Annotated in this window: 51 protein-coding genes; 17 read left to right on the top strand and 34 right to left on the bottom strand. The window is 66.7% G+C overall.

From position 1 onward, the window contains the following. Nucleotides 1-136: 136 nt before the first annotated feature. The 6 genes from L286_RS43720 to L286_RS43695 form a co-directional block, all read right to left on the bottom strand. Nucleotides 137-790, bottom strand: coding sequence for an outer membrane protein (locus L286_RS43720; RefSeq protein ID WP_020818923.1), 654 nt, complete (start codon nucleotides 788-790; stop codon nucleotides 137-139). Between the two features lie 171 nt (nucleotides 791-961). Beyond that, on the bottom strand, nucleotides 962-2,356 hold the full coding sequence (locus L286_RS43715; protein WP_025160962.1) for an L-serine ammonia-lyase: 1,395 nt from the start codon (nucleotides 2,354-2,356) through the stop codon (nucleotides 962-964). Nucleotides 2,357-2,358: 2 nt separating this feature from the next. Continuing rightward, the gene (locus L286_RS43710; RefSeq protein ID WP_020818925.1) at nucleotides 2,359-6,528 is read right to left on the bottom strand and encodes a translocation/assembly module TamB domain-containing protein; all 4,170 of its coding nucleotides are present in this window, start codon (nucleotides 6,526-6,528) and stop codon (nucleotides 2,359-2,361) included. After that, complete coding sequence (locus L286_RS43705; RefSeq protein WP_020818926.1) at nucleotides 6,528-8,585, bottom strand: autotransporter assembly complex protein TamA; 2,058 nt, start codon at nucleotides 8,583-8,585, stop codon at nucleotides 6,528-6,530. The genes L286_RS43710 and L286_RS43705 overlap by 1 nt, the downstream gene beginning before the upstream one ends. A gap of 152 nt (nucleotides 8,586-8,737) precedes the next feature. Continuing rightward, nucleotides 8,738-9,208, bottom strand: a complete 471-nt coding sequence (locus L286_RS43700; protein ID WP_020818927.1) for a DUF1465 family protein — start codon at nucleotides 9,206-9,208, stop codon at nucleotides 8,738-8,740. A gap of 115 nt (nucleotides 9,209-9,323) precedes the next feature. Further along, nucleotides 9,324-9,503, bottom strand: a complete 180-nt coding sequence (locus L286_RS43695; protein ID WP_013039685.1) for a YdcH family protein — start codon at nucleotides 9,501-9,503, stop codon at nucleotides 9,324-9,326. A gap of 191 nt (nucleotides 9,504-9,694) precedes the next feature. Between L286_RS43695 and L286_RS48125 the strand changes: the two genes are divergently transcribed. After that, complete coding sequence (locus L286_RS48125; RefSeq protein WP_007684009.1) at nucleotides 9,695-9,853, top strand: YdcH family protein; 159 nt, start codon at nucleotides 9,695-9,697, stop codon at nucleotides 9,851-9,853. Between the two features lie 330 nt (nucleotides 9,854-10,183). Here L286_RS48125 and L286_RS43690 read toward each other — a convergent pair whose 3' ends face one another. The 4 genes from L286_RS43690 to L286_RS43685 form a co-directional block, all read right to left on the bottom strand. Then, nucleotides 10,184-10,549, bottom strand: a complete 366-nt coding sequence (locus L286_RS43690) for a PilZ domain-containing protein (protein ID WP_007684010.1) — start codon at nucleotides 10,547-10,549, stop codon at nucleotides 10,184-10,186. Nucleotides 10,550-10,613: 64 nt separating this feature from the next. Next, nucleotides 10,614-11,078 (bottom strand): RNA polymerase-binding protein DksA, encoded by a 465-nt coding sequence (dksA, locus tag L286_RS0125030; protein WP_025160963.1) that lies wholly within the window; start codon nucleotides 11,076-11,078, stop codon nucleotides 10,614-10,616. A gap of 576 nt (nucleotides 11,079-11,654) precedes the next feature. After that, nucleotides 11,655-12,221, bottom strand: coding sequence for a hypothetical protein (locus L286_RS0125025; protein ID WP_013039683.1), 567 nt, complete (start codon nucleotides 12,219-12,221; stop codon nucleotides 11,655-11,657). Between the two features lie 221 nt (nucleotides 12,222-12,442). Further along, nucleotides 12,443-12,883 (bottom strand): host attachment family protein, encoded by a 441-nt coding sequence (locus L286_RS43685; RefSeq protein ID WP_020818928.1) that lies wholly within the window; start codon nucleotides 12,881-12,883, stop codon nucleotides 12,443-12,445. A 97-nt stretch (nucleotides 12,884-12,980) separates the two neighbouring features. Between L286_RS43685 and serS the strand changes: the two genes are divergently transcribed. From serS to rimO, 4 genes are all read left to right on the top strand, one after another. Next, the gene (gene serS / locus L286_RS43680) at nucleotides 12,981-14,258 is read left to right on the top strand and encodes a serine--tRNA ligase (protein WP_020818929.1); all 1,278 of its coding nucleotides are present in this window, start codon (nucleotides 12,981-12,983) and stop codon (nucleotides 14,256-14,258) included. 88 nt (nucleotides 14,259-14,346) lie between these two features. Beyond that, nucleotides 14,347-15,120, top strand: a complete 774-nt coding sequence (surE, locus tag L286_RS43675) for a 5'/3'-nucleotidase SurE (protein WP_007684019.1) — start codon at nucleotides 14,347-14,349, stop codon at nucleotides 15,118-15,120. A 181-nt stretch (nucleotides 15,121-15,301) separates the two neighbouring features. After that, nucleotides 15,302-16,351, top strand: coding sequence for a potassium channel family protein (locus L286_RS43670; RefSeq protein ID WP_174550406.1), 1,050 nt, complete (start codon nucleotides 15,302-15,304; stop codon nucleotides 16,349-16,351). A 48-nt stretch (nucleotides 16,352-16,399) separates the two neighbouring features. Further along, a complete protein-coding gene (gene rimO / locus L286_RS43665; protein WP_020818930.1) occupies nucleotides 16,400-17,782 on the top strand; it encodes a 30S ribosomal protein S12 methylthiotransferase RimO in 1,383 nt (460 codons plus the stop codon). 93 nt (nucleotides 17,783-17,875) lie between these two features. On the opposite strand, the gene L286_RS43660 is transcribed toward rimO, so the two are convergent. Both L286_RS43660 and L286_RS43655 read right to left on the bottom strand, forming a co-directional pair. Continuing rightward, nucleotides 17,876-18,730: a PdaC/SigV domain-containing protein gene (locus L286_RS43660; protein ID WP_020818931.1), complete on the bottom strand. Its 855-nt coding sequence runs from the start codon at nucleotides 18,728-18,730 to the stop codon at nucleotides 17,876-17,878. Continuing rightward, nucleotides 18,730-18,933: a hypothetical protein gene (locus tag L286_RS43655; RefSeq protein WP_007684028.1), complete on the bottom strand. Its 204-nt coding sequence runs from the start codon at nucleotides 18,931-18,933 to the stop codon at nucleotides 18,730-18,732. Before L286_RS43655 ends, L286_RS43660 begins: the two co-directional genes overlap by 1 nt. 139 nt (nucleotides 18,934-19,072) lie before the next feature. Between L286_RS43655 and L286_RS43650 the strand changes: the two genes are divergently transcribed. The 4 genes from L286_RS43650 to argC are packed head-to-tail and all read left to right on the top strand — an operon-like array spanning nucleotide 19,073 to nucleotide 22,747. Next, the gene (locus tag L286_RS43650) at nucleotides 19,073-20,470 is read left to right on the top strand and encodes a leucyl aminopeptidase family protein (protein ID WP_020818932.1); all 1,398 of its coding nucleotides are present in this window, start codon (nucleotides 19,073-19,075) and stop codon (nucleotides 20,468-20,470) included. Between the two features lie 60 nt (nucleotides 20,471-20,530). Beyond that, nucleotides 20,531-20,938: a MarR family transcriptional regulator gene (locus L286_RS43645; RefSeq protein WP_021223951.1), complete on the top strand. Its 408-nt coding sequence runs from the start codon at nucleotides 20,531-20,533 to the stop codon at nucleotides 20,936-20,938. Further along, nucleotides 20,898-21,806: a C40 family peptidase gene (locus L286_RS43640; RefSeq protein WP_020818934.1), complete on the top strand. Its 909-nt coding sequence runs from the start codon at nucleotides 20,898-20,900 to the stop codon at nucleotides 21,804-21,806. The genes L286_RS43645 and L286_RS43640 overlap by 41 nt, the downstream gene beginning before the upstream one ends. After that, nucleotides 21,803-22,747, top strand: a complete 945-nt coding sequence (gene argC, locus L286_RS43635) for an N-acetyl-gamma-glutamyl-phosphate reductase (RefSeq protein ID WP_013039677.1) — start codon at nucleotides 21,803-21,805, stop codon at nucleotides 22,745-22,747. Before L286_RS43640 ends, argC begins: the two co-directional genes overlap by 4 nt. Nucleotides 22,748-22,809: 62 nt before the next feature. Here the strand turns inward: argC and L286_RS43630 are convergent, their stop codons facing one another. Beyond that, nucleotides 22,810-23,013: a hypothetical protein gene (locus L286_RS43630; protein ID WP_020818935.1), complete on the bottom strand. Its 204-nt coding sequence runs from the start codon at nucleotides 23,011-23,013 to the stop codon at nucleotides 22,810-22,812. A gap of 226 nt (nucleotides 23,014-23,239) precedes the next feature. On the opposite strand from L286_RS43630, the gene L286_RS49080 reads away from it, so the two are divergent. Then, nucleotides 23,240-23,413 (top strand): hypothetical protein, encoded by a 174-nt coding sequence (locus tag L286_RS49080; protein ID WP_007684040.1) that lies wholly within the window; start codon nucleotides 23,240-23,242, stop codon nucleotides 23,411-23,413. Nucleotides 23,414-23,473: 60 nt separating this feature from the next. Beyond that, nucleotides 23,474-24,802, top strand: coding sequence for a PQQ-dependent sugar dehydrogenase (locus tag L286_RS43625; RefSeq protein ID WP_020818936.1), 1,329 nt, complete (start codon nucleotides 23,474-23,476; stop codon nucleotides 24,800-24,802). A gap of 153 nt (nucleotides 24,803-24,955) precedes the next feature. On the opposite strand, the gene L286_RS43620 is transcribed toward L286_RS43625, so the two are convergent. After that, on the bottom strand, nucleotides 24,956-25,774 hold the full coding sequence (locus L286_RS43620; RefSeq protein WP_020818937.1) for an ATP-binding protein: 819 nt from the start codon (nucleotides 25,772-25,774) through the stop codon (nucleotides 24,956-24,958). A gap of 111 nt (nucleotides 25,775-25,885) precedes the next feature. Between L286_RS43620 and L286_RS43615 the strand changes: the two genes are divergently transcribed. Continuing rightward, nucleotides 25,886-26,842, top strand: coding sequence for an L-threonylcarbamoyladenylate synthase (locus tag L286_RS43615; protein ID WP_021223949.1), 957 nt, complete (start codon nucleotides 25,886-25,888; stop codon nucleotides 26,840-26,842). Between the two features lie 47 nt (nucleotides 26,843-26,889). Here the strand turns inward: L286_RS43615 and L286_RS43610 are convergent, their stop codons facing one another. The 7 genes from L286_RS43610 to L286_RS43580 form a co-directional block, all read right to left on the bottom strand. Beyond that, nucleotides 26,890-27,156, bottom strand: coding sequence for a hypothetical protein (locus L286_RS43610; protein ID WP_020818939.1), 267 nt, complete (start codon nucleotides 27,154-27,156; stop codon nucleotides 26,890-26,892). A gap of 74 nt (nucleotides 27,157-27,230) precedes the next feature. After that, nucleotides 27,231-27,767, bottom strand: a complete 537-nt coding sequence (gene msrA / locus L286_RS43605) for a peptide-methionine (S)-S-oxide reductase MsrA (RefSeq protein ID WP_020818940.1) — start codon at nucleotides 27,765-27,767, stop codon at nucleotides 27,231-27,233. A gap of 44 nt (nucleotides 27,768-27,811) precedes the next feature. Beyond that, the gene (locus tag L286_RS43600; RefSeq protein ID WP_020818941.1) at nucleotides 27,812-29,518 is read right to left on the bottom strand and encodes a long-chain-fatty-acid--CoA ligase; all 1,707 of its coding nucleotides are present in this window, start codon (nucleotides 29,516-29,518) and stop codon (nucleotides 27,812-27,814) included. A 138-nt stretch (nucleotides 29,519-29,656) separates the two neighbouring features. After that, nucleotides 29,657-30,340 carry a DUF1013 domain-containing protein gene (locus L286_RS43595; RefSeq protein WP_020818942.1) on the bottom strand — a complete coding sequence of 228 codons (684 nt, stop codon included), beginning with the start codon at nucleotides 30,338-30,340 and terminating at the stop codon, nucleotides 29,657-29,659. Between the two features lie 112 nt (nucleotides 30,341-30,452). Continuing rightward, complete coding sequence (locus tag L286_RS43590) at nucleotides 30,453-31,481, bottom strand: glycosyltransferase family 4 protein (RefSeq protein ID WP_020818943.1); 1,029 nt, start codon at nucleotides 31,479-31,481, stop codon at nucleotides 30,453-30,455. Between the two features lie 14 nt (nucleotides 31,482-31,495). Then, nucleotides 31,496-32,359, bottom strand: a complete 864-nt coding sequence (locus L286_RS43585) for a UDP-2,3-diacylglucosamine diphosphatase (protein ID WP_020818944.1) — start codon at nucleotides 32,357-32,359, stop codon at nucleotides 31,496-31,498. Between the two features lie 152 nt (nucleotides 32,360-32,511). Next, nucleotides 32,512-33,498, bottom strand: a complete 987-nt coding sequence (locus L286_RS43580; protein WP_037445146.1) for an NAD(P)H-quinone oxidoreductase — start codon at nucleotides 33,496-33,498, stop codon at nucleotides 32,512-32,514. 126 nt (nucleotides 33,499-33,624) lie between these two features. Between L286_RS43580 and L286_RS48120 the strand changes: the two genes are divergently transcribed. From L286_RS48120 to L286_RS43565, 3 genes are all read left to right on the top strand, one after another. Next, nucleotides 33,625-33,822, top strand: a complete 198-nt coding sequence (locus L286_RS48120) for a DUF1192 domain-containing protein (protein ID WP_007684063.1) — start codon at nucleotides 33,625-33,627, stop codon at nucleotides 33,820-33,822. A 157-nt stretch (nucleotides 33,823-33,979) separates the two neighbouring features. Next, nucleotides 33,980-36,301: an ATP-dependent Clp protease ATP-binding subunit ClpA gene (gene clpA / locus L286_RS43570; protein ID WP_007684066.1), complete on the top strand. Its 2,322-nt coding sequence runs from the start codon at nucleotides 33,980-33,982 to the stop codon at nucleotides 36,299-36,301. A gap of 185 nt (nucleotides 36,302-36,486) precedes the next feature. Continuing rightward, the gene (locus L286_RS43565) at nucleotides 36,487-37,116 is read left to right on the top strand and encodes a glutathione S-transferase family protein (protein ID WP_020818947.1); all 630 of its coding nucleotides are present in this window, start codon (nucleotides 36,487-36,489) and stop codon (nucleotides 37,114-37,116) included. Nucleotides 37,117-37,256: 140 nt separating this feature from the next. On the opposite strand, the gene L286_RS43560 is transcribed toward L286_RS43565, so the two are convergent. Further along, on the bottom strand, nucleotides 37,257-37,994 hold the full coding sequence (locus tag L286_RS43560; protein WP_020818948.1) for a Bax inhibitor-1/YccA family protein: 738 nt from the start codon (nucleotides 37,992-37,994) through the stop codon (nucleotides 37,257-37,259). Nucleotides 37,995-38,114: 120 nt separating this feature from the next. Between L286_RS43560 and thpR the strand changes: the two genes are divergently transcribed. Beyond that, the gene (gene thpR / locus L286_RS43555; RefSeq protein WP_020818949.1) at nucleotides 38,115-38,672 is read left to right on the top strand and encodes an RNA 2',3'-cyclic phosphodiesterase; all 558 of its coding nucleotides are present in this window, start codon (nucleotides 38,115-38,117) and stop codon (nucleotides 38,670-38,672) included. A gap of 80 nt (nucleotides 38,673-38,752) precedes the next feature. Here thpR and L286_RS43550 read toward each other — a convergent pair whose 3' ends face one another. The 11 genes from L286_RS43550 to L286_RS43500 form a co-directional block, all read right to left on the bottom strand. Next, nucleotides 38,753-39,304, bottom strand: a complete 552-nt coding sequence (locus L286_RS43550) for a superoxide dismutase family protein (protein ID WP_025160769.1) — start codon at nucleotides 39,302-39,304, stop codon at nucleotides 38,753-38,755. 363 nt (nucleotides 39,305-39,667) lie between these two features. Further along, nucleotides 39,668-40,744 (bottom strand): OmpA family protein, encoded by a 1,077-nt coding sequence (locus tag L286_RS43545; protein ID WP_020818951.1) that lies wholly within the window; start codon nucleotides 40,742-40,744, stop codon nucleotides 39,668-39,670. A gap of 190 nt (nucleotides 40,745-40,934) precedes the next feature. Next, nucleotides 40,935-41,438, bottom strand: coding sequence for a DUF2793 domain-containing protein (locus L286_RS43540; protein ID WP_020818952.1), 504 nt, complete (start codon nucleotides 41,436-41,438; stop codon nucleotides 40,935-40,937). 33 nt (nucleotides 41,439-41,471) lie between these two features. Next, entirely contained in the window at nucleotides 41,472-43,670 is a 2,199-nt protein-coding gene (locus L286_RS43535) for a phage tail protein (protein ID WP_020818953.1), read from the bottom strand. An 8-nt stretch (nucleotides 43,671-43,678) separates the two neighbouring features. Next, complete coding sequence (locus L286_RS43530) at nucleotides 43,679-44,038, bottom strand: hypothetical protein (protein ID WP_020818954.1); 360 nt, start codon at nucleotides 44,036-44,038, stop codon at nucleotides 43,679-43,681. 8 nt (nucleotides 44,039-44,046) lie between these two features. Continuing rightward, on the bottom strand, nucleotides 44,047-44,865 hold the full coding sequence (locus tag L286_RS43525; protein WP_020818955.1) for a DUF2163 domain-containing protein: 819 nt from the start codon (nucleotides 44,863-44,865) through the stop codon (nucleotides 44,047-44,049). Further along, nucleotides 44,862-47,189, bottom strand: a complete 2,328-nt coding sequence (locus tag L286_RS43520) for a DUF2460 domain-containing protein (RefSeq protein ID WP_020818956.1) — start codon at nucleotides 47,187-47,189, stop codon at nucleotides 44,862-44,864. The genes L286_RS43525 and L286_RS43520 overlap by 4 nt, the downstream gene beginning before the upstream one ends. Further along, nucleotides 47,186-47,725: a hypothetical protein gene (locus L286_RS43515; protein ID WP_020818957.1), complete on the bottom strand. Its 540-nt coding sequence runs from the start codon at nucleotides 47,723-47,725 to the stop codon at nucleotides 47,186-47,188. The genes L286_RS43520 and L286_RS43515 overlap by 4 nt, the downstream gene beginning before the upstream one ends. Before the next feature lie 182 nt (nucleotides 47,726-47,907). Next, nucleotides 47,908-48,105 carry a phage tail assembly chaperone gene (locus tag L286_RS43510; RefSeq protein ID WP_020818958.1) on the bottom strand — a complete coding sequence of 66 codons (198 nt, stop codon included), beginning with the start codon at nucleotides 48,103-48,105 and terminating at the stop codon, nucleotides 47,908-47,910. Then, complete coding sequence (locus tag L286_RS43505) at nucleotides 48,102-48,428, bottom strand: gene transfer agent family protein (protein WP_233431882.1); 327 nt, start codon at nucleotides 48,426-48,428, stop codon at nucleotides 48,102-48,104. Before L286_RS43505 ends, L286_RS43510 begins: the two co-directional genes overlap by 4 nt. Beyond that, complete coding sequence (locus L286_RS43500; RefSeq protein ID WP_020818959.1) at nucleotides 48,425-48,832, bottom strand: phage tail tube protein; 408 nt, start codon at nucleotides 48,830-48,832, stop codon at nucleotides 48,425-48,427. Before L286_RS43500 ends, L286_RS43505 begins: the two co-directional genes overlap by 4 nt. Before the next feature lie 57 nt (nucleotides 48,833-48,889). Here L286_RS43500 and L286_RS43495 point away from each other — a divergent pair, with 57 nt between their 5' ends. After that, a complete protein-coding gene (locus L286_RS43495) occupies nucleotides 48,890-49,213 on the top strand; it encodes a hypothetical protein (protein WP_007684089.1) in 324 nt (107 codons plus the stop codon). Nucleotides 49,214-49,489: 276 nt separating this feature from the next. Here the strand turns inward: L286_RS43495 and L286_RS43490 are convergent, their stop codons facing one another. After that, nucleotides 49,490-49,885, bottom strand: coding sequence for a DUF3168 domain-containing protein (locus L286_RS43490; RefSeq protein ID WP_020818960.1), 396 nt, complete (start codon nucleotides 49,883-49,885; stop codon nucleotides 49,490-49,492). Nucleotides 49,886-49,991: the final 106 nt, after the last annotated feature.

Raw genomic sequence — 49,991 nt, 5'->3', positions numbered from 1 at the left:
CCACCCCTAGCCCCTCCCGTCTGCGGGAGGGGAATGTTTTATGATGGCCATTTCCCACCATCCCGCATTGTCCGCCTTCCGTAGGCGGAGTTGGGAGAGGGGATAAGACACCGCCTTTCCCCTATCCCAACGTCCATCAGAAGCGCCAGCCCAGGCTTGCGACGATCTGGTGCCGGTCGGTGTCGATGCCGAATTCGTCGGTCGTGGTGCCGTCGGCGAAATCGATATGCGCATCCTCATATTTGGAATAGCGATATTCGAGCTTGGCGAAGGTGTTGGCGTTGATGGCCCGCTCCACGCCCGCGCCGATGCGCCAGCCGTCCAGCTTGAAATTGGTGTCGGTTTCCACATTCGTGTTGCCGGCCAGCACATCCAGCTTCGTGTTGGTGTAGCCGCCCTTCACATAGACCAGCGTGTTCGGGCTGGCCAGGATGCCCGCCCGCGCGCCGACATAGAGGTCGCGGCCCTGCTTGACGCGGCCGAAGCCGAACTGGTCGGTGGGGTCGGATCGACCGCTTTTCGCGGTGGAGTCGGTAAATTCGCCCTCGACGCCGACGACCGCGCTGCCAAGGTTCACGTCATAACCAGCGCCCACGCCATAGAGCAGGCCATCGATCGACTGGTCGTCCCGGTCATTGTCATTGTCGACGCTGCTGCCGGCGCCCGTATGGTCATAGCCCAGAATCGCCTCGACGCGAGGGCCGGTGAAGGTGGGATTGACGTCCTGCGCCAGAGCGGGGCTTGCGACCGCTGCGCCGGTCAGGAGGGTTGCGGCCAGGATCTTGTGCATATTCGGGTACTCCACTTTATCTTCTCATCCCCTCTCAGCTGGGGAGACGATGAAGTCGCGGAAGTCCCACGAGGTTGCATGAACCGGAGATAAACGGCTGAATTCGTGTCATTTATGCCACAGAAGCGGCTCGGCTCATCGGCTTGGCGAGGCGTGCGGGCGACGAGTCGATCAGCATTCGACGACATTGACGGCCAGGCCGCCGAGGCTGGTTTCCTTGTAGCGGCTGGCCATGTCCTCGCCGGTCTGGCGCATCGTTTCTATGACCGCGTCCAGGCTGACGATATGGCGGCCGTCGCCCTGCAGCGCGAGATAGGCCGCGTTGATCGCCTTCACTGCGCCCATGGTGTTGCGCTCTATGCAGGGGATCTGCACCAGCCCCCCAATGGGGTCGCAGGTGAGGCCCAGATTATGCTCCATGCCGATCTCCGCGGCATTTTCCACCTGTTGGTTGGTGCCGCCCAGCACCGCGGCGAGGCCAGCCGCTGCCATGGAACAGGCGACGCCCACCTCCCCCTGGCAACCCATTTCGGCGGCGGAGATGGAGGCGCGCTTCTTGTAGAGGAAACCCATGGCGGCGGCGGTCAGCAGGAAGCGGCGCTCCCCATCCCGGTCGGCGCTGGGGACGAAGCGGCGATAATAATGCAGCACGGCGGGGATGACGCCCGCCGCCCCGTTGGTCGGCGCGGTGACGACGCGGCCGCCGGCGGCATTTTCCTCATTCACCGCGAGCGCGAAGAGGCTGACCCATTCGAAGATCTGCGCCGGGCCGAGGGCATTTTGCTGCAGGAGCAGCCGGTTATGGATGGCGCGGGCGCGGCGGCGGACCTTGAGGCCGCCGGGCAGCAGCCCTTCCCCCTTGATGCCGCGATCGATGGAGGCGCTCATCGCGTCGATCACGCTGTCCAGGAAAGCCTCGGTTTCCTGAGGCGCGCGCCAGGCCCCTTCGTTGCGCAGCACCAGCGTCGCGATGCTGAGGCCGGTGCTCTCCCCCAGCGCCAGCATTTCCGCGCCGGAGGAGAAGGGATAGGGCTGGACGACATTATGGCCGAGCGGCGCGTCGGCGGCGATCGCCTCCGCGCCCGGCAGGACAGCGCCGCCGCCGACCGAATAATAGTCGCGGACCAGCGGCTCCTCCTGCCCGTCGAGCCAGGCGGAAAAGCGCATGCCGTTGCTGTGCGCCTCCAGAAACTCTCCCGTGCGGAAGAGGAGGTCGGCGGTTTCGTCGAAGGGGACGAAGCGGCCCGCCGCGCTGCCGGCGCGTATGCGCCGCTCGCCCCGGATGGCGGCAAGGATGTCGGCAATGGCGTCGGGATCGACGCTTTCGGGACGGTATCCGGAAAGGCCGAGCAATATGGCCGTGTCGGTCGCGTGCCCCTTTCCGGTGAGGGCGAGCGACCCGTAGAGTTCGCATTGCACGCGGGCCGGTAAGGCGGGCAGCGAATCCATGAACATCAGCGCGGCGCGCATCGGCCCGACCGTGTGCGAACTGGACGGCCCGATGCCGATGGTGAACAGGTCCATGACGCTGATCGCGGCGGCTGCGTCGATGCGGGATCTGGGCACGGTCAATAATCCTTGGAGACGCGGACATTGGCGCTTTCGCGGCCAAGGGTGGATATGGCGCCGAGCAGCGAGAGCCAGCGCGTGACCTGATATTCGATGCGGGTCGCGGAATAGCCCTGCCCGTCGGTGATCAGTTCCACATAGGTCTTGCGCGTCAGATATTTGCCCGCCGCGATGGAGGTGCCCTGCCCCTGCGTCGGATCGGCAGCGATGATGCGCAGCCGGTCCAGCCCCGCCGCCTTGCGCACGGCGTTGATCGGGTCGAGGCCGCCCTGCCCCTGGAGCGAACCCACGGCCGAGGCGAGTTGCAGCGCTTCGGGCGCGGACAGGTTGGTGATCGACGTGCCGAAGAGGATGCGGGACAGCAGTTCGTCCTGCGGCAAGGCGGGCACGCTCGTAAAGCTGATCGCAGGCTTGAGGCCGGTGCCGCCGACATGGATGGTGGCGGTGAGGTCGCTCACATTGGCCTCCGCATCGATGTCGAGCGTCGGGTTGACGGGGGTGCGGCCGTCGAACTGGATCTTGCCTTCCTTGAGGTCGAAGCGGCGGCCGGCAAAATCATAGGTGCCGCGGACAAGATCGGCGGTGCCGGCGATGGCCGGGCTGGCGACGGTGCCGCCAATGTCCAGATTGGCGCGCCATTCGCTCTCCAGGCCAAGGCCCGTGACGGTCAGGCGGTTGCGCGCGCGCGCCTTGATCGTGAGATCCCAGGGAATGCTGGTGCGGGGCCGCTCTATCTCGTCGCCGCGACGGTTGATCTCTATGACGCGCAGTTCGGGGATCTGCGCCACGGCGGCGGCGCGCCCCATGGTGAAGCGGCTGCGGTTGAGGACCAGGTCGCCGCCGATGGTGCCGCCCTTGCCGGTGGACCCGATGGTGATCGGGCCGGTGACGGTGGCGGCGATGTCGTCCCGTTCGAGGAGCGCGGCATTTTCCGCCTGGAGGCGCAGGTCCATGCCGACGCCCGCAAGCCCCATGAAGGTGAAGCTGCCGGTGCCGGTGACGCTGCCGCCATTTTGCGCGGTGGCGGCGAAATCCGTCATGACCAGTTGCGCGCCGGAAAAGCGGCCCCGCGCCCTGACGCCGTGCAGGCGCATGCCCGTGACGGGGCTGTTGATCGCGGCATTGCCGGTCGCCAGCGATCCGGTGATGACGGGGTTGCCCAGCGTGCCCCGCGCATCGGCGGTGACGCCGACCGGGCCGGATATGTCGACGATCTCCACGCCCGTCAGGCGCCAGAGCGTGTCGGCGGTGCCGTTGTAGCGAAGCTGCGCGAACAGGGGCGCGCGGTTGAGCCGATCCACCAGGCTGCCTTCGACGCCCAAAGGAGTGAGCAACGCCTGGGCGCGGCCGATGGTCTGGCCGTCCGCGACGAAGATCATGCGGGTGGCCAGCCGGTCATGGGTCAGGACCGCGTTCACGCCCGCATCGACCGGGCGGGAGCTTAGGGACAGGCCGGATCGGGACAGGCCGCGCACGCGCAGGTCCGCCCTGCCGGTGGGCATGCCGCCGCGAGTGTGGACATAGCTGAGCGAGCCGGTCGCCGTGCCGCCCAGGCCCAGATCGTCATAGGCGACGTCCAGCAGCGAAAGCGGCAGCCTTTGCAGCCGCGCCTCCATGCTGGTGGTCTGGCCGCTGAGTTCCCCGCCGAGCTGGAGCGAGCCGCCCGCAAAGCCGACCGATGCGGGATCGAGCCGCCAGCCGTCCTGCGTGCGGGTGAATATGGCGGGGCGATTGAGCTTGATCGGCCGCTTGTCGACAGTGCCGCCGGCCTGAAGCTGGATGCGACCGGGCGTGACCTGCGCTTCGCCGCTGAGGTCGAAGAGGCGGCCGCGCTGGCCGGAAAGGCTGGCCGTCACCTTGCCGCTGCCGTCGACCAGATCGGCAGTGGCGGCAAGGCGCCCGATCTGGATCGCGCCGACACGCAGGCCTCGCGCCTGCGCCGTGGCGCCGATCGTCGTGCCGGAAGGGTCGAGCAGGATCGTCGCGTCCAGCTTGCCCCGGCGCACCGCGATGCTGGTCGGGCCGTCGAAACTGGCGTCGGTGGCGGCGAGGGCGAGCTTCAACTGCTGCACGCCGTTTATCGGGGCGAAGGCGACGGTGCCGGTCACCGGGCCGCCGACGTCCAGCACGCCGTCCAGGCCGCCGGTCACCGGGCGCAGGTCGCCGCTGGCGCTGACGCCCGATGCGGTGACGCGGGCGATGCGGACGATGGCCTGGCCTCCCGGCGGCAGCAGGATCGCGCCGTTTCCGGTGAAGGGACCGAGGGTCGATCCCCCCTCCGCCGTGAAGCCATAGCCTGCCGCATCGGGAACCAGATGGGCGTGCAGGTCGGTGACCCCCAGCGCCTTCAACGGACTTTGCAGCACGACATCGACGGTAGGGCGGTCGATTCTGCCGTCCAGCGTCAGGCGCAGCGGACCGTAGCTTCCGTGCTGGCCGTTGCCTTCGAAATGGAACGTGCCGTCGTGCCGACGATAGCCCTTGGCCAAGAGCGTCAGCAGCGGCGCCTGGAGGCGGAGGTCAGTGAACCGAAGCTGCCCGTCCGGCCCAAGGGACAGGCCGCTGCGCAACACCGGCAGGCCGCCGCCCAGCGAACGCAGGAAGCCATTGTCCAGCCGCCGCATCCGCGCCATCGCATTGCCGCTCAGGGTGAAGGCGCCCCGCGCGCCGGGCACGGCGCGCAGCTTCGACGTCAGGTCGACGATGCCTAGGCCGCGAATGGCCAGGCCGCTGATCTGGCCGTCCAGGCCGATGTCGTAGCGGCCGGATTTCAGGTCCGCGAGGAAAAGCAGCCTGCCGCGCAGCTTGTCGGACCGCACCGTCATCGGATTGCTGACGATCTGCTGGTTCCTGAGCTGCAACACGCCGTCCAGGTCGAAATTGCGGATGATGCCCTCGACCAGCGGACCCTGGCCGTCCAGGCGCCGGGCGCGCAGATGGACGGGGATCAGCGCCGGGCCGCCTTTCGCCCGGCGCCCCTTGCCGTCGGCGCGGACATCGTGGATCACCGTCTTGCCGAGGGCGAGTTGCCTGGCGGTGAGCAGATATTCATAGCCGAAACCGGAGAGCGGGCCGTCCAGCCGGACTCTGGCCGCGACGTCCCGGCCGCCCATCGATTTGAGCAAAGCCTGCGGGCGCGCCAGCTTCACATCGACCAGCAGATTGTCGAACGCATTGTTGCGCAGGTCGATGGCGCCGTCCGCGTCGAGATCGATGGCGGCGGAACGGAGCGAGAGCTTGCCGTCGATCACCCGGTCGGCCATCGATCCGCTTGCCTGCATGGCCAGGCGCGGCGCGGAGAGGCGCTGGACAAGGCCTTGCCCGGCCATGGCGCGCCCCTCGATGGTGCCGGTTGCGGCATAGGCGCCGCTGCGGGCCGCCAGCTTCAGGTCAACGGCCGGCTCGCTGTCCAGCGTGGCGGCGAGGCGCCCGTCCCAGCGGGTCCAGCTTCCCCGCCCCTGGATGCGCAGATTGGCGTCCTGCCTGAGCCCGGCCATGATCGCCAGCACGCCGCCCCTGGGCGCATTGACCGTGACGTCCAGGTCGAACCTGTCGTCGTCGGGCCGGCTGTCGAGCGCGATGTTGAGCGCGTCTTCCCCATTCAGCACGCGGGCGGACAGATCGATAATGGCGCGGCCGCCGCGAATATCGGCGTCGCCGGAAAGCGTCGCCTGCTGGATTTTCCCGGTGACGCGCCGGTCGATGGTGAGGCGGCCGACCGAAAATTGCATCAACCGGATGTCGAAGCCGGGCAGGATCGGCCCCTCGCGCTCGCTAGGGTTGAGCCTGGGCAGCTTGTGCAGGGCCGCCCGCGGAATGACGAGCCGGTCGATGTCGAGCCGGTTGGAAAGCCAGGCGAAGGGCCACCAGTCCAGTTCCACCCGCGGCGCGTCCAGGAACGCGCCCTTGGGATCGGACAGGGTCAGGCCGTGAAGGACCGCCTTTCGATAGATGCTGCCGTCGATCCGGTCGACATGGATGCGCAGGCCCGAAGGCGGACTGATCTTCGCGATGCGGGCGACGAGGAAGCGATGGCCGGGCGCGGTGTCGAGCCAGGCCAGCGTGCCCGCGACGATCAGCAGCAGCATCGCGATCACGCCCGCTACCCAGCGCTGCCAGCGGCCGTCCCAGGCGCGGCGGCGGCGCGGCGCGGGCGTCTCCACGGCCATCAGAAGGCCTGCCCCAGCGAGACATAGACCGCGACCTTGGGATCGTCCGACTGCGGATTGAGCGGCGTGCCGACATCGATGCGGATCGGGCCGAAGCTGCTGTAATAGCGCACCCCCAGCCCCGCGCCGATGCGCAGGTCGCGGAAGCGCGGCAGGAAGCTGGTCGAGATATTGCCGGCATCGACAAAGGGCACGACGCCGAAATCGCCGAATCGGATGCGCGATTCCAGCGAGAATTCCGCCAAGCTCTTGCCGCCGACCGGATCGTCGCCGGGGCCGTATCGAGGGCCGATCGCCTGATAGCCATAGCCGCGCACCGACGCGCCGCCGCCAGCATAGAAGCGCCGCGATGGCGCGATCCGGTCCACCGTGGACCCCAGGATCGTGCCGAAACGGGCGCGGGCGGCGAGCACGATGCGGTCGTTCATCGGCCGGTAGACGCTGCCGTCAAGCTGCACGCGGGCATAGCCGAAGGTGCTGTTCTGGAAGGACAGTTCGGGACTGACGCGGCCGCCCAGGCGAAAACCCCGGCTGGGATTCAGCAGGTCGTCGCTGCCGTCATAGGTGAGACTCAAGGGGATGGCGCCGATCAGGAAGGTGCGGCGGTTGCCGTTGCTGAACGCATCCGCTTCGTCCGAAGCGATCAGTTCGCCGCCGATGCGCCAGACCCATTTCTTCTGGAACAATATGTTGGTCTGCCGCTCCAGCGCGCCCGACAGGGTGATGGTGCGCGCGTCATAGGCATCGCGCTTGATGTTGCTGACGGAAAGCAGGCCCGTCAGCACATTGTCGCGGCGGCGGAAATTGTTGCGGCGATAGGTGAAGGATGCCGTCTGCTCCTGCGTGCCGATCACGCCGCGCAGGGTCACCGCGCCTTCGGGCGGGAAGAAGTTGCGGTGCGTCCAGCTCACCTCCGCGCGATAACCCTCCCCCGTGCCGTAACCCAGTTCCCCGGCGATGGTGCGCAGCGGCGCGGGACGGGCGTCTATGGCCAGGTCGACATGCTCGCCGTCCCCCGCGTCCCTGGGCGTCATGGTCAAGGAAGAAACGAGTCCGGTGGCCACCAGCGCCTGCCGCAGATCCTCGACATCCGACGCCATATAGGTGTCGCCGGGGCGGAAGCGGGCGATGCGCTGGACATGGCGGGCGCTGAACAGCGCGTCATTGGCCATGACGATCCTGCCGAAGGTGCGGTAGGCGCCCGGATTGACGACGATGTCCAGATCGCCCTTGCGCTCCTCATGATCGATGCGGACTTCCGGTTCCTCGACCTTGCCGAAGGGAAATCCGTTTTCGAGCAGCGCGACGGCCAGGGATTGCTGCCCGGCCAGGATGGCGTCGGCGTCGACCGGATCGCCTGGCCCGGGGGGAAAGGCGGCGCGCAATTTCGCCTCGCGCTCGCCGGTGCTTTCCAGGCCCTTCAGTTCGACGGACGACAGCAGATAGCGAGCGCCCGGCACGATCCGGAAGGTGACGGCCAGCCTGTCGCTGCCCGCCGGCGGCGGCGCCGCAGCGCCGCGAATGCGCGCCGCATAATAGCCCTTGGCGCGCAGCAGGCGGTCGAGCAGGTCGCTGTCCTCCTTGATCCGGCGGTTGATCTGGGCAAGGTTGGCAGGCTTCCCCTCCCCCTGGCGCAGCACCGACAATTCGTTGAAGCGGCTTGTGAACCGGGCGTCGGCAATCTCCTCCACGCCATCCAGCGCGACGGTGTAGCGGCGTTCCTCACCCGTGTCCGCGCCCGTCTGGGTATAGGTGGGGGTCTCCTCGGCCGGTTCCTCCATGGCTTCGGGGGCGACCGCCTGCTGCGGCGCATCGGAGGGCTGGGGCGGCAGTTCGACCATCGGCGTGACGATGTCGGGCTGCCCCATGTCGGGCCAGTCGACGCCGATGTCCGGCATGGGGGCCAGGTCGGGATCGGGCTGATCGGGAACCGGCTGCGCGCCAGGCTGCGGCTCCGCTTGCGCATGAGCGGCGGGCGCGAGCAGAAGCAGCGGCACGAGCAGAGCAGCTTGCGGCAGGCCTGAAATGCGGCGGCAGGTCCGCAAACCGATGTTCATATCGCTGATCTAGACCAGATATCGGGCAGATGGCCAGCCCCCAAGATCATGGCAGGACAGGCTGTGCGGCGATTCCGGCTGGAGCGCGGGCGAGGACAGGAAACGAACATCGCCTTGGCGCTCAAAGGCCGCGACTGGCCCATTACAGCGCATCAGAAGGCGGCGTTGAGGCGATCCATCAGGGCGCGGGCGGGATTGGGTTCGGCCTGCGCACGCGGGCGCGCCATGCGATCCTGAAGGCGGGCGACGCGTTCGTAAAGATCCTGGCTGCCGTCTATCAGGGCGCGGGCGGCGAAGGGGAAGCCGCCGACCACCGAGGGATCGGTGGTCGCGGCGTGGCCGAGGCGATATTTCTCCTCCAGCATCTCCGCATCGTTGAGTTCCCCGCGCTGCCAGGCCCGCTGGCTGAGCAACCAGGCGATGATGTGCATGAGGCGGGTCGTCACCTTGAGCGATTCGCAGGCGAAGGCGACGCGACGGACCGGATCGTCGACATCCGCGTCGCCCCCGTCGCGAAGGTCGAAATAGGCGCGCGCTTCGTCCGCCATGACCATGGCTTCGACATAGAGACCGTCGACCAGGCGGCGATGCAGGCCCTGGTCAAGAGAAGCGGCGAGTTTCATGGCGGATATGTGCCATAGAGCGGACGCCTTGTCAGTCCCGATGCGGCCCCGTTAACCCCGAATTGTCTCATTGAGGATCAGTCGGGATCGCATCGGCCATAATCCGCCCCGCCATTCAGGCGATGATGTCGGGGACGAGCTGGTCCTCCAGCAGCGCCATTTCGTCGCGCAGGCGCAATTTCCGCTTCTTGAGGCGCGCGACCTGCATCTGGTCGCCCGAACCGGAGTCGACCAGGGCGCCAATGGCGCTGTCCAGGTCGCGATGCTCGATTCGCAGCAATTCCAGCCGACGCATGATGTCTTCGCGGCTCACCCTACACCTACTTTCGCACCGATTGCCGTCCCATCGCCCCTTGATAGCCCGGCAGGCCGGCACGAACCATCGCAAATTTCAAGGCGGCCCGTCGCAAAGCGCGAATCGCCCGAAGACTCGGCCGGCGAATCGTGATCTACTCGTTCATCCATTGCCCTCGTAAGGAGAATGTCATGGAAAACAGCCACATTTCAGCTCTTTCAGCCAAGCATGCCGGGCTTGAGGCGCGAATCAAGGCGGAGACGAGTCGTCCCATGCCCGACGCGATCCTTGTGGCATCGCTCAAGAAGCAGAAGCTGCGGCTGAAGGAGGAAATGGAGGCGCAACACTGACAGCGGTGACGCCTGTGCGAAAGGCATGGATCGGCGGTCCCTTGCCGCCGATCCTGCCCTTTTCCAAGGTGACGGATGATTGGGAGGCTCCGGGGCCAGACGGCCTGCGGGGCTTTTTTTTTCGAAGGTCGGGCCGAACTGCTTTGGTACGGTTTTTTTGTTGGGGGGCCGCCAACCCTCCTTTCGTCACTCCGGGCTTGACCCGGGGTCCCGCTTTTCTCGTAAACAGCACCCAGCCCAAGGCAGCGGAACCCCGGATCAAGCCTGTCCTGAGCTTGTCGAAGGGTCCGGAGTCACGGGCCAATTCTTGCCAAAGTCACATAAAACCGCTCAGCGAATGAACCGTCGCTGGCGCAGATAATCGGGCACCGTGCGTTGCCCTTCCGGCCTGGAGACCGGCCGACGGGCCAGTTGCGGATCGATCTGCTCGTCAAAGGCGATGCCGATGCGGTCTTCGCGCGACCAGATGACGGAACCGTTGACCTGCCCGATGCCGCGCAGGTCGAAACGGATGCGCAGGCCGGTTGGTATGGCGCGCTCGCAATCGGCCATCAGGCCGGTCGCGGAAAGATTGCGGACCCGCGCGCGGCCGAGCGGAGCGCCGTCCGCCGAACTCAGATTGGTGAGCAGGAAAAGGCTGTCGCGCGGGCCGGAACGCGCCGGGCCGCGGCCACCATCATCCTGATTGCTATCCATCGACAACGCCCTGCAAGATCACTGGAATTCCCGGCGACCCTGCCATGGCGGCATGGACAAAAGGTTAATCGTCGCGAGAGACCTTTTCCTGCCGCTCGTGCCGTTCCTGCGCCTCGACCGTCATGGTCGCGATCGGCCGGGCCTCCAGACGGCCCAGCGAGATCGGTTCGCCGGTCACTTCGCAATAGCCATATTCGCCCTCGTCGATGCGGCGAAGCGCGGCGTCGATCTTGGAGATGAGCTTGCGCTGGCGGTCGCGGGTGCGCAGTTCGATCGACCAGTCGGTCTCGCTGGATGCGCGGTCGTTGAGGTCGGGCTCCCGGAGCGGTTCGTTCTGCAGGACGGCCAATGTCCCTTCCGCTTCGGCCAGTATCTGCTTCTTCCAGTCCCACAGGCGCTGCCGGAAATATTCCAACTGGAGCGGGTTCATGAACTCTTCGTCTGCGGAAGGACGATAGTCGGGTGGGAGTGTTACAGCCGATTTCGGCGGATTTTGGCCGTCTTTATCGGAATTCAGGACCGATGCCATCTGGCTCTCCGACTCGCGGGATCCCCGATGCTGAAAGTGCCGGGGTATCCGTGACTTGTGGTTGACGGCGCCTAATAGCCAGCGCCACGGCCTGAGACAAGCGGGCAATCGGTCTTGCGGCGCGCCGACTGCGCATCGCGGCGCGTTTTATCCCCGGAAAGTTCGCGATTCCCAAGCACTAGGCGATGATAAAAGAAAATGGACGGGGCGTATCGACCAAGCGGCCGGCCGCCGTCTCACTATGGGACGTTAACCATATATGCTCATATTTTATTAGTTTTTTTCTCGACTTGACCCCGATATTCAGAGTTAACGCCATTGAAGTTAACGTTTTGTTTTGCGTTGTTGGCAACAGGGAACGACCCCGCTTCCGTTATTGCGCGACGCAGTGGCGAGAGCGCCGGGCCGAAAACAAACAAGAGTGGAACCTATGTCGGTACGGATGGCATTGGCTAAATTATGCGCTTGCGCCGCCGGCGGCGCGATCATCGGCGGCGGCGCGGTTCACGTCGCCGAAAGCGCGCGTCCGGCAGGGGTCCAGAGTACGAAAAGCGTCAAGGCGGCGCCGCGCAAGCATTATGCCGTTCGCAAGGTGCAGCGCGTGGTGAAGACCGTGTCCTGCGCGCCGCAGACGGTGACGGTGACCACCCAGGCCGCGCCCATCCCCCTGCCCGCGCCCGTCGCGGCGGCGGAAATGCCGGTCATGTCCGGCGGCGGTGGCGGCGGCGCGCCGGTCGTGCTGGCGGGCGGTCCCGGCTTTGGCGGCGGCGGGTTCTTCGGCGGCTTCTTCGGCGGCAGCGGCGGCGGTTCGGGCGGATCGGTGGTGATCTCCTCCACCAGCAGCTCGACCGGCGGCATCACCAGTTCGACCAGCTCGACCACCGGCGGCGTTTCCACCTCGACCGGCGGCGTCTCGACATCGACGGGCGGCGTGTCGACGTCCACGGGCGGGGTCTCCACCTCTTCGGGCAATGTGTCGACGTCGTCCGGCAACGTGTCGACCTCGTCGGGAAATGTGTCGACTTCGTCGGGCAACGTCTCCACCTCCAGCGGCAATGTGACCAGCAGTTCCTCGACATCCAGCTCGACGTCCAGTTCCTCTTCGACCAGTTCGTCGACCAGCAGCTCGACGTCGTCCTCCACCTCCTCTTCGACCTCCTCATCCTCCAGCTCGTCGGGCGGCGACCATCATCATCCGCCGCCGCCGACCGATGTGCCGGCGCCGCCGATGGTGCTGCTGTTCGGGGCGGGCGCTGCGGCCCTGCTGGCGCGCAAGCGGTTCGCCCGCGCCAAGGCGGGCGCCGAGGGTTAACCGCGGGGCGATCCGGCCGGCGATCCGGGGGGAGCGCCGGTCGGATCGGGTTTCAGCTCGTCGCGATGATCCGCTCGATTTCCGGCACGGGATGGTTCGACAGATCCTTGGCGATCTCGCCCACCAGCCGACTCTGCACCTCCTTGTGATAATGTTTGCGCATCTCGCCCAGAGCGGTGGGCGGCGCGACAACGATCAGCTTCTCGAAATCATTGGCGAGCGCCCGGCGCTTGAGCAATTCTGCCGCCTCGGCGGCAAAGCGCGATTCCTCCAGATCGTGGAAATTGGTCTGCTCGACGGAGCCGCGATGGCTGGCGACCGAATTGGGTCCGCGGCCCGTGCCGTCGGATGCCTGTTCCCGGTCGGGGGGATTGTCCTGCTGCTTCACCTCTTCCGTTTCCAGGTTCGGGAAGTCCGGGCTGCCCTTGTTGCGAAAGAACAGCATCTTGCGCCCGTCGGCCACCAGCACCATCGCGCCATGGTCTATCTGCATCGTCCGGTTCCTCTCTCTTCAACGCCTGAGTCCATGACCAACGGACGGCGGTGAGCAGGGTTGCGCGGCTGGTCGCAGAACGGCATAGGGCTGACCCATGCACGACATTCGTTTCCTTCGCGAAAATCCCGCCGCTTTCGACGCTGGACTGGCCCGGCGCGGCCTGGAGCCGCTGAGCGCGGAATTGCTGGCGCTCGACGAGCGGAGCCGGGCGATCAAGACGGCGCTGCAACAGGGCCAGGCGCGCCGCAATGAGGCGAGCAAGGCCATCGGCCAGGCGATGGCGCAGAAGGACATGGCGACGGCAGAGGCGCTGAAGGCCGAAGTCGCCGCGCTCAAGGAAAACCTGCCCGCTCTTGAGGCGGAGGATCGGGAAATCGGCGAGGCGCTGGCGGCGCGGCTGGCGGCGATCCCCAACCTGCCGGCGGACGACGTGCCGCCGGGGGAAGACGAGACCCAGAATGTCGAGGTGGCGCGGTGGGGCGAACCGCGCAGCTTCCCCTTCACGCCGCAGGACCATGCCGATTTCGGTCCGGCGCTGGGGCTGGATTTCGAGGGCGGCGCAGCGCTTTCCGGCGCGCGCTTCACTGCGCTGCGCGGACAGATGGCGCGGCTGCACCGGGCGCTGGCGCAGTTCATGCTGGACCGCCAGTCGGGCGAGAATGGCTATGAGGAGGTCAATCCGCCGCTGCTGGTGAAGGACGAGGCGCTGTTCGGCACCGGACAGTTGCCGAAATTCGCGGAGGATCTGTTCAGGACTACCGACGGGCGCTGGTTGATTCCCACGGCGGAGGTTTCCCTCACCAACCTCGTGCGCGAGCAGATCGTGCCGACAGAAAGCCTGCCGCTCCGGCTGACCGCGCTGACGCCCTGTTTCCGGTCGGAGGCGGGTTCGGCCGGGCGCGACACGCGCGGCTTCATCCGCCAGCATCAGTTCGAGAAGGTCGAACTGGTCGCGATCTGCAAGCCCGAGGAATCGGAGGCTGAGCATGAGCGCATGTGCGCGGCGGCCGAGGGGGTGTTGCAGGCGCTGGGCCTGCCCTATCGGAAGGTGCTGCTCTGCACCGGCGACATGGGTTTCGGGGCGCGCAAGACCTGGGATCTGGAGGTGTGGCTGCCCAGCCAGCAGACCTATCGCGAGATCAGTTCCGTCTCCAACTGCGGCGATTTCCAGGCGCGGCGGATGAACGCCCGCTACAAGCCGGAGGGCGAGAAGAATACGCGCTTCCTGCATACGCTGAACGGGTCGGGACTGGCCGTGGGGCGGACGCTGGTGGCGGTGCTGGAAAATTACCAGCAGGAGGACGGCAGCGTGATCGTGCCGGAGGTGCTGGCCCCCTATATGGGCGGCCTGACGCGATTGCGGCACTCGTAATTCGCCTGCCCCGTTCGCTACAAGCGAAGTCGAGAAACGGGGTGGATGAGCTTCTCGACTTCGCTCGAAGCGAACGGATTTCAAGGACATGCGCATCCTGCTCACCAATGACGATGGGGTTCATGCTCCGGGCCTGACCGTGCTGGAGGAAATTGCGCGCACGCTGTCCGACGACATCTGGATCGTCGCGCCCAGCGAGGAGCAGTCCGGCGCCGGCCACAGCCTGACGCTGACGCGCCCCTTGCGCGTCCGCCAGCATGGCGAGAAACATTATAGCGTGACCGGCACGCCCACCGACGCGGTGATGATGGCGGTCGGCCATCTGATGAAGGATGCGAAGCCCGACCTGGTGCTGTCGGGCGTCAATCGCGGCGCCAACCTGGCGGAGGACGTGACCTATTCCGGCACGGTGTCCGCCGCGATGGAGGGCGCGATCTCCGGCATCAGGTCGATCGCGCTCAGCCAGGTCTATGCGCGGGAGGGGATGGGCGACGCCGTGCCCTTCGCTGCGGCGCGAGCCTGGGGCGAGCGGGTGTTGCGCCCGCTGATCGCCATGCCGGCCAGCCCCCGGATGCTGTTCAACGTGAACTTTCCGGCGGTCGATGCCGAAGCCGTGAAGGGCATTCGCGTGGTGCGGCAGGGCTTTCACGATGTGGACCGGACCAAGATCATCCACGGCACCGATCCGCGCGGCTATGATTATTACTGGTTCGGCCTCGGCAAGAGCGACGCCGTGCCGGAGGGGAGCGACCTGGCCGCCATTGCCGAAGGCTATGTGACGGTGACGCCCCTGCATTACGACCTGACGCAGGACAGCGCGATGGCGGCGACGGCGCAGGCCTTCGGAGGACAGATGGGCTGACGGCGTGTTCCTGCGCAGGGACATGCGGCTTGCCCGTCGATCCGAACGCGATCTAGCCATGGCGGGACCAGGGGGCTAAAGACGTGGCGATGTCGTGGATGGTCCTTCTTCGCTTTCCTGCCCTTGCCGTTCCCGCGACGCTTCCGCTCGACATCATCGAAGAAAAGGCCCGATGAGGATCATGCCCGTCCGGCCGCCGTCCAGCGCGGCGGGGTTCCTGCGGCGGCGGTCTTCGCTGCCGATCTGGGCCGATCTCGGCTGGCGGGTGGCGCTGGTCTTCGGCCTGATCGGGCTGGTGCTGCTGATCCACTGGGTCGGCCGGGACGGATTGAAGGACAATCTGGACAACCGGATCAGCTTCATCGACGTGCTCTACTTCACCACGGTCACGGTGACGACGGTCGGCTATGGCGACATCGTGCCGGTTAGCCCGGAAGCCCGGCTGTTCGAGGCTTTGCTGGTGACGCCGATCCGCCTGTTCGTCTGGCTGATCTTTCTGGGCACGGCCTATAATCTCTTCTTCCGCAACATCCTCTACAGGTGGCGCATGGCTCGCATTCAGGCCGATCTGCATAATCACATCGTCGTCACCGGCTTCGGCACCAGCGGGGCCGAGGCGGTGCGGGAATTGCTGGCGCGGGGCGTCGACCCGCGGGAGATCGTGGTGGTCGATCCGGTCGAAAAGGCGCTGGCGGAGGCCGAAGCGCTGGGCTGCAACATATTATGCGGCGATTCGACGCGGGACCGGACGTTGAACGATGTGGCGATCCACCGGGCGCGGACGATGATCGTGTCGGCCGGGCGGGACGACACCTCCATCCTGATCACGCTGACGGCGCGGCACTTGGCCCCTCGCCTGCCCATCAGCATCGTCGTGCGCAACGAGGACAACGAACTGCCCGCGCGGCAGGCTGGCGCGACCACGGTGATCAATCCGGTCAGCTTCGCCGGGCTGCTGCTGGCGGGCAGCACCAGCGGCCAGCATATCGCGGATTACATGTCGGACCTTGCCGCTTCGGGCGGTCAGGTGAAGCTGAACGAACGCTTCGTGCTGCCGGAGGAGATCGGGCGGCCGCTGTCCGACATCCGGACGGGGCTGGGCGTGCGCATCCATCGTCAGGAACGCGCCATCGGTTTCTGGGAGGAGGAAGCGGCGAAGCTCCAGACCGGCGATCTCATCATAGAGATCGTTCGGGGCGATGCGGCCGGGCAGGCACGCGCGCCAGCCTGATTCCGAGGGCTTTTGCGTGGCCCCGTGACATTGGGCGCAAAAATCCCTATGTGCGCGCCGATCATGGCAACCAAAATTCCCGAAGCGCCGAAGGTCGGCATGGTGTCCCTGGGCTGTCCCAAGGCGCTGGTCGACAGCGAGCGCATCCTGACCAAGCTGCGTTCCGACGGCTATCAGATGTCCGCAGACTATGCCGGCGCCGACGTCGTGCTGGTCAATACCTGCGGATTCCTGGATTCGGCCAAGGAGGAATCGCTGGAAGCCATTGGCGAGGCGATCGCGGAGAATGGCCGCGTCATCGTCACCGGCTGCATGGGCAATGAGGCGGAACTGATCCGCGCAAAATTCCCGCAGGTGCTGGCCGTGACCGGCGCGCATCAATATGAGGCCGTGGTGAACGCGGTGCATGAAGCCTCGCCGCCCATACCCAACGCCTTCGTCGACCTGGTGCCGGAGGGCGGGCTGAAACTGACGCCGCGCCACTACAGCTATCTCAAGATTTCGGAAGGGTGCAACCATCGCTGCTCCTTCTGCATCATCCCCTCGCTGCGCGGCGACCTGGCCAGCCGGCGCATCGACGCCGTGCTGCGCGAAGCGGAAAAGCTGGTGCATGCCGGAACGAAGGAACTGCTGATCATCAGCCAGGACACCTCCGCTTACGGGGTCGACACCCGGCATGAGGCGCGCCAGTGGAAGGGGCGCGAGGTTCGCGCGCACATGACCGACCTGGCCCGCGAGCTGGGGCAGCTTCGCACCGCGGAGGGCACGCCGCCCTGGGTCCGGCTGCACTATGTCTATCCCTATCCCCATGTGGATCATGTGATCCCGCTGATGGCCGATGGGCTGCTGACGCCCTATCTCGACATCCCGTTCCAGCATGCCGCGCCTTCGGTCCTCAAGGCCATGAGGCGCCCGGCGAACGAAGCGAAGGTGCTGGACCGCATCCGCAAATGGCGGGACATCTGCCCTGACATCGCGATCCGTTCCTCCTTCGTGGTCGGCTTCCCCGGCGAGACGGAGGCGGATTTCGACTATCTTCTCCAATGGCTGGACGAGGCGCAACTCGACCGCGTGGGCGCCTTCCGCTTCGAGCCGGTCGAGGGCGCGGCGGCCAACGACCTGCCCGGCGCGGTGCCGGAGGAGGTCAAGGAAGAACGATACCAGCGGATCATGGAAAGGACCGCCGCCATCTCCGCCGCCCGCTTGCAGGCGAAGGTGGGCCGCGTGCTGCCCGTCATCATCGACGAGGTGGGCGAAGCGGACGAGGACGGCTCCATCGGCGCCACGGCGCGCAGCCAGGCCGACGCGCCGGAGATCGACGGCAATGTCTTCCTGCGCGATGTAGGAGAAGGGCTGGCGCCGGGCAGCATCCTGAACGTGCTGATCGAGGATGCAGACGAGCATGACCTTTACGGAGTGCCGTCAATTTAGGGCACCATGTTCCTGCGAGGGCAGGAACCCAGTTCCGACGTCATAGCTGGACTCCCGCCTTCGCAGGGGCACGGTGCATTGTGGCGGGCAGCCTCATTCTGCCGCCGCAAAGGCGTCCTGATATTCCGTCTTGATCGCCTTGCGCATGGCCGCGTCCACCGGCAGCGCGATCTCATAGCTGCCCTCGGCATAGGGACCGGCGCTGTAGGGACCGATGACGACGGTCACGCCGTCGACCAGCTTGCCGTCCTTCGATGTCGGCACCAGCACCTGCTGCATCGGATCGATGCATTTGGTGAAGTCGTCGTCATCGCTGCGCTTCACCGGAGCGCCGCGCTTTTCGGCGCGGGCCTTGTCCAACGCGTGGCAAAAGCGGTCCCGGATGGCGGCCGCGAAGGCGGCAGGCGAGGTCATCAACGCCGTGACCGCCGTCTCCCGCTTGCGCGCCTTGTCCCACAGCAACGCCTCATAGCCCGTCATGCCATGCGCTCCGCCGGTATAGACGTAGCTTTCCGATCGGAGCGCCAGGAAGCGCGGCGTGTCGGCGGCCACGGTCCAGCGGGTTTCGAGCGAATGCGCCCGGAAGGGATAGCCGGCCTCCCTGGCGGCCTTCCGGTCTTCGCGCGCCATTTTCAGCGCGTCCGCCTTCCCCACCTTCAGCGCATTGCCGAACCTCTCCGCCAGGACGGGTATCTGCGCGGCCTGCGCGGGATAGGCATAGGCGAATTCGAGCAGATCGGTCTTCTCCTTCTGCTCGAACGGTTGGGCGGGCGACGGCGGCTCCGGCTGGCCGGACATGCGGTTCGCGAAATTGCTGGCCGCGACGTCATTGCCCGGCAGAGCCGCCTCGTCCCCATTCTTCGCGTCCTTCGAAGGCGAACAGGCGCAAAGCAGCAGGACCGCCGCCAGGGGCAGTCCCGCCAATCCCCTCCCCTCGATCCCGTGCATCAATGGGCCTTGGCCGCCGCCATGCACCGTTCGCTGATCGCCTTGCGCGCATAGCTGCTCTGGAGCGCCGCGCCGGCATTGGGCCAGCCTTCCGCGATCAATGCCTGCTCCACCGCATGCGCTCCGTCGAAACGCCCGCTTTCCGCCAGCGCATAGGCGCGGGCGCGCAGGGCCTGAAGGCGGCCGTCGTCGCTGTGCATCATCTTGTCTCTCCTTCTTTTAACTCCGTTCAATCTATGCCCGCGCGCCGTCCGACGCAAATGACGGCGCGGTCGAAAGAGGCGCTCGGACGACGAAAGATTGCGCTTTTCTTACCCGCCGCCTTTCTCCAAAACACATTGCATGAACGATTTTTCCGACCTGCTGAAAGCCGACAACAATCAACCCGCCCGTTCGATCCGGATCGTGGATGCGCAAGGACTGGAAAGCTGGCTGGGAAGCCAGCCGGAGCGGGTACGCGCCCTGGCGGCCGCCCAGAAATTCAGGGGCAAGGCGCATGAATTCGCCATCCTGCCCGGCGAGGAGGCGGCGGACTGGTCGGTGGTGGCCGGCGTCGCTTCCGCCGCGAAGCTGGGACCATGGTGCCTTGCCAGGCTGGCCGAGGCCTTGCCCGAAGGCGCCTATCGGCTGGCCGAGGGCGCGGCGGGGGCAGCGATGCTGGGATGGCTGACGGCGCAATATCGCTTCGACCGCTATCGCAGGGAAGAAAATGGATCGGGCGCGCGCGTGCTGCTGACCGCGGAAGTGGCGCAGATCGACGCCGCCGCGCGCCTGGCCGAAGCGGTGGCGCTGGTGCGCGACCTCGTCAACACGCCTGCGGCCGACATGGGCCCGGCCGAACTGGAAGCCGCGACCCGCAAGGTGGCGGAACGCTTCGAAGCCGACTGCAAGGTGACGAAGGGCGACGCGCTGGAACATGGCTTCCCGATGATCCATGCCGTGGGCAAGGCGGCGGACAAGCGCTTCGCGCCGCGCCTCATCGAATTGCGCTGGGGCGATCCCGGGCACCCGAAGGTCGCGGTCGTCGGCAAGGGCATTTGCTTCGACAGCGGGGGCCTCGACATCAAGCCGTCCTCCGCCATGCGGCTGATGAAGAAGGACATGGGCGGCGCGGCCCATGCCCTGGCGCTGGCGCAGCTCGTCATGGGCGCGCGCCTGCCGGTCAGGCTGCACCTGCTGATCCCGGCGGCGGAGAATGCGGTGTCCGGCAATGCCTTCCGGCCCGGCGACATATTGCGCTCGCGCAAGGGGCTGACGGTCGAGATCGGCAATACCGATGCGGAGGGACGGCTGGTGCTGGGCGACGCGCTGGCGCTGGCGGGAGAGGACAAGCCGGACCTCATCATCGACTATGCGACGCTCACCGGGGCGGCGCGGGTGGCGGTGGGACCGGACCTCCCGGCCCTGTTCGCCAATGACGAAGCGCTCGCCGCGGAGATGGATGCGGCCGGGACGGCGGTGGACGATCCGACCTGGCGCCTGCCCCTGTGGGACGGCTATGCCGAAATGCTCAAGTCCGACGTGGCGGACATCAACAATGCGGGCGAAGGCGGCTTTGCCGGGGCGATCACCGCCGCCCTGTTCCTCAAGCGCTTCGTGCCCGACGCCGTGCCCTGGGTGCATCTCGACACCTTCGCCTGGCGCTCCGCTTCGCGGCCGGGACGCCCGAAGGGGGGCGAGGCGCTGGGATTGCGCGCCGCCTTCCATATGCTGCAAGCGCGCTACGGCCGCAAAAAGTAAAAAGAAAGCGATTGTCGAGGCCGTTACGCAACCGGATTGGCTATCGTGCGTTACGAGGTCATGGATGCCCACTCCGCCCAGAATGAAGCCGCAGAGCTGAACCGTCCCGGCCTGAAGCCGCTCGGCCAATGGATGCGCACATTGGTCGATTATGTGCGGTCCGGCAGGCCCGACCTCACCAACCGGCAGATGGCGCTGATGCTGACCGTCTATATCGGCGCGGGGCCGCATACGGTGCGGGGACTCGCGGAGGCGCTCAACGTGTCGAAGCCGGTCATCACCCGCGCTCTCAACAAATTATCGGCGCTGGGCTATCTGCGGCGGGAGCGGGACTCCACCGACCGGCGCAATATTTTCATCACCCGCACCCCAAAAGGGGCGGAATTTCTTGACGCCTTTCACCATTTCATCGCAGGAACCGGCCGCGATGAACGCCTCAACTTCTCCTCTGCGGAACGCACCGCCTGAACGCATCCGATTCAAGCTGGACGGCCGGTCGGTCAAGCTGGACACGCGGGTCCATGCGGCGCGCGGCGACCTGGCCGACCTGGCGCTGGCCGGCGTGCTGTTTTCCGCCCATTATGCCCGCGCCGTCGAACTGACCTGCGTCGCCGCCGGCGCGCCCCTGTTGGCGTCCGACACGCCCAAGGCGCGGGCGGTGAGCGAATTGCTGCGCGGGGAGAGCTTCCATGCGCTGGACGTGACGGCCGACTGGGCCTGGGGCTTTTGCGGGCATGACGGCTATGTCGGCTATGTCCGGCGCGATGCGCTGGACGCGCGGGAAGTGTCGAACAGCCGCGTGATCGCCGGCACCGCCCCGCTTTTCAGCGCCGCCGACATCAAGTCCCCCATTGCCGATTACTGGCCGCGCGGCGCGCAGTTCGCGGCCGAAGCGCAGGGGGATTTCCACGCCTGCGCCGAAGGCTATGTGCACAAGCGCCATGTCGCGGAGATCGACGCGCTGGAAAGCGACTGGGTTTCGGTGGCGGAGCGTTATCTGGGCCAGCCCTATGTCTGGGGCGGGCGCGGGCATCGCGGCGTCGACTGCTCCGGCCTGGTGCAGGTGGCGCTCGGCCAGTGCGGGATCAAGGCGCCCCGCGACACCGATCTTCAGCGCGAGGGGATCGGTTCCCCCATCGCGCCCGGCGCGCCGCTCCGACGAGGGGACTTCGTCTTCTTTCCCGGCCATGTCGGCATCATGACCGACGAGCATAACATGATACATGCCAACGCCCATTGGATGAGCGTGGTGATCGAGCCGCTGGCCGACGTCGTCGGACGGCTGGCGGCGGATCATGCGGAACCCGTGACGGCGCGGCGGAGAATTGGCGCATGACACAAAGGATATTCATCGACGGCGGCGTCGGCACGACGGGTTTGGAAATCAACGAGCGGCTGGCGGGCCGACCGGAACTGTCGATCATCGCGCTAGACGCGGACAGGCGCAAGGATGCGTCGGCGCGCAGGGACGCGCTGAACGCGGCGGACATCGTCATCCTCTGCCTGCCCGACGATGCTGCGCGCGAAGCGGTGGCGCTGATCGACAATGGCCGGACGCGGGTGATCGACGCGTCGACGGCGCACCGGGTGGCCGATGGCTGGGCCTACGGCTTTGCCGAACTGGAGCCGGGGCATCGGGAAAGGCTGGCGAATTCGCGCTTCGTCGCCAATCCGGGCTGCTGGCCGACGGGGTTCCTGGCGCTGGTGCGGCCGCTGGTGCTCGCCGGACTGCTGCCCGTCGACTGGCCGGTGACGGTATCCGGCGCATCCGGCTATTCGGGCGGCGGCAAGTCGATGATCGCGGAATATGAGGGCGCCGGGGGCGCGCCGAGCGCGTTCCGGCCCTATGGGCTGGGGCTGGCGCACAAGCATGTGCCGGAAATGCAGCGCTATTCCGGCTTGCGGCACCCGCCCCTCTTCGCCCCCGCCGTGGCCAATGCCTATCGCGGCATGATCGTGGAGGTGCCGTTGCAGTTGCGCGCCCTGCCCGGCGCGCCTTCGGCGGCGGATGTGCATGGGGCGTTGGCCGCCGCCTATGCGGGATCGCCCATCGTCGGCGTGGAAGCGCTGGAGGACAGCGCGGCGATGACGCAGGTCCGGCTGGAGCATGTCGGCGCGACCGACCGGCTGGCGCTGTTCGTCTTCGGCAATGAGGCGACCGGCCAGGCGCGGCTGGTGGCGGCGCTCGACAATCTGGGCAAGGGCGCGGCCGGGGCCGCCGTGCAGAACCTCAACATCTTGGCGGGATTACCGGAAACCGCCGGCCTGCGGCTCTGAAGGCGGCATCCGGCCCCCTCGCCGCGCCGGTCTTCGGCATGGCGAAGGGGCGGAAACGCCGATCAATGGATCGTGCCCATCGCCCCTTCATGGTTCAGCAATACGATCAGCCGCTCGATCTGCCGCCAGTGGCAGAAGCGGATATGGTTGCCCAGATCCCGGCTGCGGTCGGCCCGCGCCGCCGCTTCATAGCCCGCATTGTCGCCGAACAGCGACATCAGCTCCGCCGCGTCCTCATAGCTCTTTCGATTCGAAAGATATGGCATGTTCATGACCTGGCCCCCCAAAGTCCCCACCCTGACGGTGGGGATCGCGGTTCAATCCCCATGCCAGCCGCACCCATCGACGGCGGAGGGCGGCCTGCGAGGGTGAACGATCCATTAGCCAAGTCCCGCCGTGGCACAGCCATCCCAGGGTGGGACAGGCTGTCCTGAAAAGGCGCAGGCGGGAAAGCGCTGGCCATGCATCCCCGCCCGTGGCAAGGACCGCGGAATGACCAAGGGCAGAAAAGAACCGATCGGCGCAGGCGCCATTTTGGCGCTCACCATCCTGGGCGGCACCATCGTCGGCGGCCTGATGGGCCAGCCGAGCGCCGGCCTGCTGGCGGGCACGGCGCTGGGCATCGCGATCGCGGTGCTGCTGTGGCTCTGGGACCGGGGAAAATAGCTCCGCATCGGGCACTTGCGCGCCTTGCCACCATCCATGGGCCAGCATAAACGATACGCCATGAAGAAGCACCTGATCGCGCTCACCATCCTCACGCTGGCCATTCTCGTCGGCCTTTTCTTCTACTTCGCGCGAGGCGACGCGGCGCGGCTTCCCGCCGGCGCCGATGTGGGCAAGGAGCCGGTTTTCACCAGCCCCCGCAGCGAGATGATCCCGACGATGAACGTCGCGGAGGCCGTGCCGTGGAAGGGTGGGGAAAAGCCCGTTCCCGCGAAGGGCCTCAGCGTCGATCGCTTCGTGGACGGGCTGGACCATCCCCGCTCGCTGCTGCGCCTGCCCAATGGCGACGTGCTGGTGGCGGAAACCAACAGCCCGGCGCGGCCCACAAGCGGCATCGTCAACCGGGTGATGAACTATCTGATGAACAAGGCGGGGGCCGGCGTGCCGTCCGCCAACCGCATCACCCTGCTGCGCGACGCCGATGGCGACGGCCGGGCGGAAACCAAGACGGCTTTCCTGACCGGGCTGAATTCGCCCTATGGCATGGCGCTGGTCGGGGACACGCTCTACGTCGCCAATACCGATGCGCTGATGGCCTTTCCGTACAAGGAGGGCGAGACGAAGATCGCCGCCAAGGGGCGCAAGATCCTGAACCTGCCCGCGCAGGCGCCCAACATGCACTGGACGCGCAGCCTGGCCGCCAGCCCGCAGGGGCTGCTCTATGTGGGTATCGGTTCCAACAGCAATATCGGCGAAAACGACCTGGCGACGGAGGATAATCGCGCCGCCGTGCTGGAGGTCAATCCGCAGACCGGCGCCTATCGCATCTACGCTTCGGGCCTGCGCAATCCGGTGGGACTGGCCTTTGAACCTAAGAGCGGCGCGCTGTGGGGCGTGGTGAACGAGCGCGACATGCTGGGCAGCGATCTGGTGCCCGATTATCTGACGCGGGTGGAATTCGGCGCCTTCTACGGCTGGCCTTGGAATTATTGGGGTGGTTACGAGGATCGCCGGGTCCAGCCGCAGCGGCCGGAAGTCCGCGAATATACCAAGCGGCCGGACTATGCGCTGGGCAATCATGTCGCGCCGCTGGGCCTCAGCTTCGCCGACAAGGTGGCGCTGGGCGGGCCTTACGCCAACGGCGCTTTCGTCGGGCTGCACGGCAGTTGGAACCGGAAACCCCGGTCGGGCTACAAGGTGGTGTTCGTGCCCTTCGGCGACAATGGCGAGACCGGCAAGGCCAAGCCGATCGACGTGCTGACGGGTTTCCTCAGTCCCCAGGGCGAGGCGCGCGGCCGGCCGGTGGACGTCACCGCCGATGCGAAGGGCGCGTTGCTGGTGAGCGACGATGTGGGCGGGGTCGTCTGGCGCGTGACGGCAGCGAAGTGAGGTGACGGGGAACGAGCCATTGAACGGCGCGTGCTGATAAAACGGTGCCTGTTAATAAAACGGCGCGTACTCCTGCGAAGGCAGGAGCCTAGTTCCACCGTCGATCTGGGCTCCTGCCTTCGCAGGAGCACGTAAGCGTCGATCTCAAACAGCCTAGATGTTGAGGCCGTTCCGCCCCGCCAGCTCCACCACATATTGCCAGGCCACGCGCCCGGACCGGCTGCCGCGCTGGGTCGCCCACTGGATCGCCTCCAGCGGCTCGAAGCTGAGGCCAAGGCTGGCCGCATAGCCGCCGACGATGGCGACATAGGCGTCCTGGTCGATGGCGTGGAACCCCAGGCTCAGCCCGAAACGGTCGGACAGCGCCATCTTGTCGTCCACCACGTCACGCGGATTGACCGGGTCGTCCTGCTCCGACAGGTGGCGCGGCACGATATGGCGGCGGTTCGACGTCACATAGAGGCGGACATTGGCCGGGCGCGCCGCCGTGCCGCCCTGCAACAGCGACCTAAGCGAACGGGCGTCGCCAACGCCATTCTCATCGAAGCCCAGATCGTCGAGGAACAGGATGAAGGGCCGCCGCGTGTCCCGCAACAAAGTGAAAAGCTGCGGCAGGCTGGCCAGTTCGTCGATCGCGCATTGCAGCAGGGCGATGTCCTGCCCCTCGGACTGGAGCTTGCCGACCACGGCGGCGACGACCGCCGACTTGCCCGTCCCCCTTGCGCCCCAGAGCAGCACGTCATGCGCGGCATGACCGGCGGCATGGCGGCGGCTGTTCTCCAGCAGCGCCTGCTTCTGCGCGTCGATGCCGGTCAGCAGGGCATAATCCACCGGCGCAAAGCCCTCCGCCGCCCGGATCGTCGCGCCGTTCCATATATAGGCAGGCGCAGCGGCCAGATCGGCGGCAGAAGCGGGCGGCGGCGCGATCCGTTCCAGCGCTTCGGCAATGCGGGTCAGCAGGGCATCGTTCATGGCGCCCTCGCTTAGCCCTCCTCCGCTTGACGGGCAAGCGCGACGCCCATGTCATTCTTCTGTAGCAATGGCCTTTTACTGCCCGAATTCGGGGCTTATACCGCTGGGGCCGTGACCATCCCAAATCCAGTCTTCTCCACCCGAATAAGCCGCTACGGCAGCGAGGCGCTGCGCGAGGCGGCGCTGCTGATCCGTGCGGGCGAGCCGGTCGCCGTGCCGACGGAGACGGTCTATGGCCTGGCGGCGGACGCCACGGATTCCAACGCCGTGGCCGCGATCTACGCCGCCAAGGGGCGGCCCAGCTTCAATCCCTTGATCGTGCATGTCGCGGACCGGGAGATGGCCGGGCGTCTGGCGGAGTTTTCGCCGGTGGCGGACAGGCTGGCGGAACGCTTCTGGCCCGGAGCGCTGACGCTGGTCCTGCCCGCTCGCGCCGACAGCGGATTATCGCCGCTGGTGATGGCGGGGTTGCCGACCGTGGCGCTGCGCCTGCCCGCGCATCCGGCCATGCGGGCGCTGATCCGGGAAAGCGGACGCCCCCTTGCCGCGCCGTCGGCCAATCGCAGCGGATCGATCAGCCCGACGCGCGCCGAACATGTGATGGCGAGCCTCAATGGCAAGATCCGCATGATCCTGGACGAAGGACCGACCAGCGAAGGGCTGGAATCGACCATCGTCGCCCCGGAAACCGACTGCATCCGCCTGCTGCGCCCCGGCCCGGTCACGGCGGCGATGCTGGAGGAGGCAGGCATGCTGCCGGTGGTGACGGGCGCCGACAATGCGAAGATCGAGGCGCCGGGCCAGTTGGAAAGCCATTATGCGCCGTCCAAGCCGGTGCGGCTGAACGCGCTGAAGGCGGAGAAGGACGAATATCTGATCGGCTTCGGGCTGATGCCCTGCCATGTGAATCTCAGCCCCGATGCCGACCTGCGGGAAGCGGCAGCGCATCTTTTCGCGGCGCTGCACATGGCGGACGCCAGCGCGGCGGAGCGGATCGCCGTGGCGCCGATACCGAACGAAGGTATCGGCGTGGCGATCAACGATCGGCTGCGACGGGCGGCGGCCTGAAGCCGTGTTCCTGCCTTCGCAGGAACACGGCAGTTTTCACGGCAGGATTACCCGCAATTACCATACCCCGCATCGCGGCATTCGCGGCGGCGGCGTTCTTCTTCCTTCTTCCGCTCGCGGGCCTCGCGCGCTTCCTGCTTGCGCATCTTGCGGCCGTAATTGCGGTCGGCCTCTTCCTGGCTGGTGGTGCTCCAGTCCACCACCTGGCTGCCTGCGCGCACCGGCGCCGTCACGATATTCGCCGCCGTCCGGGCAATGCAGCCCGGCAGGAACAGCAGCAAAGCCGGCGCGGCCATCCATGCGATCTTGTTCATATCTCTTCCCCGGCTTGTCATTTCCGCAAGCTTAGGGATGCGGTCGGGCAGGACAAGCCTCAGGCGACGAACCGTTAGGAGGCTTCGATCCGCTCGGCAAAGCCCTTGCGCAATTTGGCGAGCTTGGGCGGGATCACCGCCATGCAATAAGGGTTCCTGTCCCCCACCCGCTCCCAATATTTCTGGTGATAATCCTCCGCCGGATACCAGGGCGCGTCCGGCTCGATTGCGGTGACGATGGGGTTCGCCCAATCCGCCTGCACCCGCTCGATGCCCGCCCTCGCTTCCGCCGCCTGTTCGGGCGAATGGGGGAAGATGGCCGAGCGATATTGGGTGCCGACGTCATTGCCCTGGCGGTTGAGCGTAGTTGGATCATGGGTCGCGAAGAAAATGTCCAGCAGGTCGCCATAGCCGATCACCGCCGGATCATAGGTGATGCGGATCGCCTCCGCATGGCCGGTCGCACCGGAACAGACCTGCTCATAGGTCGGGTCGGGCTGCGCGCCGCCGATATAGCCGCTTTCCACGGCCTTCACCCCTTTCAGATTCTGGTACACCGCCTCCGTGCACCAGAAGCAGCCGCCAGCCAGGGTTGCGATCTCTTCGGCCATATATGCGCGTCCTTATCCTGCATTGGCCGCACAGATAGGAAGGATCAGCCCGCGGTTCCAGTCTGCCGCGCCGCCGCCTCCGCCTTGGCGCGCTCCTCGGCCACCAGTTCCTTGCGCGACAGCTTGCCGACCAGCGTCGTGGGCAGGTTCAGGCGCACCTCCACCTCGCACACCTTCTCATGCTTGCCCAGTTGCGGGTTCAACCAGTCCTTGAGCGCCGCGCCATCGATGTCCGACCCGTCCTGCAAGGTCACGAAGGCCTTGGGACATTCGCCGCGATAATGGTCGGGAATGCCGATCACCAGCGCTTCCTTGACCGCCGGGTGGTGGTAGAGGACTTTCTCGACCTCGCTGGGGAAGACCTTGAAGCCTCCTACAGCGATCATGTCCTTCAGCCGGTCGACGATCTTCACATAGCCGTCCGCGTCGATCACCCCGACATCGCCGGTCCGCAGCCAGCCGTCGACGAACACCTCCTTGTCGGCGTCCGGGCGCTGCCAATAGCCCTTCATGATCTGCGGCCCGTCAAAGACCAGCTCGCCCGGTTCGCCTTCGGGGGACGGGCGGGTCGGGTCTTCTCGGTCGACCAGCTTGACCCGCGTGCCGGAAACCGGCTGTCCGACGGTGCCGGGCTTGTTGAGGCCCTCAAAGGGGTTGCAACAGAGGACCGGGCTGCTTTCGGTGAGGCCATATCCCTCCACCAGCGTGGCCCCGGTCATCGCCTCGAACCGCTGCTTGACCTCCAGCGGCAGGGGCGCGCCGCCGGAAATGCACAGGCGCAGCGAGGAAAAGTCGATATTCGGCGTCGCCGGATGATCCAGCAGCGCCTGGTACATGGTCGGCACGCCGGGCAGCGAGGTCGCCCTGGTCCGCTGGATCGCCGCCAGCACCTGCGTGCCGTCGAAACGCGGCAGCATCACCATCTCCCCGCCGTTCAGCACCGTGCGATTGAGGACGCAGGTATTGGCGAAGACATGGAAGAAGGGCAGCACCGCCAATATGCGGTCGGGCGCTTCGAGATGGGGATCGATCAGGCGCACCTGCCGCGCATTGGCTGTCAGGTTCTGGTGGGTCAGCATCGCGCCCTTGGGCATGCCGGTGGTGCCGCCGGTATATTGCAGCAGGGCGATGTCCTGCTCCGGTTCGATGGCCACGGGCGCGGGATCCTCGCCATGGCGCAGCAGATCGGCATAAGGGGTGATGCGCGGATCGTGCGGGACCGTGGAGGTCTCCTTCCGCTTGAACAGGCGGAACAGCACCGACTTGGCGGGCGGCAGCACTTCCGCGACGCTGCCGACGACCAGCCGCTCCAGGCTGCTGTTGTCCAGCACCTCCAGCGCCGTGGGCAGCAGCGCGCTGGCCGACAGGGTGAAGAGGATCTTCGTGCCGCTATCCTCGACCTGATGCTCCAGTTCGGCGGCGGTGTAGAGGGGGGAATAGTTGACAACAATGGCCCCGGCCATCATCGCGCCATAATAGGCCGCGACATAATGGGGCACGTTGGGAAGGTAGAGGCCGACCCGGTCGCCCTTCCGCACTCCCATATCCTGCAAGCCCCTGGCAACCCGCCGGATGGTGCGCCACATTTCGCCATAGGTCGTCTTGCGGCCCATGAAGTCGATCATCACCGCCTGCGGGTGGGCCGTGGCGCTGTTCGCCACCATGTCCACCATCGATAGCGGCGGGAATGTCTGTTCCCACGGAAAGGGATGATTATAGCGGGTTTTCCAGATGTTTTCGTTGCTCTCCATGCATGGAAGTCTAAGTCACGCTTTCCCTTTACGCAAGCGTAAAGCACCGCAGCAAGGGCCGCGCCTCATGCCGAGGCGCGGCCCTTGCCGCGGTGCTTTATCTCGTCCCTCCGCGCGGAGCGGATTGACGTTACGGCATCACAGGTGACCCTTGTTGTCGCTGAACGGATCGAGGATCTTCGCGGTGCCCGAAATCAGGTCGGATTCGCTCTTGAGCGCCTCTTCCGCGCGGCGCGTGGCGTCCTCGCGCTCGCGGCGCAATTCGTTGATCAGCGCCTCGCGGTCGCCGTCCAGGCGCGAATCGGTGGGGGCTTCGATGCCCGCCTTCTTCGCCGCCTTCGTCACCAGCGCGTCCAGTTCCCGCTGCGAGCAGAGGCCCAGCGTCACCGGATCCTTGGGCACGATGTTGGAGATGTTCCAGTGGGTGCGGTCGCGGATCGCGGCGATGGTGGTGCGGGTGGTGCCGATCAGCTTGCCGATGGCGCCGTCCGAAATCTCCGGATGGTTGCGCAGGATCCAGGCGATGCCGTCCGGCTTGTCCTGGCGCTTGCTGACGGGGGTGTAGCGCGGCCCCTTGGTGCGGCGGACCGGCTCCGGGCCCTTCAGCATCTTCAGGCGGTAATCCGGATTGGCCTCGCCCTTGTGGATTTCCTCCATCGTGATCTCATGGGCGCGCACCGGGTCGCGGCCGGTATATTTGGTGCCTGCGGTATCGTCGGCGATGGCCTGGACTTCCAGGATATGCAGCCCGCAAAACTCCGCGATCTGGTCGAAGCTCAGCGCGGTGTTGTCGACCAGCCAACTGGCGGTCGCATGGGGCATGAGAGGCTGGGACACGGGAATTCTCCGGCATGAAACGACAAGGGCCGCCCAAGCAGGGCGGCCACGCCCGACCTGAGATAATGCATCCCGCCCCGCCGGGCAAGGAAAAGCGTCAGGCCGCGCTGTCGAGCGCCTGGGGATCGATATTGTGCAGGCCGGCAAGAAATTCCCCCGCGCTGCGTTCCCAACTGAAGCTCCGGCCATGGGCGGCGCAGGCGCCGCGGTCGCAGAGGAGCGCGGCGGCGATGGCGTCCTCCAGCCGGTCGGACAAGGCGCCGCTTTCCGGGGTGACGATGTCCACCGGCCCCGTGACCGGATAGGCCGCGACCGGCGTGCCGCAGGCCAGCGCCTCGATCATCACCAGCCCGAACGTGTCGGTGCGGCTGGGAAAGACGAAGATGTCCGCGCCCGCATAGGCCCCGGCCAGTTCGGTTCCGAACATCGGTCCCAGGAAATGCGCCTGCGGATAGGCATTTTCCAGCATGGCGCGGGCCGGACCGTCGCCTACCACAACCTTGGCGCCGGGATGGCCGCTGGCCAGGAAAGCCTCCAGATTCTTCTCCACCGCGACGCGGCCGACATAAAGCTGGATCGGGCGCGGCAACCCGGCGAAGAAGGCGGGCGGCGTCGCCTGCGGCGTGAAGGCGGTCAGGTCCACTCCCCTGCCCCATGGGCGGACCTGCGCCAGCCCATGAGCGCGCAATTGCCGCCGTACCGACGGCGTCGACGCCAGCACCGCTTCGGCCGGGCCATGGAACCAGCGGATATAACGCCAGAACCAGGCGGCGGGCAGGCCGGTGCGCTGCGCCACATAGTCCGGGAAATGGGTGTGATAGGCGGTGGTGAAGCGGATGCCGCCGCGCAGGCACCAGCGCCGCGCCGCCAGGCAGAGCGGCCCTTCGGTCGCCAGATGGATCGCATCGGGACGGAAGGCCGCGATCATCCGCCCCACCACGCCCGAACGGGCGAAGGCCAGCCGTATTTCCGGATAGGTCGGGCAAGGGATGGAGCCGAACAGGTCGGGCGAGATCAGCTTCACCTCATGCCCCATCCTCTCCAGTTGCGCCTGCATGGTCTGGAGCGTGCGGACGACGCCGTTGACCTGCGGGCTCCAGGCGTCGGTGACGATGATGATGCGCATGGCGGACGCTCCCGTCAGGCCGCGATCCGGGAAGGTTCTTCGGCGGTGCGCCGGGCGATCTCGTCCGCCCAGTGCAGCACCTCCATCCGCCCGTCGAAATGCTCGACCAGCGCGGTGCATCCCTCCACCCAGTCGCCGTCATTATAATATTGGACGCCTGCGATCTCGCGGATTTCGGCATTGTGGATATGGCCGCAGACCACGCCGTCGACGCCCCGCGATCCGGCCTCATGCGCCACCACCTCCTCGAAGCGGGAGATGAACTCCACGGCGTTCTTGACCTTGTGCTTGGCCATCTTGCTGAGCGACCAATAGGGCAGGCCCATGCGCCGGCGCGCCGCGTTCACCACGACATTGACGCGCATCAGCATGGCATAGGCCGCGTCGCCGACGAAGGCGAGCCAGCGATGCGCCAGCATGATCGCGTCGAACTCATCGCCATGCAGCACCAGCAGCTTGCGGCCGTCGGCGGTCTCATGGATCGCCTTGCGCCTTATCTCGACGCCGCCGAAGCTGAGGCCGGTGAACTGGCGGAACATCTCGTCATGATTGCCGGGGATATAGACGACGCGGGCGCCGCGCCTGGCCCGCTTCATCAAGCGCCAGATGACGTCATTGTGCGCGGCGGGCCAGTAGAAGCGGCGCTTCAAACGCCAGCCGTCGATGATGTCGCCCACCAAGTACATGGTGTCGCTGTCGACGCTGTCGAGGAAATCGATCAGCATCCCCGCGTTGCAGCCGCGCGTGCCCAGGTGAATGTCCGAAATCCAGATCGTGCGATAGCGGCGACGCGTTCCTTCCCTTTCCGGAATGGCGAACCTGTCGTCGGCGCCATCGTCCAACTCCGCCAGGAAAGGCAGGCGCGTGACGGCGTTCATGATGCGACCCCTGAGCTGTTTCCCTCAGGCGCGAATCCCTAGCGGCTCTATGTTACAATTTCGCAGCGAATGTGACGGAAATGCGACGGTTGTGGCCAGTCGCAGACCTCCCCATCTCGATGGCGAGGAACAGGATAGGCCCGCCTCCCCCCTCAAACCGTCAATACGATCTTCCCGAAATGATCGCCCGAATCCATCCGCGCATGCGCCTTCGCCGCCTCCGCCAGCGGAAAGCGCATGTCCATCGCCGGCCGCAGCCTTCCCTGCTCGATAAAGGCCCATACCACCCGCATCAGCTCGTCCGCCACCAGGCTCTTGAACGCCACGGATCGCGGCCGCAGCGTCGATCCGGTCAGCGTCAGCCGCCTTCTCATGATCGCGGGAATGAAAACCTCCGCCTTGGGTCCGCCCGTCGTCGCGATGGACACATGGCGCCCGTCCTCCGCCAGGCACTGGATGTTGCGCGGCAGGTAATCCCCGCCCACCATGTCCAGCACCGCCTGCACGCCCTGCCCGCCGGTGATGCGCTTCACTTCCTCGACGAAATCCTGGCTGCGATAGTTGATCGCATGGTCCGCGCCCCAGGCCTTCGCCTGCTCGCACTTCGCGTCGCTGCCGCAGGTCACGATGACGGTGATGTCGAACAGCTTGCAGAGCGAGATCGCCATGGTGCCGATGCCGCTGGTGCCGCCATGGACCAGCACGGTGTCGCCCTCCACCACATAGGCCCGCTCGAACAGGTTGCTCCACACGGTGAACAGCGTTTCCGGCAGGGCGGCCGCCTCGACCAGGTCATAATCGTCCGGCACCGGCAGGCACTGGCCTGCGGGCGCCACCGCATATTCGGCATAGCCCCCGCCAGGCAGAAGCGCGCAGACGCGCCGGCCGATCAGCAACTCGGCGCTGCCGCCCGCGGCGACGATGGTGCCCGAAACCTCCAGCCCCGGAATGTCCGGCGCGCCGGGCGGCGGCGGATATTTTCCCAGCCGCTGCATCACGTCGGGCCGGTTGATCCCGGCGGCCGCCACCTTGATCAGCACCTCGTCGGGGCCAGGCACGGGAACCGGCCGCCGCTGCGGCACCAGAACCTCCGGCCCACCCGGAGCCGCTATGCCGATCGCCGTCATTTCAGTCGGCATTTCGTTCGGCCTTGCGCCTTCATTCGCCATTACGGCCCTCGCGGCAGATGTTGCACCGCACCACAATCGACGGGCGGAATGAAGGCCTTATTGACAGACTGGCCCGCAGGGTCAACATTGCACGTCATGGACATGGATGACGATCTGCCCCGAAAGGCCGATGATCCTCTGGCCCGACTGCTCCGACAGGATCTGGGCCCATTGTCCCTTTCCGATCTCGAAGCGCGCATCGAAGCGCTGGAGGGCGAAATCGCCCGCACCCGATCCAGGATTGATAACGCCGTTAACCACAAGGCAAGCGCCGAGGCGTTATTCAAGCGATGAACCCGCGCCCCGCCCTCCGCGACTCCGACAAGGGTCTCTCCGGGCATGGGCAGTCTGGCAATTCCGGCGGTCAGGATGTCCATCTTGATCCGGCGTCGAGCAATGCCGACATATGGTTCAAGACAACCCCTCATTGGGGGTCAGGAGTATAAAGAACATGCCATCTTTCGCACCCGCCCTTGAGACCACCCTGCATAACGCGCTGACCCACGCGTCGGAGCGCCGTCACGAATATGCGACGCTGGAGCATCTGCTGCTCGCGCTGATCGACGATGAACATGCGTCGAAGGTGATGCAGGCCTGCGGCGTGGAGCTTGGCGAACTGTCCGACGCGGTGACGCAATATCTGGACACCGAACTCGACAGCCTGAAGGTGGAAGGGGCCAGCGACCCCTCCCCCACCAGCGGCTTCCAGCGGGTGGTCCAGCGCGCCATCCTGCATGTCCAGTCCTCCGGAAAAGACGAAGTGACGGGAGCCAATGTGCTCGTCGCGCTTTTCTCCGAGAGGGAGAGCTACGCCGTCTATTTCCTCCAGCAGCAGGACATGAGCCGCCTGGACGCCGTCAGCTACATCAGCCACGGCGTCGGCAAGGGCACCGCCGTTCCTGAGCAGCAGCGCGAGACGAAGGGCGCCGCCGAAGAGGAAAAGAAGACGCAGGACAGCAAGGGCAAGAAGGACAGCGCCTTGGAGCAGTTCACCGTCAACCTCAATGAGAAGGCGGCGCGGGGCAAGGTTGACCCGCTGATCGGCCGCGCTTCCGAAGTCGACCGGACGATCCAGATCCTCTGCCGCCGGTCGAAGAACAACCCGCTCTATGTGGGCGATCCGGGCGTGGGCAAGACCGCCATCGCGGAAGGCCTGGCGCGCAAGATCGTGGAGGGCGAGGTTCCCGACGTCCTCAAGGAAGCGGTGATCTACTCGCTCGACATGGGCGCGCTGCTTGCCGGAACCCGCTATCGCGGCGATTTCGAGGAGCGGCTGAAGGCGGTCGTCACCGAACTGGAGAAGATGCCGCACGCGGTCCTCTTCATCGATGAGATCCACACCGTCATCGGCGCCGGCGCGACCAGCGGCGGCGCGATGGATGCGTCCAACCTGCTGAAGCCCGCCCTGTCGGGCGGCACGATCCGCTGCATCGGCTCCACCACCTACAAGGAGTTCCGCAACCATTTCGAGAAGGACCGCGCCCTGCTGCGCCGGTTCCAGAAGATCGACGTCAACGAACCCACGGTCGAGGATACGATCAAGATCCTGGCCGGGCTGCGCAGCGCGTTCGAGGAGCATCACCACGTCAAATACACCCCCGACGCGATCAAGGCGGCGGTGGAACTGTCGGCGCGCTACATCAACGATCGCAAGCTGCCGGACAAGGCGATCGACGTGATCGACGAGGTCGGCGCGATGCAGATGCTGGTGGTGCCGTCGAAGCGCAAGAAGACCATCACCCCCAGGGAGATCGAGCAGGTCATCGCGACCATGGCCCGCATCCCTCCCAAGACCGTCTCGGCCGACGACAAATCGGTGCTGGAAACGCTCGACACGGACCTCAAGCGCGTCGTCTTCGGCCAGAACCGGGCGATCGAGGTGCTGTCCTCCGCGATCAAGCTGTCGCGAGCGGGCCTGCGCGATCCGGACAAGCCGATCGGCAACTATCTCTTCTCCGGCCCCACCGGCGTCGGCAAGACGGAGGTTGCGCGGCAACTCGCCCATCTGCTCGGCATTCCGCTCCAGCGGTTCGACATGTCGGAATATATGGAACGCCATTCGGTCAGCCGCCTGATCGGTGCCCCTCCGGGCTATGTCGGCTATGACCAGGGCGGCCTGCTGACCGATGCGGTGGACCAGAATCCGCACAGCGTCCTGTTGCTGGACGAGATCGAGAAGGCGCATCCGGACCTGTTCAACATCCTGCTCCAGGTGATGGACAATGGCCGGCTGACCGATCATCACGGCAAGACGGTGGATTTCCGCAACACCATCCTCATCATGACCACCAATGCCGGCGCGTCGGACATGGCGAAGGAAAGCATCGGCTTTGGCGAACTCACCCGCGAGGATGCGCAGGAAGACGCGGTGAAGAAGCTCTTTACCCCCGAATTCCGCAACCGCCTCGACGCCATCGTTCCCTTCGGCTATCTGCCGCCGGAAATCGTGGCGCGGGTGATCGACAAGTTCGTGCTCCAGCTCGAACTGCAACTGGCCGACCGCGACGTCCACATCACCCTGGACGACGAGGCGAAGGCCTGGCTCACCAAGCGCGGCTATGACAAGCTGTACGGCGCGCGCCCGATGGGCCGCCTGATGCAGGAGAAGATCAAGCAGCCGCTGGCCGAGGAACTGCTGTTCGGCAAGCTGGTCCATGGCGGCGAAGTCCATGTCCGGCTGAAGGACGACGCGCTGGCCTTCGAAATCACCCCCGCCGCCCCCAAGAAGGGCAAGAAGCGCGGCCGGTCGAAGCCTGCGGAATCGGCCAAGTAAAAGGTCGCAGAATGAAGAAAAAAAGGGCGGCCCGACGGGTCGCCCTTTTTCTTGAGCGATGGTAATGAACCGGACGGGACTATCGGGCCGCTTCCCTGATCCGCGCCGCCGCTCCGCCATGGCCGGTCCATGGAACAGCCTCGCCCGATCCCGAACGACGCCCGCCGATCGCAGGAGAGCATGCCATGGCTGAAACCATTACCCTCTACACCAACCCGATGTCGCGGGGACAGATCGCCCGCTGGATGCTGGAGGAGGTCGGCCAACCCTATGAGATGGTCGTGCTGGATTATGGCGAAGGCGGCATGAAATCCGCCGATTATCTGGCGATCAATCCGATGGGCAAGGTTCCCGCCATCGTCCATGACGGCAGGACGGTCACGGAATGCGCGGCGATCTGCGCCTATCTGGCGGACGCCTTTCCCGCCGCGAACCTCGCGCCGCCGACGGACAGGCGCGCCGACTATTATCGCTGGCTGTTTTTCGCCGCCGGCCCGGTGGAAGCGGCCGTCATCAACAAGGCGCTCGGCTTCGTCGTTCCCGAAGGCCGGGAACGAACGGCGGGCTACGGCACGTTCGACACCATGGTCGACACGCTGGAACATGCCGTCTCAGGCCCCGGCTGGATTTGCGGCGGCCAGTTCACCGCCGCCGACGTCTATGTCGGTTCGCAGATCGACTGGGGCCTGACCTTCGGCACGATCCCCAGCCGCCCCGTCTTCGAAGCCTATGCCGCCCGCCTGCGCGAACGCCCGGCCTATAAACGGCAGAAGGAGATGGACAACGCCCTCATCGCCCAAATGCAAAAGCCCTGAAAATCCTCCCCATCTTTCGTGGTGGAGGGGAATTGCGCAGGTAGCGCCTCTTTCTGCCACGCCCCACATGCCAGCGCCAAGGCCACGCAAAAAGGCCCGGCGGATCGCTCCACCGGGCCTTTATCTTGACCGAACCAGCCTCAGTCCCGCTGGCTGCCCATGAAGCGCAACAGGAACAGGAACATGTTGATGAAGTCGAGATAGAGGTTCAGCGCCCCCATCACCACCGACTTGCCCATCATGTCGGTCCCCGCGACATGGGCATAGATGCTCTTGATCTTCTGCGTGTCATAGGCGGTCAGCCCCGCGAACAGCAGCACGCCGATGAAGCTGATCACCAGGTTCATCGCGCTCGACCGCAGGAAAAGGTTGATGAGGCTCGCCACCAGCAAGCCGACCACGCCCATGATCAGGAACGTGCCGAAGCCCGAAAGGTCGCGCTTCGTCGTATAGCCCCACAGGCTCAGCCCCGCGAAAGCCGCCGCCGTCGCGAAGAAGGTCTGCGCCACCGACGTGCCGGTATAGACCAGCAGGACGGAGGAGAGCGACAGACCCATCACCGCCGCATAGGCCCAGAACATCGCCTGCATCGCAAAGGTCGACAGCCGGTTGATGCCGAAGCTCATGGTCATCACGAACAGCAGCGGCGCGAACATGATGACATATTTCAATATGCCCGGCCCGGCCAATATCTGATAGGCAAGGCCGCTCGACGCGAACAGCATCGCGACCACGCCGGTCAGCAGCACGCCGCTCGCCATATAATTGTAGACCGACAGCATATAGCTGCGCAGGCCAGCGTCATACGCCTCCCCGCGCGCGACGGTCGCGCCGCCAAAACCCGCAATGTCGGAACGCGGATCGGACCAATTGGCCATGAGAAAATCTCCTTCACCGGCAGAACAGCAGCCGGTTTCCCTATTATCGGCTTATCCTGCGCCATATTCAAGCACGGACCGCAGCCTGACTCATCGCGCCGAAGCCGCTATGACAGGAGCATGCATCGTCTTTTCGTCGCCATCCGCCCCCCGCCCGCCATCCGCGCCCGGCTGCTGGGCCTGATGCACGGCATCGCCGGGGCGCGCTGGCAGGATGACGACCAACTGCATCTCACCCTTCGCTTCGTGGGCGAAGTCGACCGCCCGCGGGCCGACGACCTGGCCGACGCGCTGGGCCATATCCGCTTTTCGCCGTTCGAAATCGCCCTGTCCGGCGTCGGCTGCTTCGACCGCAAGGGCCAGGTCCACACGCTCTGGGCGGGCGTGCAGCCCCGCGACCCCCTCGCGCAACTTCATCGAAAGGTCGACCGCGCCTGCGTCCGCATCGGCCTTCCTCCCGACAATCGCAGCTATTTGCCTCACATCACCCTGGCGCGCTTCGGCCGGACAGCCGGTCCGATGGAACCGTTCATGGCCCTCCACGCCGCCCTCGCAAGCGCGCCCTTCACGGTCGACGAATTCGCCCTGTATGAAAGCCAGCCAGGCCAGACAGGTTCGACCTACCACATGATCGAACGCTACGGCGTGCAGGACCACCCCTATCCCCGTTCAGGCTGAGCCTGTCGAAGCCCGCTTCCTTCCTGAAGAAGAGAAGCGCCCTTTCCGACAGACCGAAATCGATCCATCGCCCGCGAAAGCTATCCCGCAGACAAGACGCCGCAGGCCACGCGCCCACCGGCATTGCCAGCCGGATCGGTCTTGTTGTCATCGGCCTGCGCATGGATGACGACCGCCGCGCCATCGCCGTCCAGCAAGGGAGTCGTTCCCGAACTGACTGTCCCGCCCGGAATGACATATTCCATCTCGCCCGCACCGTCGGCGCCCGCGATCATGTTGGGCATGTCGCCCATATGCATGCCCGCCGGATTATCCTTGCCATGCTTGTGTCCGGTCGGATTCCAATGCCCGCCCGCGCTGGCGAAGTCGGGCGGCGTGCAGCTTCCGGCGGTATGGACATGCACGGCATGCATGCCCGGCGTCAGTCCCTGGCCGCGCACCAGCACGTGAAGGCCATCAGCGGCCTGGGTCACGGTCGCCTCTCCTCGTGACGATCCGTCTCCGGCCAGCAGCTTCGCATGGGCGACAGGCGCGGCGGCATCGCCGACCGGCGCCGTCGCCGACGATCCGGTCGCGCAACCCGACGCCATGGCGGCCATGGGCAATGCCAGAATAATTGCGGCAATTTTCATGATGATCCAACTCCCAGAGGAATGCTGCCAGGCGAACGCGGCATGACGGTCTTTTGTTGCCTAGGCGGTCCGAAATGTCACAGCTTTTCGTTCCGATCGCTCTCGCCGGGCCAAAGCCAGGAGCAACTCCCGCTAGGCGCTCGAACAAGACACGCGGCTCGACAGCAGCCCAATCCCGCCGGCTTGCATTCACACCCTGCATTCGGGGCGGCATGGCCCAGCCCGAACGGAACACCGGCCATTTCGTGCGAAGCCAATCACGGCTGGCTTCCCGACCTCTCCTCCGCGGACAAACCGCATGGAAAAGGGGCCGGTCTTGCGACCAGCCCCTCGATCCTCTTCCATCCCGAAGGATGGAAAATCTTACTGACCCGAACCCGGACCGTAGGTGATTTCCACGCGACGGTTCTGCAGTTCGCGAACGCCGTCGGCGGTTTCGACGCGGGGGTTCGATTCACCGAACGCCTGGGTCGTGATCACGCCGTCGGGGATGCCCTTCGACGAGATATAGGCCTTGACGGCATCGGCGCGACGCTGGGACAGGCCGACGTTGTAGGAGGCCGAACCCGAACGGTCCGCATAGCCCGCCAGCATGACCTGGGCGCTGCCGCAGTTGCTGTAGGCCGAAACCGCATTGTCCAGAATGGTGGCGGCGTCAGGCGTGATGTCCGACTTGTCCCATTCGAAGAAGACGATGTACGGCCCAGGGCTGCACTCGGCCACCGGCGGCGGAGGCGGCGGGGGCGGAGGCGGCGGGGGCGGCGGAGGCGGCGGAGGCGGCGGCGGAGCAGCCGGTTCGCCACCGAAGTTGTAGGTCACGCCCAGCAGCAGGCTGTGGGTGCGCAGCTTGGTGTCGACCGACGAACCGGCGGGGCCGCCGATGGTCGTGTAGGCCGGAACCAGCTTGATGTCGTCCTGGTTGAAGAAGCGATACTTCAGCGAGACGTCCACGTTGGTGGTCAGCGGATAGCGGACGCCAGCGATCGCCTGCCAGGCGAAGCCGGTGTCGGAATCGTTGACCAGGTCGTTGGCCAGCTTGCCGCGCGACACGCCGACGCCGCCGCCGACGAAGCCCTGCAGGCCGTCATCGGGACCGAAGTCCAGCAAGCCGTTCAGCATGAACGACAGGGCCGAAGCCGCGCCGCCGAAACCGCTCTTGTCCAGGTCGACTTCAGCGCGCTTGTAACCGGCTTCCGCTTCCAGGCGGAAACCGCCGAAGTCGTAACCGATCACGGCGTCGCCGTCGAAGCCCTTGTGGTAGTCCACGCCGGCGACCGTGTTGCTGGCGGCGCCAGCGTTGCCGGGGGTGAAAGTGATGTCCTGATCTTCGACGAGAACAACGCCGGAGTCGATGCCGACATACCAGCTATTGTCACGCGCCAAGGCCGGGGTGGCCAGGGCGCTGGTCGCAAGCACAGCCGCGAGGGCAAGCTTCCGCATCTGAATTCCCCTTTCAAAAGTGTCACGAAGGACTGCTGAAACCCTGTATCGGCTAGAAAGTTTCATGGCAAGTCCACAATTGGCAAAACTGTTGCAAAAATAACGCAGTTACGCCGCCGTCCTGCCCTTGGCCCCTCATTCGCAACGGCAATTTCGGCAAGGGGCCTCCCCATCAAAAGCCACAGCCGGCTCAGGTCGCGATCAGGCCATGTGTTCGCAACGCGCCCAGAATTGCGGCAAGGGCCGAACGCGCCTCCATGTCGACGGTCGCGCCGCCCGCGGGATCGGCGATGGCCGCCGCCGCCGCGCCCACGACCCGTTCCCCGCCGACATAGAACCCGTCCGCCCGCACGGCGCAATCCTCCCAATGCGCTCCGTCATGACGCATCGCATGCCCCCTGTCCGCGACCCACAGCGAAAGGCCCTCGCGCGGCGCGGCGAAACGCCACCCCCCTTCCGTCCAGCAGGCCAGCGCCCCACCCTGCCCTTCCCAGGCGCCGCCCGCCCCGGCGGCCACGATCCAGCATGCGCCGACCGGCGGCGATGCGGGCGGCTCGTCCTGGTCGGCGCTTTCCACCGCGCCGTGCAGCAGCATGTCGATCCGCGCCAGCGCCTCGTTATGAAACAGCTCCTTCTGCGCCTGCCCGGCAAAGAGCTGGGGCAAGGCCCAGCGAAGCGTCGAGTCCATCGTCATGATTCGATTGTCCTTTTCTTCAAAGGGCCGGCATCAGCCCGCCAGAACGATGCGCGCGGCGCGGCCCAGCGCATAGGTGCCGACCTGCCGGATCTCGACCGCCAGTTCGCCCGGATGGCCCATATCCTCCGCCACCGCCGCGGCATCATAGGTCCAGGGCGATCGGTCGGTGACGATCCTGCGCAGTTCCGTCGACCCTGCCGACACGCGCAGTTCATAGCTCTCCCGATCCTCGCCCAAGGGCACATCGGTCCCGCTGGTCCAGCGCCATCCGCCTCTGCCGCGCCGCGTCCAGCCGACGATCCAGCCGCCGGTCCCATCCCCCCGCGCCGTGACATGCACGGGAGAAGGCGGCACCACCGCCTCCCCCCTTATCGTCAACAGCGCATCGGCCGGCGCGCTGTCGCCCACCCCGACCGCCGAGACATGAAGGCCGCCGCCAATCTCCGCCCCGCTTCCATAAGGGGCAAGCTCGACCAGCCGGTCCTCCTCCAGCAGCAGGAAAGCCTCACCCTCTTCATGGGACGCCATCGCCCATTCGGTTCCGAACAATCCGCGCCGCAGGCCTTCCAGCCGGAAACTGGCCTCGCCGGTCTGCGCGACATGGCTGAACTGGACCAGTTCCTGCCCGACCAGGCACAGATTGCGCCCCAGGCCCAGCGCCGCCTCGTCCGCCCCCGCCAATTCCATGTCTGCCGACAGCAGGGTCACGTGGAGAGCATGGATGCTGTCGACCATCGTCACGCTCCCGGCGGGCAAGGCGTTGTCGGCCCATCCCATCACGGCGCGGCCCGCCGTCCGCCCGGCGGGAGAAGCCTCCCCCGTCGCGCCGATCACGAACAGCGCCGCCCCGCGCCACCCTTCGCCGCCGCTCGCCGCCGCGACGATCAGGGGCGCCGCCGCCACCCCTTCCCTGATCATGGGCAGGTCCGCCAGCATCAGCATGGTCGGCCCATGCGGCCTGTCCGCCTGCCGCACCATCGCGCCGGACGACGCCCCCAGCGGGATCGCGGCGCCGGCCCCAGGCACGCGCCTCAAGGCCAGGCGCACGGCCATCGCCTCCCATTCGCGCTCCTCGATCCGCCACCGGCCCGGCACGCCTTCCACCGCGACGACATCGCCCGGCGCATGGCGCAGCGCATCCCAGCCGCAGCGCAGCGTCATCGTCGAACGCCCGGCCCATGCCATTCCCAGCTTCCGCGCCGCCAGCGACCGCGCCTCCTCGCCGGACAGCGCCATCGGCAGGTCGATGCCCTGCTCCAGCCGTCCCGGACCCGGCCGGCCGATGCGCTGCACGCCCGCCTGATAGTCGCGCGCCGGATCGTGATAGCGGACCGACAAGGCCGCCGGCACGCTGTCCGCCGAGCCGCCCGAATGTTCGCACCCGTTCAGCGCCCGCCCGTTGACCGACCGGCACAGCGCCCCGGCGGCGATCGCCGTCGCCCCCTCCGCGTCCCCCGCCCGCAGGCGCAATCCCGCCTCTTCGGCCACAAGGGCCAGGCCGAACGCCTCCGCCAGCGGCGCCAGCGCATCGCCCACATCCGCGCCGCCCGCCGCCATGCCGGCGACCGCGTCCAGCCCGTCGCCGGTCAACATCCCCCCGCTCAACTCCGCCGCCAGATCGGCAATCGCGACCGGCCCCTCGTCCGCCTCCACCTCGAAGGTCAGCGACGGGATGCGATTGCCATAGTCCGCGAGCGACAGATCCTCGAACACCGCATAGGCAATCCCCCGATGCGCCGGCGTCGCCCCCACGCCCTCCGCTGCCGCGATCAGCGGATCGACGGCCTGGTCCTCGCCGCCCGAATGCAGCCGAAAGGCTCCCAGCTCCGTCTTGAAGTCCCCCGCCGCCCCGCGCAGCAGGTTGCCGTCCGCCCAGATGCGCCGCACCGACCGCACGGCCCGCGCCGACAGCGCCACGGCAAAGCTCGCCGAATAGCTGTAGCTGGTGACGCTGGGCCGCCCCTTGCCCCCGCCGCTCCTGTGCCTCGTCTCCTTGAGGTCCGTCGCCCAGATCACGGTTCCCGCCACCCGCAGCGTCCCGAACAGCCTGGGCAGCTGCGATCCATAGGTCGACGTCTGGACCTGAACCTCGTTCAGCCGCCGCCCCTCCACGCCCTTGGGCCTGAACAGCACCGCATGGTCGAAGGCATTGCCGATCAGCCCGCCAACGGCGCCCCCCAACGGCCCGCCAATGGCCGTGCCAAGGGCGGTCAACACGATCGTCGCCATAGATCCTCCTATTCCGCCCGCCAGTAACCCAGCACCGGCCAGGGCGAAGGCCCCGGCATCTCCACCACGCGCCCCAGGCCCGCATGGGCATGGACATGCCCGCCCGGCACGACGATCATCAGGTGCAGTTGCAACGGCCCCGGCCGCACCAGCGCCAGGTCGCCCTCCCGCGCCGCATCGACCCGCCGCAGACCCGCCGCCCGCAGCCAGTCCGCCGCCTGCCCCTCATCCCCGGACCGCAGCCCATATCCCTCCGGCGCCGCCCGTCCCAGGACCAGCGCCGCCAACCCGACGCAGTCCAGCCCTCGTTCGGGCAGCCGCCCGTGCAGGCGGAACCGCGCTCCCACCAAGGCGCGGGCGGCGGCCACCACCCCGCTCAAGCCGCCCCCGGATAGCGCGTCAGCAAATCCGTCCCCGGCAGATAGGGTTCCCCGCGAAAATTCACGGCATTGCCGAACCGGCCGACGCAGGTCGCCAACTGCCGGTCGCACCCCTCGGTCAGCAGCGCCAGGGCGCCCGCCTCCACCGCAAAGGGCGGCGGATCGGCCAGGCTGACATCCTCGGCGCCATTGTCGATCACCCCTTGGATTATCCCGCCATTGGCCCCGGTCAGCCATCGCAACGTGCCGAAGGCATAGGCCCCCGGCTCCAGCCCGGCCACGCTCGCCACCGCATCCTCGACCGCGCCGACAGCCACCACGCGCCGCCGCCCGGCCAGGTCGACCCGGCATTGCCTGTCCCCCAGCACAGCCCGGCAGTCCGGCGAAGTGGACGGCGCGACCGAAGCCTTGAGCGCCGCCATCGCGCCCACCAGCTCCGCTGAAAAAGCCCCCGCCTTGCGCGTCACGGCCCCGATCTCCCCCCGCGCCAGCAGCAGCCACAGATCGCCCGGCGCCTCCCACTCGGTCAGCCGCAACTCCAGCCCGGCCCCGTCCCAGCGTCCCGCCGTCAAATCCGCCTCGCTGATCGCATCCGCCACCAGCGCGCCTTCGACATCGCTGTCCGCGCCCTCCACCCCGATGCCGCTGCGCACGGCGGAAGGCGTCATCCCCGGCGCCGCGCGATAGAGCAGATGGCCGATCTCCAGATCGCGATCATGGCTCGTCAGCCCGATCGTCACCCCGTCCCGCCGCTCGATCCGCCAGCAAAAGGCCAGCGTCGCCAGCGGCTTCTCCAACGCCTCCAGGCCGCTCATTCCCTGATCTCCACCAATGGCACGGAGGGCGCCTCGCCCGCCGCGAAGGTCGCCCGGTTGATGTCCAGCCGGTCCTCGGCAAAGCGCACCGGCACGTCGAAGCGGAAACCGGCGGTCAGCACAGCCCCCTCGGCAGGCGCGACGTCGAAGGCGATCACGCCCAGCCCGGCATGGCTCCAGCCGCCCGCCATCTCCACGCCATCCACGGCGACCCTGATGGTCCCCGCCACCGGCCGCGTGATCCGCCGCGCCTGCGCCTCCTCGCCCGCGCCGTAGAAGCGCTGCAACGGAAACTCCGCCCGAACGCCGTCGCCCAACCCCAGACGCTGGTCCAAAGGCCCCGGCGCCTCCCCCATGGCGCAACTGCGGTCGTCATAGGGATCGCTGAAGCGGAATCCCCGCGCCGCCCCGCGCCGCGCCCGGAAGAAGGCGATCAGCGCCGCCATATCCGCTTCCGACCGCACGCCCGGCCCGGCATCGAAGGACAGGCGCGCATCCGCCCAATCGCTGCTCCGCCGCTCATGCCCCGAGACGCTCTCCACGACCTGCGTGGAGAAAGCCGGCGAAACGCTCGCCTCCCGCCCGACGCTCAAGGGAAAGGACACATCGTCAAAGGCTTGCACATCTTCCTCCCCATATAATCTGAAGCAGGTGAAGCCATCCCGCGCCACCTGGGGCAGCGCCCAGATGAAGGTCGCCGCCGTCCCCCGCCGCATCGCCGCATCGGCCGCCGCCGCGATCTCGCGCCATTGCGCGGCATCCTCCCCGCGCAGCACGAAACCCGAAAGATAATGCTGCGCCTCGACCGGATAGCCGAGCCGCTCCACCGCCAGCTCCACGCCCCGCGCCGTCAGCCGGTCGCGCCCCTGCGTCACCCAGTCATAATCTTCCAGTTGCAACACATCGAAGGCCGGCGACGCCCATCCCACCGGCATGTTCGCCCGCTTGGCCTCCGGCGCCAGCGGATCGAGCACGGTCGGCAGATAGGCGAGCAGATGCGTCACCGCCCCCGGCGCCACCCCCTTCACCCAGGCGCAGAGCGCCGCCGTCGATGCCGCCAGCACTTCGCCCGCCCGGTCCAGCAGCGCCTTCTGCCCGGCGCTCAGCGTCCCCCGCACGTCCGGGATGGACACCAGCGCCGCGCCGAACGCCGCCCGCGCCGCATCGTCATACAGGCAGATGCGCCCGTCGGCGGGCATCACCCACCACCATGGCTCGCCCACCTGAAACCTGATCTCCAATCCAGCCGTCAAGCCAATGGAAACAAAGGCCCCTGCCACCAGCCGCAAATAGCTCATCGCCCCGTCATGCGCGGGGGAAAGCAGGGTCGAAGGCGGCGACCAGCCCGTCAGCGCGGGAGAACCATCCTCCGCCCGCTGCTTCCAGTCGTTCCAGCAATGCGCGTCGAACAATTCATAGGAAAGCGACCAGATCACCCCCAGCCCCAGCGCCTTGGCCCGCTGCGCGAAGTCCGCATGCCAGGCGGCGCAGGGCGCGTTCAGCACCCCGCCCGCCAGGCTGATGTAAAATCCGCCGCCCAGCGGTTCGAGCCGGAAATAATGGCTCATCCCGACATAATGATTGATGTCCCCGCGATAGCCCAGCGCATGGATCGACGCGACGATCCGCTCCGGCGTCTGGTTGAAGCAGTCGTCATAGCCGGTCGCCATCGACAGCCCATGTTCGGGCAGCACCACATCGCCCACGCGCAGCACCGACCCGGCGCCGTCGCAGCTTATCTCCGAAAGCTCGCACCATCCCTCAACCGCCGCGGCGAAGGCGGCGCTCCCCGCATCATAGCCCGGCGCGGCGAGCGAGATGAACATCCGGTCCACGTCGCCCGCCCAGACGTCTTCGCCCTCGGTCAGCAGGAATCCGCTCCTGATCGCGGAAAAATCCAATGCGATCACAGCATCTTCCGGCCCGCCGCTCGCATAGTTCCACAAGCGCACATACCAGGCCCGCGCATGCCCGGCCGCGTCCCTCCCCTCAATGGTCAGCGTCGGCCCATGCGTCTCGTCCAGCCGCCGCAGCCCGCCGCTCCGCCAGCGAAAGCGCAGCACGCAATCGCGAAAATCCCGATCCGTCTCATAGGCCAGCAGGGCATGGCTCCACTTGTCCTCCGCCTCCCAGATCAGCCCCGCCAGATCCCCCGACCCATAGAAGACGGCATCCACCCGCAACGCATCCGGCGCGGCAGTGACGACGCTCGCCATCATCGGCCGGGGAAAATTGACGGTCCAATGCGTCGGCGCAAAGCGCTTCATGAACCGCGTTTCCTGCCCCCGCCGCGCATCGGCCAGCCAATATCCAAGCCCGCTCATCCGCTGATCGCCCCCCTCACCGCGCGCGCCACCTGCCGCGCGCTGCGCGCCAACAACCGGGCGCTGTCCGCCCCCTGCCCCTGCACCGCGATGGAAAGCCGCACGTCCCGGACGCCCGCGCCATTGGGAACGACCTGCCCGCTCGTCGTAGGCACGAAGACCTCCGGCCCCCGCTCCCCGACGACATAGGCCCGCCCCGGCGCCACCGGCCCGCCGGTCGCCCGCCCCGGCAATCCCAGCGCCGAAGCCGCCAAGCCGATCAACCCGCCGTTCCCGCCGATGCTGCCTATCCCGGCCCGCAAGGCATTGGCCGCAATGTCGTCCAGCACGCGCAGCGCGATGGCCTTCAATTCCTCGAACCCGAACTGGCCGGTCCGCACGGCCCGCAGCAATCCCTGCTCGATCCGCCGCCCAGCCCGCTCCGCACCGCTCGCCAAAGGCCCCTCCAGCGTTCCCCGCATGGCTTCCACATCCCGCGCAAAAGCCTGCCTATCCGCCCGCACCCGCACGACCAGATCGTCGATCTCCTCGTCCATCCCGACCCCCAAAAAATCACGCTGAAGAACAAAGTGCGCTGCAAAGGCAGGAGCCCAGTCCAAACGCTGGAACTGAATTCCCGCCCCTTCCATCACCCTCGTTCGTTTCGATCCCTTCGACTGCCCGCCTGCGGCAGGCGCTCAGGACAGGCCAAGGTCGAGAAGCGCAGTCACCCCCAACCTCAATCCGGCATCCCAGCCCGCAACCTCTCCAACTCCCCCCGATCCATCCCGGCGCGCGCCTCGTCCTCTTCGCCGCGAGCCGCCCGCAACACGCTCTCCAGTTCCGCCGGGGTAGACCGCCAGAATTCCTCCGGCCGCCATCCCAGCAGCCACCCCGCGACCCCCGCCAGCCGCGCCGCCGCTTTGAAAAAGCTCATCGTCCCCCCAATATCTGTCCCAATATCCCCCGCAGAACCGGCGTCAGCTTCGCCAGCCCCGCCGCCACGATCGCCTCGCCCAGCGCCTCCCGCGTCAGCCCCGCGGGCGGCTCCGCCAGGCAATGCCAGAACAGCCCGGCCATCTCGCCAAGCGACAGCTTCCCGTCGGCGGCGCGCTCCACCAGCGCGAACAACGGTCCCAATTCCTCCTCAGCCGCCACCAGGGCCGCGAAGCTGGGCCGCAGCACAAAGCGCTCCCCACCCAGTTCCAGCGCGGCCTCGCCGCGAGCACTGTTAGCTGGGGCACCATTGCCCCCGCTCACAGCGACACCACCGGCCCGGAACTTTCCAGGCTCAGCGCATAGTTGCGCTCCCCATTATAATCCCCGGCATAGTCCAGCCGCGTCACCAGGAAGCGGCCCCGCATCTTCTCGCCGCTTTCGAAGCTCAGCTCATAATCCTCGACGGTTCCGGCCAGCGCATGGTTGCGCAGCCGCACCTCCGCCGCCGATCCGGTGAATATGCCCGCCGCCGACACGCTGACGGATCGCACCCCCGCGCCCGACAGCAATTCGCGCCAGCCGCCCGACCCCTTGTGCGTGACGTTCACCGCCTCGCCATTGACGGACAGTTGCGTGGTCCGCATCCCGGCCACGGTCGCATAGGCCGCCGGCGCCCCGCCATCGGCTATTTTCAACAGAAACGCGCTTCCTTTTTCCACGCCCATGGCGCATTCTCCTCTAAGATAAACCGTGCAAGAATCGGGATTTGGAGAGAGGCCAATATGTTTGTGACCATCCCCCTGATGCTGTTGCTGGCCGCCGCCCCGCAAAGCGGCGACGCCGTCGGCAATGGCCGCAAGGCCTATTCGGAATGCCTGTCGAAACAGATTCAGCCCGCCATCGACAAGAAACTGTCGCTCGGCGATTTCCAGGCCGTGCTGAAGACGGAATGCGGCGCGAAGGAAGCCGCCTTCCGCACCGCCATCGTCGCGGACGACAGGTCGAGCGGCATGTCGGAAAAGGACGCCCAATCGGACGCCGACGACCAGATCAGCGAATATCGCGACAAGATCATCGGAGAATATGAAGACTATTCGAAGTCCTGACCCCCAACATTCCCCTCCCTTTCAAGGGTGGGGCTAGGCCGTATCGACATTCAGCTCTGGCGGCCTGCAAATGGTTGAAGCGAGTCACGTGCCTCGCTTCAATCCCGTGCTTCCGGTGCTCACCTATTTTGAGTACGCTCCGCTCCGGGTCACGGAAAACCACGATTTTCGGCTCGCCAGCTTCTGAATGTCGATACAGCCTAGGGGTGGGTGCGAGCGCAGCGAGCTTCCGCCCTATCCGGAAGAAACACCCTCAGCGCTGTAAAACCGCGGCCCTCACGCCCCCACCACCCGCACCCGATAATCCACCAAAGCCTGCCACCCGTCCCGCGCCCCAGTCCGCGCCACCCGCGAGCGAACCAGCCGCGCCCCGACGACCCGCCAGCCCCCCGCAAGCCCAAGCCCGCGCAAAACAGCATCCACCCGCGCCAACAATCCCGCCAGCCGCGCAGGCGCTTCCCCCGCATCGAACAGGCTGACCGTCACCACCAGCTCCCGCCCGTCCAGATCCTTCGCGCCCCAATCCAGCGCGATACAGTCCCCCACCACGCCATAGGGCGCGCTGGCCCGTCCCGGCGCGCCGTCGAACAGCCCGTTCAGCCCCGCCATCAATGCCGCATCCCCGCGCAGCGCCGCCACCAGCGCGCCACGCACCGCCACCTCCGCGCTCATCGCCCTCTCCCCGCTTCCCGCAACCCCAGATCGCCCATCCACCGCCGCCTCAGCCCAGCCCCGGACAGGCGCACGGCATCCCCCTCGACCCGCGCCTCCTCAACCC

It is taken from the genome of Sphingobium sp. HDIP04, from assembly GCF_000445085.1.
GTDB classification, from domain to species: domain Bacteria; phylum Pseudomonadota; class Alphaproteobacteria; order Sphingomonadales; family Sphingomonadaceae; genus Sphingobium; species Sphingobium indicum.
This window is presented reverse-complemented; position numbering and strand designations above follow the sequence as displayed.

What these genes read in the sequence shown, in the direction of transcription:
- L286_RS43535 (WP_020818953.1), bottom strand. Translation starts at nt 43,670, where the DNA reads ATGGCGACGATCGTGTTGACCGCCCTTGGCACGGCCATTGGCGGGCCG.
- L286_RS43510 (WP_020818958.1), bottom strand. Translation starts at nt 48,105, where the DNA reads ATGAGCTTTTTCAAAGCGGCGGCGCGGCTGGCGGGGGTCGCGGGGTGG.
- L286_RS43695 (WP_013039685.1), bottom strand. Translation starts at nt 9,503, where the DNA reads ATGCGTCGGCTGGAATTGCTGCGAATCGAGCATCGCGACCTGGACAGC.
- L286_RS43585 (WP_020818944.1), bottom strand. Translation starts at nt 32,359, where the DNA reads ATGAACGCCGTCACGCGCCTGCCTTTCCTGGCGGAGTTGGACGATGGC.
- L286_RS43540 (WP_020818952.1), bottom strand. Translation starts at nt 41,438, where the DNA reads ATGACGATGGACTCGACGCTTCGCTGGGCCTTGCCCCAGCTCTTTGCC.
- L286_RS43700 (WP_020818927.1), bottom strand. Translation starts at nt 9,208, where the DNA reads ATGAAACTCGCCGCTTCTCTTGACCAGGGCCTGCATCGCCGCCTGGTC.
- L286_RS43590 (WP_020818943.1), bottom strand. Translation starts at nt 31,481, where the DNA reads ATGCGCATCATCATCGTCACCGACGCCTGGAGCCCGCAGGTCAACGGC.
- thpR (WP_020818949.1), top strand. Translation starts at nt 38,115, where the DNA reads ATGCATCGTCTTTTCGTCGCCATCCGCCCCCCGCCCGCCATCCGCGCC.
- L286_RS43595 (WP_020818942.1), bottom strand. Translation starts at nt 30,340, where the DNA reads ATGCCCCATGCGACCGCCAGTTGGCTGGTCGACAACACCGCGCTGAGC.
- L286_RS43660 (WP_020818931.1), bottom strand. Translation starts at nt 18,730, where the DNA reads ATGCACGGGATCGAGGGGAGGGGATTGGCGGGACTGCCCCTGGCGGCG.
- L286_RS43610 (WP_020818939.1), bottom strand. Translation starts at nt 27,156, where the DNA reads ATGAACAAGATCGCATGGATGGCCGCGCCGGCTTTGCTGCTGTTCCTG.
- L286_RS43520 (WP_020818956.1), bottom strand. Translation starts at nt 47,189, where the DNA reads ATGAGCGGGCTTGGATATTGGCTGGCCGATGCGCGGCGGGGGCAGGAA.
- L286_RS43565 (WP_020818947.1), top strand. Translation starts at nt 36,487, where the DNA reads ATGGCTGAAACCATTACCCTCTACACCAACCCGATGTCGCGGGGACAG.
- serS (WP_020818929.1), top strand. Translation starts at nt 12,981, where the DNA reads ATGCACGACATTCGTTTCCTTCGCGAAAATCCCGCCGCTTTCGACGCT.
- L286_RS43620 (WP_020818937.1), bottom strand. Translation starts at nt 25,774, where the DNA reads ATGAACGATGCCCTGCTGACCCGCATTGCCGAAGCGCTGGAACGGATC.
- L286_RS43580 (WP_037445146.1), bottom strand. Translation starts at nt 33,498, where the DNA reads ATGCCGACTGAAATGACGGCGATCGGCATAGCGGCTCCGGGTGGGCCG.
- L286_RS43545 (WP_020818951.1), bottom strand. Translation starts at nt 40,744, where the DNA reads ATGCGGAAGCTTGCCCTCGCGGCTGTGCTTGCGACCAGCGCCCTGGCC.
- surE (WP_007684019.1), top strand. Translation starts at nt 14,347, where the DNA reads ATGCGCATCCTGCTCACCAATGACGATGGGGTTCATGCTCCGGGCCTG.
- L286_RS48120 (WP_007684063.1), top strand. Translation starts at nt 33,625, where the DNA reads ATGGACATGGATGACGATCTGCCCCGAAAGGCCGATGATCCTCTGGCC.
- L286_RS43640 (WP_020818934.1), top strand. Translation starts at nt 20,898, where the DNA reads ATGAACGCCTCAACTTCTCCTCTGCGGAACGCACCGCCTGAACGCATC.
- dksA (WP_025160963.1), bottom strand. Translation starts at nt 11,078, where the DNA reads ATGGCATCGGTCCTGAATTCCGATAAAGACGGCCAAAATCCGCCGAAA.
- L286_RS43515 (WP_020818957.1), bottom strand. Translation starts at nt 47,725, where the DNA reads ATGGACGAGGAGATCGACGATCTGGTCGTGCGGGTGCGGGCGGATAGG.
- L286_RS49080 (WP_007684040.1), top strand. Translation starts at nt 23,240, where the DNA reads ATGACCAAGGGCAGAAAAGAACCGATCGGCGCAGGCGCCATTTTGGCG.
- rimO (WP_020818930.1), top strand. Translation starts at nt 16,400, where the DNA reads ATGTGCGCGCCGATCATGGCAACCAAAATTCCCGAAGCGCCGAAGGTC.
- L286_RS43705 (WP_020818926.1), bottom strand. Translation starts at nt 8,585, where the DNA reads ATGAACATCGGTTTGCGGACCTGCCGCCGCATTTCAGGCCTGCCGCAA.
- L286_RS43690 (WP_007684010.1), bottom strand. Translation starts at nt 10,549, where the DNA reads ATGGATAGCAATCAGGATGATGGTGGCCGCGGCCCGGCGCGTTCCGGC.
- L286_RS43625 (WP_020818936.1), top strand. Translation starts at nt 23,474, where the DNA reads ATGAAGAAGCACCTGATCGCGCTCACCATCCTCACGCTGGCCATTCTC.
- L286_RS43685 (WP_020818928.1), bottom strand. Translation starts at nt 12,883, where the DNA reads ATGCAGATAGACCATGGCGCGATGGTGCTGGTGGCCGACGGGCGCAAG.
- L286_RS43720 (WP_020818923.1), bottom strand. Translation starts at nt 790, where the DNA reads ATGCACAAGATCCTGGCCGCAACCCTCCTGACCGGCGCAGCGGTCGCA.
- clpA (WP_007684066.1), top strand. Translation starts at nt 33,980, where the DNA reads ATGCCATCTTTCGCACCCGCCCTTGAGACCACCCTGCATAACGCGCTG.
- msrA (WP_020818940.1), bottom strand. Translation starts at nt 27,767, where the DNA reads ATGGCCGAAGAGATCGCAACCCTGGCTGGCGGCTGCTTCTGGTGCACG.
- L286_RS43525 (WP_020818955.1), bottom strand. Translation starts at nt 44,865, where the DNA reads ATGAGCGGCCTGGAGGCGTTGGAGAAGCCGCTGGCGACGCTGGCCTTT.
- argC (WP_013039677.1), top strand. Translation starts at nt 21,803, where the DNA reads ATGACACAAAGGATATTCATCGACGGCGGCGTCGGCACGACGGGTTTG.
- L286_RS43670 (WP_174550406.1), top strand. Translation starts at nt 15,302, where the DNA reads ATGCCCGTCCGGCCGCCGTCCAGCGCGGCGGGGTTCCTGCGGCGGCGG.
- L286_RS43500 (WP_020818959.1), bottom strand. Translation starts at nt 48,832, where the DNA reads ATGGGCGTGGAAAAAGGAAGCGCGTTTCTGTTGAAAATAGCCGATGGC.
- L286_RS43550 (WP_025160769.1), bottom strand. Translation starts at nt 39,304, where the DNA reads ATGAAAATTGCCGCAATTATTCTGGCATTGCCCATGGCCGCCATGGCG.
- L286_RS48125 (WP_007684009.1), top strand. Translation starts at nt 9,695, where the DNA reads ATGGAAAACAGCCACATTTCAGCTCTTTCAGCCAAGCATGCCGGGCTT.
- L286_RS43650 (WP_020818932.1), top strand. Translation starts at nt 19,073, where the DNA reads ATGAACGATTTTTCCGACCTGCTGAAAGCCGACAACAATCAACCCGCC.
- L286_RS43490 (WP_020818960.1), bottom strand. Translation starts at nt 49,885, where the DNA reads ATGAGCGCGGAGGTGGCGGTGCGTGGCGCGCTGGTGGCGGCGCTGCGC.
- L286_RS43560 (WP_020818948.1), bottom strand. Translation starts at nt 37,994, where the DNA reads ATGGCCAATTGGTCCGATCCGCGTTCCGACATTGCGGGTTTTGGCGGC.
- L286_RS43630 (WP_020818935.1), bottom strand. Translation starts at nt 23,013, where the DNA reads ATGCCATATCTTTCGAATCGAAAGAGCTATGAGGACGCGGCGGAGCTG.
- L286_RS43645 (WP_021223951.1), top strand. Translation starts at nt 20,531, where the DNA reads ATGGATGCCCACTCCGCCCAGAATGAAGCCGCAGAGCTGAACCGTCCC.
- L286_RS43710 (WP_020818925.1), bottom strand. Translation starts at nt 6,528, where the DNA reads ATGGCCGTGGAGACGCCCGCGCCGCGCCGCCGCCGCGCCTGGGACGGC.
- L286_RS43495 (WP_007684089.1), top strand. Translation starts at nt 48,890, where the DNA reads ATGTTTGTGACCATCCCCCTGATGCTGTTGCTGGCCGCCGCCCCGCAA.
- L286_RS43655 (WP_007684028.1), bottom strand. Translation starts at nt 18,933, where the DNA reads ATGATGCACAGCGACGACGGCCGCCTTCAGGCCCTGCGCGCCCGCGCC.
- L286_RS43600 (WP_020818941.1), bottom strand. Translation starts at nt 29,518, where the DNA reads ATGGAGAGCAACGAAAACATCTGGAAAACCCGCTATAATCATCCCTTT.